The sequence below is a fragment of the Burkholderia semiarida genome, from assembly GCF_029268935.1.
In the GTDB taxonomy this organism is placed as follows: Bacteria; Pseudomonadota; Gammaproteobacteria; order Burkholderiales; family Burkholderiaceae; genus Burkholderia; species Burkholderia semiarida.
Map to the genome: position 1 here is coordinate 220,549 of NZ_JAHLCL010000007.1, position 56,539 is coordinate 277,087.

A 56,539-nucleotide genomic window follows, 5' to 3' on the forward strand; every position below is an offset into this window, starting at 1 on the left:
AGCAGTACGTTGTCCCCTTCGTCTAGAGGCCTAGGACATCACCCTTTCACGGTGAGTACAGGGGTTCGAATCCCCTAGGGGACGCCAGATTTCGGCGTCGTTCGAACAAACGACGCGCCGGCAGGAGGTAACCGACGCCTGCCAGGCAAGCAGCAAGACTGGAGCGGTAGTTCAGTCGGTTAGAATACCGGCCTGTCACGCCGGGGGTCGCGGGTTCGAGTCCCGTCCGCTCCGCCAAACAAACAACAATGCCCGCCTCGTGCGGGCATTGTTGTTTGTGCGTTGTGGTTTTGCGCCCGCTGGCGGGCGCGTGACTGCGGAGTGGAGGAAGGCGCCTGCGCGGCTTCCGGCGGGACTCGAAGGGTTGCGCGTGCACGCGCAACCGCGGCCTGCAGGATGTGGGCGAGTCCCGTCCGCTCCGCCAAACAAACAACAATGCCCGCCTCGTGCGGGCATTGTTGTTTGTGCGTTGTGGTCCCGCATGCTGCATCGAGCACCGCGCCCCTACGAGAAATTCGCGATTGCATCCGTACGCGACTGCGCTATCGTGGCGGGATGCGTTTCCGACTCCTGCGCGATGCTCGATCCGACCGACCTGCGACTCCTGTATCAGCTCCGGCCCGCGGAGCCCGATGATTTTCCGTATGCCGAAGCGTTGACGCACGGCAACATGGGCGGCTACTACAAGCGCCATGGGCTCGTATGGCGCAGCGACCTGTTCTATGCGAGCTGGCGCGAATCCGAAAACTTCATCCTCGAGGCCGACGGCGAGCGCATCGGCGTGCTGCGCGTGACCGAGGAGGGCGATTCGCTGCATATTCGCGACGTGCAGATCGCGGCCGGCCATCGCGGGCAGGGCGCCGGCACCTACATGCTCGAGATGTCGCATCGCTGGGCACGTGCGCGCGGGCTGCACGAACTGCAGTTGCGCGTGTTCGTCGACAACCCTGCCGCGCGTTTGTACCTGCGCATGGGCTACCAGGTGACCGGCCCGCGGCTCGCGCAACTCGGCTCGATCCGCCACATGGTGCGGCCGGTCTGACGGCCCGGCGCGCCGGCGCGCGAGGGTCAGCGCGCCGTGTCGATCGCGCCGTCGTCGTCCCGCGCGTCGTCGTCCGCGCCGCGGCCTTCCGGGCCTCGATGTTCGTAGCCGCGCAGCATGAACGCACGCGGGCTTTCGCCGAATGCCCGGCGGAACATGGCCGAGAACGCGCTCTGGCTCTGGTAGCCGAGTTCGCGCGCGATATGCGACAGCGGGCGCCCTTGGTTCAGCAGCGGGATCGCCCGCGCGAGCAGCGCCTGCTGACGCCACTGCGAAAAGCTCACCCCGAGTTCCTGCTTGAAGAGCCGCGAGATCGTGCGCGTGCTCGCGCCGACCTCGCTCGCCCAGTGTTCGAGCGACTCCGCATGTGCGGGATGCGCGAGTACCGATTCGCACAGAAGACGCAACCGTTTCTCGTCGGGCATCGGCACTGCGAGCGGCAACGGTTCGGCATGACTCAGTTCGTCCAGCACGAGCCCGCACAGCAGGTGCTCGCGCGCGGTGCTCAGCTCGCGCGCATCGAGTGCGACGATCAGTTCGCGCAGCAGCCCCGTCACCTCGACGACGCGGCACGCATCGAGGCCGCCCGGCACGATCGATTCGTCGATGTACAGCGTGCGCAAGTAGGCCTCTTCGACGATCGTGACTTCGTGCGTCACGTGCGGCGGCACCCAGATCGCGCGGGACGGCGGCACCATCCAGGTCGTGCCGGTCGTCGCCACGCGCAGCACGCCGCGCGATGCGTATGCGAGTTGCGCCCACGCATGCGTGTGCAGCGGAATGCGGTGGCCGGCATCGACCTGCCGTGCGCGCACGCGCATCGGATGAACGGCGGTCGGCGCGAATTCCGGCGGGATGTCGATGACGTCGTACGGGTTCGATACGTCGGCTGGAGCGGGCGGATTCATGAACGGTTCGGGCGGCGCGGCGGCGATGCCGTCATTTTAGAAGGCGCAGCGCGTGCGCATGCGGCGGTTTGTCGGGTCATCATGCCGGGTTCAAATGAACTTTGTGTGGGCATCGGCGAATCCGGAGCGGCGCCGCAGCCGCGCGCGCGACCGTTCGAACCATCGGGCCGGTATCGCGGTCTATCGATGCGTGCGCCAGATCGCGCCCATCGCGCACCGATCGCACGCAAACACGGCAACACACGAATTGAAGAGGAGAACCACGATGCGCCACGTATTCGTCTATGGCACCTTGAGAGCCGGACAGGCCAACGACATCGGCCATGCGGCCGCCCGCCACGGCATCGCCGCGCCGACGCTGCTGGGCGCTGCCGCGCTGCCGGGTGAGCTGTACGATTTCGGCACGTATCCGGGCATGATTGCCGGGACGGTCGGCAAGTCGCTGGTGTGGGGCGACGTCTACGAGGTCGGCGAGCGGCTCGTCCCGGTGCTCGACGAGATCGAGCGCGTCTATCCGGGCGTCGACTCGCTGTTCAAGCCGCAGGAGGTAACGGTCGAGCTCGGCGGCCGGCAGTATGCCTGCCTGTATTATCCGGTCGCCGCGCACGCGGCAGCCGGGCGCCCGCGCATCACGTCGGGCGACTGGGTCCAGCACCGGCGCGAGCAGGAAGCCGCCGCCTGAGCGTGCCTGCCGGCGGCGGCTGGCATCGCCGCAAAAAGGAAGCGCCCCGCGGGGCGCTTCCTTCATGCCGTCCTCCATGCGGCCGGCGGTGCGGCGTGGGGCCGGCCGCCGATCGCAACGGACGTGCCGTCAGATTTCCTCGTACAGCGGCAGCGTCAGGAATTCGGTGAAGCCTTCCGACGTCGACATCTGCTCGAAGATCGCCGCGGCGCGTTCGTACGGCTGCGTGTTGCCGCCGACCGCGCGCTTCACGTTGTCGAGTTCGATCTTCGCGAATTCGCGCACGAGCTCGGCCGTGACCTTGCGGCCGTCGTCGAGCACGCCCTTCGGCGAGCGGATCCATTGCCACACCTGCGAACGGGAAATCTCGGCCGTCGCCGCGTCTTCCATCAGGTTGTGGATCGGCACGCAGCCGTTGCCGTCGAGCCACGCGCCGAGGTAGTGGATCCCGACGTTGATGTTGTTGCGCAGGCCGGCTTCGGTGATCGGCGCTTCCGGCTGGAAGTCGAGCAGGTTTTTCGCTTCGACCTGCACGTCGTCGCGCTGCTTCGCGATCTGGTTCGGCTTGTCGCCGAGCACCTTGACGAATTCCTCCATCGCGATCGGCACGAGGCCCGGGTGCGCGACCCAGCCGCCGTCGTAGCCGTCGGTCGCGTCGCGCTGCTTGTCCGAGCGCACGCCGCCCATCGCCTTGTCGTTCGCTTCCGGATCGTTCTTGATCGGAATCAGCGCGCTCATCCCGCCGATCGCCGGCGCGTTGCGCTTGTGGCAGGTCTTCAGCAGCAGCAGCGCGTATGCACGCATGAACGGCACCGTCATCGTGATCTTCGAACGGTCGGCCAGGCAGAAGTCGCGGTCGTTCTTGAACTTCTTGATCGCCGAGAAGATGTAGTCCCAGCGGCCGGCGTTCAGGCCCGAGCTGTGCTCGCGCAGCTCGTACAGGATCTCGTCCATCTCGAACGCGGCGAGGATCGTCTCGATCAGCACCGTCGCGCGAATCGTGCCGCGCGGCACGCCGACCGCTTCCTGCGCGGCGACGAAGATGTCGTTCCACAGGCGCGCCTCGAGATGGCTTTCCATCTTCGGCAGGTAGAAGTACGGGCCCGAGCCGCGCGCGAGCAATTCCTTCGCGTTGTGGAACAGGAACAGCGCGAAATCGAAGATGCCGCCGGACACGCGCTGGCCGTCGACCGTCACGTGCTTCTCGTCGAGGTGCCAGCCGCGCGGGCGCACGATCAGCGTCGCGACCTTGTCGTTCAGCTTGTACGACTTGCCGTTCTGTTCGAGCGAGATCGTGCGGCGCACCGCGTCCTTCAGGTTGATCTGGCCGTCGATCTGGTTCGTCCAGCTCGGCGCGTTCGAATCCTCGAAGTCCGTCATGTACGAATCGGCGCCCGAGTTCAGCGCGTTGATGATCATCTTGCGCTCGACGGGGCCCGTGATCTCGACGCGGCGGCATTGCAGGTCGGCCGGCAGCGGCGCGACCTTCCAGTCGCCTTCGCGGATCGCCTTCGTCTCGGCGAGGAAATCAGGGCGTTCGCCCGCGTCGAGGCGCTTCGTGCGCTCGACGCGGGCCTGCAGCAGCGCCTGGCGACGCGATTCGAACGCGCGGTGCAGCGCCGCGACGAGTGCCAGCGCGTCGGGCGTCAGGATCGCTTCGTAACCCGGCTTGATTTCGCCGGTGATCGTCATGCCTTGCGGCAGCGTGATCGGGGTGCTCATGAGTCTCATCTCCTTGGTCGGTCAGTTGCGGTTTCGGTGAAGGGGGAAGGCGGCATCCGCGAGCGTCATGCACCCGGGCTGGGGCGCGTGCGGTTCGCGGGTCTGCCGGACGGAGCCGGGGCGGGTGTGGCGAGGAAGGCGAGCAGGTCGGCCATGCTGGTGCCGGCGCCGTCGGGCGGCGCGCCGAGCTCCTCGGCGGGCGCGCCCGTGCGGTTGAGCCAGAACGTCGTGTAGCCGAACCAGGTCGCGCCGGCGACGTCCCACGCGTTCGACGATACGAACACGATGTCGCGCGGGTTCGCCCCGAACGCGGCGGTGCCGAGCGCATAGGCGGCCGGACTCGGCTTGTACGCGCGCACGGTGTCGGCCGACAGCACGCGATCGAACAGGCCGGACATGCCCGCGCTCTTGATCGCGATGTCGAGCATCTGCGGGGTGCCGTTCGACAGGATCGCGAGCGGCCGGCGCGGGTCGAGCGCGCGCAGCTTACGCAGCGCGGGCACCGTATCGGGATAGGTGGACAGGCACGCGTATTCGTCCATCAGCCGCTTCTCGGCCGCGCCGTTCAGCACGAGCCCGAGCCGGCGCGCGGCGAACCGCAGCGCATCGAGCGTGATGTCCCGGAACGGGCGGTAGTGCGCGCCGGCCGGATCGGCGAGCGTGCGCAGCTGCGAGTATTCGATCTGCTTGCGTCGCCACAGCTGCGACAACCGTTCCCCGTGTCCGGGGAACATCTGCTCTGCCGCGGCCAGCACGGCACGCACGTCGAACAACGTGCCGAATGCGTCGAAGAGAATGGCGTCGGGAGAGGAGAGTGTCGTTGTGGCCGACATAGCCTTGCGCTCCAGTTTCAGAGGTCGGGTCGATTGTATTCGTGATAGAAGATGCTAAAAAATACGCTAAACATCACTTGATCTTTTACTTTCATATACCTAATCTGAGCGGCTCAAGCTATTTGAAGGGCGGCGATGCCGTCCTCTCGCGAGCGTCATGGACCGGTTCAAACAGATCGAAACGTTCGCCGCTGTCGCGGCAAAAGGCAGCCTGTCGGCGGCCGCACATGCGGAAGGAGTCGCGCCGGCGATCATCGGCCGCCGCCTCGACGCGCTCGAGGAGCGGCTCGGCGTCAAGCTCCTGGTGCGCACGACGCGCAAGCTCACGCTGACGTTCGAGGGTTCGGCGTTTCTCGAGGATTGCCAGCGCATCATCAACGACATGCAGAACGCGGAAGCGAGCGTGTCCGCCGGCGGCGTGAAGGCCAGCGGCCACCTGCGCATTTCCGCGCCAGCCGGCTTCGGCCGCCGACACGTCGCGCCGCTCGTGCCCGAATTCAGCGTCGGGCACCCGGACGTGTCGGTCACGCTCGACCTGTCCGACCGGATGGTCGATCTCGTCAACGAAGGATTCGATTGCGCGGTGCGGCTCGGCGAGCTGCCCGACTCGTCGCTGGTATCGCTGAAGCTCGGCGAGAATCGCCGCGTGTGCGTCGCGTCTCCCGCATATCTCGAGCGGCGCGGCATGCCGGTCACGCTCGCGGAACTGGCGCGGCACAACTGCCTCGCGCTCGCGGCGAACGCGAACCAGCAGCGCGGCTGGACGTTCCAGGAAGACGGCAAGGTCGTGTCGATCCGCGTGAACGGCACGATGGAATGCTCGGACGGCGCGGTGCTGCACGAGTGGTGCCTCGCCGGCCATGGCCTGGCGTGGCGCTCGTGGTGGGAAGTCGGCGAGGACATCGCGGCCGGCCGGCTCGTCAGCGTGCTCGATGCATTCGCCGCGCCGCCGATCGGCATCCATGCGGTGTTTCCGCAGCGCCGGCATCTGCCGTTGCGCGTGCGCCTGTTTCTCGATTACCTGAAGCATACGTACGAGCGACCCGGCTATTGGGGCGGGTAGGCGACGCGCGCCCGCGTGTTTCCGATATGAGGGCGAACCCGCTGGCGGCGCGGCGTGCGCGGTTTCGCGCACTACAATCGTAAGAGGCATGCGCGCCGTGTCGCGGCCGGCTCGGCCGGCGCCGCGGCGTGTGGCGTGCAATCGACGAAGGAGGGCGCGATGTTCCGGCACATCCTCGTTCCAACCGACGGTTCCGAACTGTCGCAAAAGGCGATCGACGGTGCGATCGATCTGGCTCGCGCGGTCGGCGCGCGCGTGACGGCCTACGCGTGCCTGCCGCAATACCCGTACTCGCCGTTTTCCGAAGTGATCATCGAGCCGCCCGCGGATTTCCGCGCGCGCAGCGAGCGCGAGGCGCGTGCGCATCTCGACGAGGTGGAAGCGGCCGCGAAGGCGGCCGGGGTCGCGTGCGACACGTGGACGAGCGTGCATCCGTCGCCGTATCTCGGCATCATCGAGGCGGCCGAACGCGGCGGGTGCGACGTGATCTTCATGGCGTCCCACGGACGCCGCGGGCTCGGCAGCCTGCTGATCGGCAGCGAGACGCAGCGCGTGCTGACCCATACGAAAATTCCGGTGATCGTCTATCGGTAGGGCAGCGCCGGCCGTGGCCGGGCGGCTGCACCGCGGAAAAAGGGCGCGCCGGACCAAGCCGGCGCGCATCGTTGCTGGCGGCCCGCAGGCCGCGCGGCCGGTCGCGCGATGGGACTCGCGCGCCTGCCGTCTCCTCCCTGATTGTTGTTCCGGTGGCCGACGCCGCGGCGTCGCGAGACGCGGCGGGCATCGGCGTAGCGCCTGCGCGCGTTATGCGACCTTCTTGCCGTCGAAGAACTGTTCGTCCTCGGTCGACCCGTGCAGCGCGGTCGTCGACGCTTCCCGTTCGACCGTCTGCGTGACCGCGTCGAAGTAGCCCGTACCGACCTCGCGCTGATGCTTGACGGCCGTGAAGCCCTTGTCGGCGGCCGGGAACTCGGCCTGCTGCAGTTCGACGAACGCGCTCATCTGCGTGCGGGCATAGCCGTGCGCGAGGTTGAACATCGAGTAGTTCAGCGCATGGAAGCCGGCCAGCGTGATGAACTGAAACTTGTAGCCCATCGCGCCGAGTTCCTTCTGGAACTTCGCGATCGTCGCGTCGTCGAGGTTCTTCTTCCAGTTGAACGACGGCGAGCAGTTGTACGACAGCAGCTTGCCCGGAAACTGCTTGTGGATCGCTTCCGCGAACTTCTTCGCGTACTCGAGATCCGGCTTGCCCGTTTCGCACCAGATCAGGTCCGCGTACGGCGCATACGCGAGGCCGCGCGAGACCGCCTGCTCGAGGCCCGGCTTCGTGCGGAAAAAGCCTTCCACCGTGCGCTCGCCCGTCAGGAACGGCTTGTCGTTGTCGTCGACGTCGGACGTGATCAGGTCGGCCGCTTCCGCGTCGGTGCGCGCGATCAGCACGGTCGGCGTGCCCATCACGTCGGCCGCGAGACGCGCGGCCGACAGCTTCGCGACGGCTTCGCGCGTCGGCACGAGCACCTTGCCGCCCATGTGGCCGCACTTCTTCACCGACGCGAGCTGGTCCTCGAAGTGAACGCCCGATGCGCCTGCCTCGATCATCGCCTTCATCAGCTCGAACGCGTTGAGCACGCCGCCGAAACCGGCTTCCGCATCGGCGACGATCGGCGCGAAGAAGTCGACGTAGCCTTCGTCGCCCGGGTTCTTGCCTTCCGACCACTGGATCTGGTCGGCGCGCGTCAGCGTGTTGTTGATGCGCTTCACGACGAGCGGCACCGAGTTCGCCGGATACAGCGACTGGTCCGGGTACATTTCGCCCGCGACGTTGGCGTCGCCGGCCACTTGCCAGCCGGACAGGTAGATGGCCTTCAGGCCGGCCTTCACCTGCTGCATGGCCTGGTTGCCGGTCAGCGCGCCGAGTGCGTTGACGAACGGCTCGTTGTTGACGAGGCTCCACAGTTTTTCCGCACCGCGCTTGGCCAGCGTGTGTTCGATGGGGACCGAGCCGCGCAGGCGGACCACGTCCTCAGCCAAGTAGCTGCGCTTGATGCCCTTCCAGCGCGGATCGGTTTCCCATTGTTGTTGCAGTTCCTGTGCCTGTTGCTGACGCGACATGATGAGCTCCTTGATGCGATGTATGCCTGCCGAATCTGACGGTGATGCTGTTCGCGAAGCGGGGAAGCAGTGCGTTCCGTTTCGTGAAGTCTTGTATAAGAGTCTAGGCAAATCGACGGGAGTGAAACAGGGGCCGGTTCGTGAGGTGCTTAATTTTTTAATTGTTTTGAATCAATGGCTTGCGTGCGTAGTTTCGAGATAAGAAATGCATTTTCCTATCCTGCAATCGCGTGGGTTGTGCCGTGCAGCATGATTTTTTACGACACAAAAAATTTTTCCGTATTGTGAAATATACGGAAGGGACGAAAAAAAACCGGCGCGGATGCGCCGGTCGGCTGGATGGGCGGGTTGCCGATCCGCTGGGCGGCCGATGGCCGCCCGTGTGTGCTTAAGATGCCGAATTGCTGCGGCGCGGGCCGCCGCTGCGCTGGCCGTCGCGACGCGGGCCGCCATCGCGGCTGCCGCCCGGCTTGCCGCTCCAGCCGCCGCCATTGCCGCCGCCGTAGCTGCGGCCGTTGCCGCTGCCGCCATAACCGCCGCCCGGCTTGCCGCCGAAACGACGACCGCCGTTACCGCCGCCCGGACGGCCGCGGCCGCCGGTGCCGCCGTTACGCGGGGGCGCCTTGCGCGGCTCGAAGCCTTCGATCACGTTGACCGGCAGCGGCGAGCGCACGAAGCGCTCGATGCGCTTGAGCGCGCCTTGCTCGGCGTGATGCACGAGGCTCACCGCGATACCCGAACGGCCTGCGCGGCCGGTACGGCCGATACGGTGCACGTAGTCTTCCGCGAACTTCGGCAGGTCGTAGTTGAACACGTGCGTGATACCCGGGATGTCGATGCCGCGTGCCGCGACGTCGGTGGCCACCAGCACGCGCACGCGGCGCTCGCGCAGCGCACGGATCGTGCGGTTGCGCGCGCCCTGCGGCAGGTCGCCGTGCAGCGCGGCCGATTCGAAGCCTGCGTCGGCGAGACGGCCAGCGAGCTGGTCGGCGTCGATCTTGGTCGCCGTGAAGATGATCGCCTGGTCGAGCGCGTCGTCGCGCAGCAGGTGATCGAGCAGGCGATCCTTGTGATCGCGGTCGTCGACGTAGTGGACGGTCTGCGCGATGTTCGCGCGCGATTCGAGGCGCTGCTGGATCTCGATGCGTTCCGGATCCTTCAGCAGGCGGCTCGTCAGCGAACCGATCTTGCCGTCGAGCGTGGCCGAGAACAGCATCGTCTGGCGCGATTCCGGCGTGGCGGCGACGATCGTTTCGATGTCTTCGATGAAGCCCATGTCGAGCATGCGGTCGGCTTCGTCGAGCACCAGCATCTTCAGTTCCGACAGGTCGATGCGGCCGCGCTCGAGGTGGTCGAGCAGGCGGCCCGGCGTGGCAACCAGGATTTCCGGGTTCTTCGCGAGCAGCATCAGCTGCTGGCCATAGGCGACGCCGCCGAGGATGCTGACCGTGCGCAGGCGCTTCAGGTGCTTGCCGTACGTCGACGCGGCCGTCGTGACCTGCATCGCGAGTTCGCGGGTCGGCGTCAGCACGAGCAGGCCCGGGCGCGCGACGGGTTGCGGGCGGCGCGCGCGGCGATCGCCCTGGTTCGGTTCACGCGGCGCGCGCGGTTGCTGCGCCTGCGTCTTCTGGAGCTGCGCGAAACGTTCGATCGCGGGCAGCATGAATGCGGCCGTCTTGCCCGAACCGGTCGGGCTCGACACCAGCAGGTCGCGGCCGGCGATGCCGGCCGGAATCGCGCGCTGCTGGACCGGCGTCGGCTTCACGTAGCCGGCGGCCTGCAGCGCGGAGACGATCTCCGGCGACAGCCCGAGCGACGCGAAGCTCGGCTCGTCCGACGCCGGTTCGATCGCGGCCGGTGCGGCGGCGGCGTCGAGACCGAGCGCCTGGTCGGCGATCGCGTTGAGCGGGCTGGTGTTGATGCTCGAAGTCATAACAATCCTTGAAACACAGTGGGTGAAACGTCGGCGCCAATCGCGCATACCCAAGTCGTCGGATTCAGCGAGCAAATCGGGAAACGGGTGCAATCCGCCGAACCGTCGGCGGATGAGGCATTAGAAGCTGTTTTGGGTGCGGCGCGCTTCAGGAGCGGGGCCGCCAGCCTAGTTGACGACCGCAAGGGTCGAAGCAGGAGGGGACAGGTTCTAAACCGGATTGGAGCTTAACGCTACGAGGCGTCGGGCCGGAACGGCTTGCGAGCCGAGCGCGGGAGATGACGCAGGCAGCATTATAAAGAAATTTGCTGCGCTGCGCCACTGATTTGATTGCCTATTGCGATGACCGTGATTCGGTCAGGACGCCGTGCCGTTTTTCAGCGATTCGACGAGTTCGACGTACTGTTGCTTCGCCGCATCCTGCGACGTGCCCTTCAGGGCTTCCCAGGCATCGTACTTGTATTTGCCGACGATGTCGGTGAAGCCGGGCTTGTCGCCGTGCGCATCGCCGTCGGTCGCCTGCTTGAAGAGCGCATACAGGCGCAGCAGGGTCAGGTTGCCCGGCCGTTCGGTCAGTTGCTTGACGTCGATCTGGGCCTGGTCGAATTGCGCGGTGAGGTCGCTCATCGGGTGTCTCCGTAAGGGTTTCAGGTCGGCCGATCTTAACAAGCGGACCGCCGCGCGGGGTCGAGCGATCCTTCCAAACTGCGGGCGACGCCGCACGCGCGACAGATCGGGCCCGATCGCCCGTGGGAGCGGGGCGGCGCATTACAATGTCGCCCATGACGCAAACAGTGCTCCTCGCCATCGATACGTCGACCGAATACTGCTCGGTCGCGTTGCTGCGCTCGGCCCACGCCGATGACGCCGTTTCCCCCCCGCAAACCTGGGTCCGTCACGAGCTGACGGGTGCCGTGTCGAGCACGCGCGTGCTGCCGGCGATCCAGGAACTCTTCGCCGAATCCGGGCTGACGCTCGCCGACTGCGACGCGATCGCGTTCGGCGCGGGCCCGGGCTCGTTCACGGGCCTGCGGACCGCGACGGGCATTGCCCAGGGCCTCGCGTTCGGCGCCGGGCTGCCGGTCGTGCCGATCGGCACGCTGCTCGCGTGCGCCGAACATGCGCGGCTGCGTACGCCTGGTACGACCCGCGTGCTCGCCGCGCTCGACGCGCGGATGGACGAAGCCTACTGGGCGGATTTCGAATGGGACGCCGCCGCCGGCGACTGGCGCACGCGGCATCCGGCGTCGCTCGACGCACCGGGCGCCGTCGGCGTGCCCGACGCGCCGTTCACGCTCGCCGGCAATGCGGCCGCGGCGTTCGGCGCGCAATTGCCGGCCGCCGCGCGGGCAGCCGCGATCGACGGCGATGCGCTGCCGCATGCGCTGGCGGTCGCGCATGCCGCGCTGCGCGCGTTCCGCGCCGGGCGTGCAGTGCCGGCCGACCAGGCCGCACCCGAATACGTGCGCGACAAGGTCGCGCAGACCACGGCCGAGCGCGTCGCGGCACGAGCGGCACAGACGGGCGGGGCGAAGGGATGACGGGCGTCCTGCTGAGCGACCGCTATCTGGCGCCGATGACGGACGCCGATCTCGACGAGGTCGTCGCGATCGAGCACGTCGCGTACGAATTTCCGTGGAGCCGCGGCAACTTCGAGGATTCATTGCGCAACGGCTATCTGGGCGTGTGCCTGCGGCACGTGACGGGGTCGCTCGTCGGCTATTGCGTGCTGATGCCCGTGATCGACGAGATGCATTTGCTGAACCTGTGCGTCGCGCCGGCCGCGCAGCACGCGGGCGCGGGCCTCGCGCTGCTGCGCGAGGCGGTGCGCATTTCGCGCGCGGAGGGGCTCGACGGCGTGCTGCTCGAAGTGCGGCCGACCAATTCGCGCGCGATTCATCTGTACGAGCGCTTCGGCTTCGTGACGATCGGCCGGCGCAAGAATTACTATCCGGCGAAGCATCGCAGCCGGGAGGACGCGATCGTGATGCGTCTGACGCTGAACAAGGACGAGGGGGACACGCATGGCGTGGGCTGAAGCGGCGCTCGAGGAACTGGGTCTCGCGCAAATCTGGGTGCGGCGCGGGCAGCGCGCGGACGAAGGCGCGGCCGCCGACGCGCCGGCCGTCGTACAGGCCGCGACGGCCGACGATGGTCACGCCGTCGCGGCCGAGCGGCCGGTGCGCGCCGCGCGGGCGCCGGTGCGGGACGATGCGCCCGCGGCCGTCGCGCATGGCGCGGCCGGCGGTGTGCCGGCTCGCGAGTCGCCGGCGGCGCACGGCGTCGTCGATCGCGATCGCCCGCCCGAGCAGGCCGCATCGACCGCATCGGCGGCATCGCCCGATACGATGCCGCCGAAGGGTGACGCGCCGCCGGCAGGTGACGACGATTTCGCGTGGTTCGACGCGGCGCCGCCGGGCGAATCCGTGCCCGTGCCGGCCGTCGAATCGCGCCCCGCCGGCATGCCGGTCGCCGCGCTCGACTGGGATGCGCTGGCCGAGCGCGTGGCCGGCTGCACGCTGTGCCGCCTCTGCGAGAAGCGGACCAACACCGTATTCGGCGTCGGCGACCGCGAAGCGGACTGGATGCTGATCGGCGAAGCGCCGGGCGAGAACGAGGACAAGCAGGGCGAGCCGTTCGTCGGCCAGGCCGGCAAGCTGCTCGACAACATGCTGCAGTCGCTGTCGCTCAAGCGCGGCGACAACGTCTACATCGCGAACGTGATCAAGTGCCGGCCGCCCGGCAACCGCAATCCGGAGCCGGACGAGGTCGCGCGCTGCGAGCCGTATCTGCAGCGCCAGGTCGCGCTCGTGAAGCCGAAGCTGATCGTCGCGCTCGGCCGTTTCGCGGCGCAGACGCTGCTGAAGACGGACGCGAGCATCGCGTCGCTGCGCGGCCGCGTGCATGCGTACGAGGGCGTGCCGGTGATCGTCACGTACCACCCGGCCTACCTGTTGCGCAGCCTGCAGGACAAGGCGAAGGCGTGGGCCGACCTGTGCCTCGCGCGCGACACGTTCCGGCGTGCGCAAGGCGCCGACGCGAACGGTCCGACCGGGCCATGACGACCGGCGCGGCGTACGCGTTCGTCGATACGCTGCATGACGTCGCGGTGCGCGATCTGGGCTGGCTGCTGGCCAGCCCGAGCCTGCTCACCGCGGTACCGGGCGCGCCGCTCGCGCGCCCGTGGCCGGATGCGGCGGGCCAAGCGGCCGTCGAAGCCTGGCTTGCCGCGCTCGATGCGCACCCCGGGCCGCTGCATCGCGCGCTCGACGGGTTCCGGCCCACGCGGCTCGGCCGCTACGCCGAATGCCTGCTCGAATACTTTCTGACGCACGGGCCGGCGCTGCGGCTCGTCGCGGCCAATCTGCCGCTGCGCAGCAATGGCCGCACGCTCGGTGAAGTCGATTTTCTGGTCGATGCGCCGGACGGCCGGCGCCTGCACTGGGAACTCGCGGTGAAGTGCTATCTGTGCGCGCCGGTGCGCGGCGGCGCGGCGCTCGCCGACTTCGTCGGCCCCAATCTCGTCGACCGCTTCGACCGCAAGCGCAGCCGGCTGCTCGACCACCAGTTGCGGCTCGGCCAGCACGACGCTTTTGCCCGGCTCGGCTACGGCGCGCCGTCCGACGCGCAGATGTTCATCAAGGGCTGGCTGTTCCATCCGCACGGCGCGCCGGTGTTGCCAGTATCCGCCGAAATCGCGCCGGATCACCCGCGCGGTTTCTGGCTCACGCACGCGCAGTGGCCGGCGTGGGCGGCCGCGCAGCGTGACGGCGCCGCATGGAGCGTGTTGCCGCGACTGGCGTGGCTGGCGCCGCGGCGTGCCGTCGCCGACGCCGGTTTCGAGCCCGAGCCGCTGGCGAGCGCACCGGAGTTGCCGGCCGTGCTGGCGGCGCGCGGAGCGCCCGACCTGATCGCGATCCACGAAAGGACCGGCGACGGCACGTGGCGCGAGACGGCGCGCGGTTTTGTCGTGCCGGACGACTGGCCGGCGCGCGCGCAGGCGTTCGCCGCACAGGATCGCTGACGCCGCGCGAGCGGCCGCTCACCACCAGCGATGAAAGTGGTGGACCGGGCCGACGCCGTGGCCGACGTCGAGGTGGGCGCTCGCGGCGATTGCGCCGGTCAGGTAGGTCTTGGCCTCGCGTACCGCGCTTTCGAGGTCGGGCTGCTGCGGCAGCAGCGCCGCGATCGCCGACGACAGCGTGCAGCCGGTGCCGTGCGTGTTGCTGACCGGCACGCGCGTGCCGTCGAGCCGCACGGTGCGCGTCGTTTCGACGAGCCAGTCGGGGCTCGCGGACGCGTCGGGCAGGTGGCCGCCCTTCATCAGCACGGCGCGTGCGCCCGTCTGAAGCAAGGCCCGGCCTTGCCGGACCATGTCGTCTTCGGTGGTGGCGGGTGCGTCGTTGAGCAGCGCGGCTGCCTCGGGCAGGTTCGGCGTGACGACCGTCGCGAGCGGCAGCAGCGTGTCGCGCAGCGCGTCGACGGCATCGGGCGCGAGCAGCGCGTGCGCGCTCTTCGAGATCATCACCGTGTCGAGCACGACGAAGCGCGGCGCGTAACGGCGCAGCGCGTCGGCCACCGCCTGCACGATCGCCGCGTTCGCGAGCATCCCGATCTTGACCGCATCGATGCGGATGTCGCCGAACACCGCGTCGAGCTGCGCGGTCACGAAGGCGGCGTCCGGCGCATGCACGCCCGTCACGCCGCGCGTGTTCTGCGCGGTCAGCGCGGTGATCACGCTCGCGCCATACGCGCCGAGCGCGGAAAACGTCTTCAGGTCGGCCTGGATGCCCGCGCCGCCGCCCGAATCGGAGCCGGCGATCGTCAGGATGTTGGGTATCGGGTGCGTCATGAGGGCAATGCGCCGGTTCGAGGCCCGGCGCCGGCGGACGGAAACGGACAGTGTAGCGTCAGTGCCGCGATTCGCCGATCAGCGCGACCGAGTCGAACTGACGCTGGTTCGCCTGATGGCGGCGCATCACGAGCCACATCGTCAGGCAGACGAACGTGCCGAACAGCACGATCACGACGCCGACCGGCACGTCGAGCCACACGAGCACCGCATACAGGCACAGCATCACGAGCACCGACAGGTTCTCGTTGAAGTTCTGCACCGCGATCGAATGGCCGGCCGACAGCAACACGTGGCCGCGATGCTGCAGCAGCGCGTTCATCGGCACGACGAAGTAGCCGGACAGCGCGCCGACGCCGATCAGGAAGATGTAGGCGACGATCAGGTAGAACGGCAGGCGCAGGTGGCCGACATGCACGGCCCAGTGCGACGGGAACAGGTCGCGCGTGTAGAACGCCATCAGCATCACCGCGATGCCCATGATGATGCCGACGGGCAGCACGGTCAGCGACTTCTTCAGCGGGATCCGGGCGGCGGCGGCGATCGCGCCGGCCGCGACGCCGACCGCGACCACGGCCTGCAGGATCGCGCCTTCGGACAGCGACATGTTGAGCGACACCTCGGCCCACTTCAGCACGATGAACTGCAGCGTCGCGCCCGCGCCCCAGAACAGCGTCGTGACCGCGAGCGAGATCTGGCCGAGCTTGTCGCGCCAGAGCACCATGAAGCAGTCGGCGAAATCGGTGAGCAGCTTGACCGGGCCGCGCTCCTGTTTCGGATAGCGGGCGCCCGTGTCGGGAATGCGCAGGTTGAACAGAGCGGCGACCACGTAGATCGCCATGATGATCGCCATCGCCGCTTCGGCGGGCGTGCCGATCCAGGCGGGCGTGTGCGCGATCACGTGCGACGCGATGTGCGGGCTGATCAGCGCGCCGCCGAGCACGGTGCCGAGGATGATCGAACTGACGGTCGTGCCTTCGATCCAGCCGTTCGCGGCGACCAGCCGGTCGGCCGGCAGCAGCTCGGTGAGAATGCCGTACTTGGCCGGCGAGTAGGCTGCCGCGCCGAAGCCGACGATGCCGTACGCGATCAGCGGGTGGGCGCCGAACAGCATGATCAGGCAGCCGATCACCTTGATCGAGTTCGTGATGAACATCACGCGGCCCTTCGGACGCGAATCCGCGAACGCACCGACATACGCCGCCAACACCACATACGACAACACGAAGAACAGCTTCAGCAGCGGTGTCATCCAGTTGGGGGCGTGGAGATCTTTCAGCAGGGCGATGGCGGCGATGAGGAGCGCATTGTCGGCCAGCGACGAAAAAAACTGCGCGGCCATGATGGTGTAAAAACCTTTTTTCATCTGATGCGATGCTTTCGTCGCTGCGGCAGGGCCGCGTAGGCCGCCTGGTATGCGATCGGCTTATTCCGTTCGAAATGGGTTGTGCGCACGGCTTTATAACATGAAAATACGCGAATTCGGACTAGCAAGATTCCCCGATCGTTCCGCAAATTGTCGGCTTCGGTGCTCAAAAGGCGCGGTAAGCTGATGATTCGCAAGCGTCTTTACGTAAATTTCCCATGCCGCGCCCGATCTCCGCCACCATCCACACCGCCGCTCTCGCGAACAATCTCTCCGTCGTCCGCCGCTTTGCCGGCCCGTCCAAGGTCTGGGCGGTCGTCAAGGCCAACGCGTACGGCCACGGTCTCGCCCGCGTGTTTCCGGGCCTGCGCGGCACCGACGGTTTCGGCCTGCTCGACCTCGACGAGGCCGTGAAGCTGCGCGAGCTCGGCTGGGCCGGCCCGATCCTGCTGCTCGAAGGCTTCTTCCGTTCGACCGACATCGACGTGATCGACCGCTACAGCCTGACCACGACGGTCCACAACGACGAGCAGATGCGGATGCTGGAAACGGCGCGGCTGTCGAAGCCCGTCAACGTGCAGCTCAAGATGAACAGCGGGATGAACCGGCTCGGTTACGTGCCGGAGAAATACCGCGCCGCTTGGGAGCGCGCCCGCGCGTGCCCCGGCATCGGCCAGATCACGTTGATGACCCATTTTTCGGACGCGGACAACGAGCGCGGCGTCGCCGAGCAGCTCGCGACGTTCGAGCGCGGCGCGGAAAACATCGCCGGCGCGCGCAGTCTCGCGAATTCGGCGGCCGTGCTGTGGCATCCGGATACGCACTTCGACTGGGTGCGGCCGGGGATCGTGCTGTATGGGGCGTCGCCGTCCGGGCTGTCGTCCGACATCGCGGACACGGGGCTGAAGCCGGCGATGACGCTCGCGTCGGAGCTGATCGCGGTGCAGACGATCGGAAAGGGGCAGGCGATCGGCTACGGCTCGACGTTCTCCGCGCAGGCGCCGATGCGCATCGGCGTCGTCGCGTGCGGCTACGCGGACGGCTATCCGCGCGTCGCGCCGGAAGGCACGCCCGTGATCGTCGACGGCATCCGCACGCGGATCGTCGGCCGCGTGTCGATGGACATGATCACCGTCGACCTGACGCCGTGCCCGCAGGCCGGCGTCGGCGCGCACGTCGAGCTGTGGGGCAACGCGCTGCCGATCGACGACGTCGCGCGCCATTGCGGGACGATCGGCTACGAGCTGATGTGCGCGGTCGCCGCCCGCGTGCCGGTGCGAGCGGAATAAGGGCGTCGCGCGTGGCCAAACAGAAAACCGTATACGTCTGCAGCGAGTGCGGCGGACAGACCCCGAAATGGCAGGGCCAGTGCCCGTCGTGCCAGGCGTGGAACACCCTCGTCGAATCGGTTGCCGAGTCGCCGGCCGCCCATCGTTTCCAGTCGCTCGCGAAGCGCGCGCCGGTGCAGCGCCTCGTCGACATCGAGGCCGCCGACGTACCGCGCTTCTCGACCGGCATCGGCGAATTCGACCGCGTGCTGGGCGGCGGGCTGGTGCCGGGCGGCGTCGTGCTGATCGGCGGCGATCCGGGCATCGGCAAGTCGACGCTGCTGCTGCAGTCGCTCGCGGATATCGCGAGCGAGCGGCGCGCGCTCTATATCAGCGGCGAGGAATCGGCCGCGCAGATCGCGTTGCGCGCGCAACGGCTCGCGCTGCTCGACGGCGGCGCGCCGGCGGCCGAACTGAAGCTGCTCGCCGAGATCCAGCTCGAGAAGATCCAGGCCGCGATCGATGCGGAGCGGCCGGACGTGGCCGTGATCGACTCGATCCAGACCGTCTATTCGGACGCGCTCACGTCGGCGCCCGGTTCGGTCGCGCAGGTGCGCGAATGCGCGGCGCAGCTCACGCGCATCGCGAAACAGTCGGGCACCGCGATCATCATGGTCGGGCACGTGACGAAGGAGGGCAACCTTGCCGGCCCGCGCGTGCTCGAGCACATCGTCGACACGGTACTGTACTTCGAGGGCGACACGCATTCGTCGTTCCGGCTCGTGCGTGCGTTCAAGAACCGTTTCGGCGCGGTCAACGAGCTCGGCGTGTTCGCGATGACCGAGCGCGGGCTGCGCGGCGTAGCCAACCCGTCCGCGCTGTTCCTGTCGCAGCACGAGCAGGTCGTGCCCGGCTCGTGCGTGCTCGTCACGCAGGAAGGCACGCGCCCGTTGCTCGTCGAGATCCAGGCGCTCGTCGATACGGCGCACGTGCCGAACCCGCGCCGGCTCGCGGTCGGCCTCGAGCAGAACCGGCTCGCGATGCTGCTCGCGGTGCTGCACCGGCACGCGGGCATCGCGGCCTTCGATCAGGACGTGTTCCTCAACGCGGTGGGCGGCGTGAAGATCACCGAGCCGGCCGCCGACCTCGCGGTGCTGCTCGCGATTCACTCGTCGATGCGCAACAAGGCGCTGCCGAAAGGGCTGATCGTGTTCGGCGAGGTGGGTCTGGCGGGCGAGATCCGGCCGTCCCCGCGCGGGCAGGAGCGGCTGCGCGAAGCGGCGAAGCTCGGCTTCACATCCGCGCTGATTCCGAAGGCGAATGCGCCGAAGCAGCCGATCGAAGGGCTGAACGTGATGGCCGTCGAGCGGCTCGAGCAGGCGATCGACCGCGTGCGCGATCTTGAATGAGCGGCCCGGCCCGTGCACGGGCCGTATCGAGCCGGGCGATCTGTCGCGTAATTCGCTGTAAAGAATATGTAGGCTGATGTAACCCGCCGGACATCGCTTTTCCCTATCCTTGGCCGGATTGTCGAACCGCGCAATGCGAAGGGAACCTATGTTGAAATCGTATGGGGAAGCGCCTGGCGGACGCCTTTACAACCTGCGCGGCTGCCGCGTGTCGGAGCCGATCCGCCAGCCGTGGGGCGGCGGATGCCGGATCGTCGAATGGATCGACGAAGAAGGGCGGCTGGCGCGCAAGGTCGTGTCCGAGGACGTGACGGAAGCGGAAGTCGCCGCGGCGATCCGCCGGCCGATCAAAGGGCGCCGGCACCTGATGGGCGACGACGAGCAGATGCCGCGCGACACGCTGCCGCGCCGCTGAGCGGATGGTGCGGGCCGCCGCAGCCGCGTCGGACGCAGCCGTGACAGCAGTGACAAAGAGGCCGGGCCAGCGTGTCCGGCCTCGTCGTTTCCGGGGGCGGGGCGCGGCCAGGCGGGTTCGTGGGGCGTCGACACCCGACCGCCGCGGCGCACCCGCCGCCGATGAAGCGATCGGCTACGGCGCCCGGGCCGCGTTCAGCCGATCTGCTCGAGTTCTTCCTGCACGGCGAGCCAGTCGGCCTCGACCGTCTCGAGCCGAGTCGTGACTTCGCCGAGCTTGCGGATCGCGTCGGTCAGCTCCGTCTTGCGCGCGGCCTCGTAGCTCGCCGGATCGGCGACGAACGCGTCGAGGCGCGCTTTCTCCGCGTGCAGCGTTTCCATTTCCTTCTCGAGCTTCGTGATGCGGTTCTGCAGCGGCTTTTTCAGTTGCGACTGCCGCTGGCGTTCCTCGGCGGCCAGGCGTTTCTGATCCTTGCGGTTGATGCCCGGATCGGCGCCCGCGGCTGCCGCGCTGTCGGCCTTCGCGGCCGCGCGTTGCTCGGCCGCATGCTGCAGCAGCCAGTCGCGGTAGTCGTCGAGGTCGCCGTCGAACGGCTGCAGCCGGTGCTTCGCGACCAGCATGAACTGGTCGGTCGTCGCGCGCAGCAGGTGGCGATCGTGCGACACGAGGATCAGCGTGCCTTCGAATTGCGCGAGCGCCATCGTCAGCGCGTGGCGCGTTTCGAGGTCGAGGTGGTTCGTCGGTTCGTCGAGCAGCAGCAGGTTCGGCTTTTGCCAGATGATCAGCGCCAGCGCGAGGCGGGCTTTCTCTCCGCCCGAGAACGGCCCCACCGGGCTGGTCGCCATGTCGCCCGAGAAATTGAAGCCGCCGAGGAAGTCGCGCAATTCCTGTTCGCGCGTGTCGGGTGCGAGCCGCGCCAGGTGCGCGAGCGGCGAATCGTCCTCGCGCAGCGTTTCGAGCTGGTGCTGCGCGAAATAGCCGATCGTCAGCCCCTTGCCGTCGCGCACGTGCCCGGACAGCGGCGCGAGCGTGCCGGCCAGCGTCTTGATCAGCGTCGACTTGCCTTGGCCGTTCGCACCGAGCAGGCCGATGCGCTGGCCGTTCTGGATCGACAGCGCGACGCGCTCGACGATCGGGATGTCCGTTCCGTCGTCGGCGTGGTAGCCGCAGCGGACGTCCTCCATCACCATCATCGGGTTCGGCGCGGCGTCGGGCGTGCGGAATTCGAACGTGAACGGCGACGCGATGTGCGCGGGCGCGATCAGCTCCATCTTCTCGAGCGCCTTCATCCGGCTTTGCGCCTGCTTGGCCTTGGTCGCCTTGGCCTTGAAGCGGTCGACGAAGCTCTGCAGGTGCTCGATCGTCTTCTGCTGCTTTTCGTAGGCGCTTTGCTGCAGCGCCAGTTGCTGCGCGCGCAGTACCTCGAACTGCGAGTAGTTGCCGCCGTAGCGCTTCACCTGGCGATTTTCCAGATGCAGCGTGACGTTGCAGATCGAATCGAGGAATTCGCGATCGTGCGAGATCACGACGAGCGTGCCGGCGTAGCGGTGCAGCCAGTCTTCGAGCCAGACGATCGCGTCGAGGTCGAGGTGGTTCGTCGGTTCGTCGAGCAGCAGCAGGTCGGAGCGGCACATCAGCGCCTGCGCGAGGTTCAGGCGCATGCGCCATCCGCCGGAGAAGCTCGCGACGGATTCGCGCGTTTGCGCGAGCGTGAAGCCGAGGCCGAGCAGCAGCGCTTCGGCGCGGGCCGGCGCGGTGTAGCCGTCGGCATCGGCGAACGCCGCGTGCGCGTCGGCTTCGGCCGCGCCGTCATGCGCGGCCGACGCGGCGGCGATACGCGCCTCGATCTCGCGCAGCGCGGTGTCGCCGTCGAGCGTATAGTCGAGCGCCGAGCGGTCGACCGCGGGCGTTTCCTGCGACACGTGGGCGATCCGCCACGACGGCGGCATCGAGAAATCGCCTCCGTCGGAATGCAGCTCGCCGCGCAGGACGGAAAACAGCGTCGACTTGCCGGCGCCGTTCGCGCCGATCAGGCCGGCTTTCTCGCCGGGATTGAGCACGAACGAGGCCGACTCGAACAGCGGCTTGGTGCCGCGCGCAAGGCTGAACTGATTGAAACGGATCACGGCGGAAATGGCTGGCCAAAACCGCTATTCTAGACTGCGCGCCGCGTGCGCCGGGCATCGGCCGATCGGCGGATGCCGCAACGGCGCAATTTCGCCTAGACTCCACGTCGATCCGGTTTCGTAAAAGGAGTGCCCGATGTCCACCCTGTATTCGTTCAGCGCGGAGACGCTCGCCGGTGCGCCGGTATCGCTCGACGCATATCGCGGCAAGGTGCTGCTGATCGTCAATACCGCGAGCGAGTGCGGTTTCACGCCGCAGTACGCGGGCCTGCAGAAGCTGTACGACCAGTACGCGGCGCGCGGCTTCTTCGTGCTCGGCTTCCCGTGCAACCAGTTCGGCAGGCAGGAGCCGGGCGACGCCGCGCAGATCGGCGCGTTCTGCGAACGCAACTACGGCGTCACGTTCCCGATGTTCGCGAAGATCGACGTGAAGGGCGACCATGCGCATCCGCTGTATCGCTACCTGACCGACGAGGCGCCCGGCATTCTCGGCCTCAAGGCGATCAAGTGGAATTTCACCAAATTCCTGATCGACCGCGAAGGGCGCATCGTCAAGCGCTACGCGCCGTCCACCAAGCCCGACGAAATCGCCGCGGACATCGACAAGCTGCTTTGACGGTGACGCGCGGCATGCGCCGCGGCCGTTACAGGATCGGCGCGAACAGCCGCGCGACGTGCATCGCGATGCGCCGCCAGGCGGGCGACCGACGGTATTCGTCCGCATCGACCTCGTACGCCTGCGCGAAGTCGGCATCGAGCATCGCTTCCACTTCGTCGGCGAACGCGCGATCGACGGTCATGACCATGACCTCGAAATTGAGGCGGAACGAGCGGTTGTCGAGATTCGCGCTGCCGACCGCCGCCGCGATGCGGTCGATCAGCACGACCTTCTGGTGCAGGAAGCCGGGCCGGTAGCGGAACACCTTCACGCCCGCATCGACGAGCTCGCGTGCGTAAAGCTTCGACGCCTCGAACACGACGTAGTGATCGCGCCGGCTCGGGATCAGGATGCGCACGTCGACGCCGCGCATCACGGCGAGCTTCAGCGCGCAGACCACGGCTTCGTCGGGAACGAGGTACGGCGTGGTGATCCAGACCCGTTCGCGGGCGGCATTGATCGATTCGACGAAGAACAGCGAGCCGGTTTCCTGCTTGTCGGCCGGCCCCATCGGCACCGCGAGGCAATGCATGCCGTCGCCAGGCTGCGCGGGCGGCGGCAGCGCGATGGGCGGCAGCTTCTGCGTCGCCCAGTGCCAGTCTTCGGCGAACACGTATTGAATACTCGCCACCACGGGCCCGCGGATCTCGATGTGGGTGTCGCGCCATGGCGACAGCCGCGAATTCGCGCCGAGATATTCGACGCCGATGTTGTGGCCGCCGACGAACGCGCGATTGCCGTCGACGACGACGATCTTGCGGTGGTTGCGGAAGTTCAGCTGGAAGCGGTTGACGAATTTCCGGTTGGTCGCGAACGGATGGACTTCGACGCCGCCCCGGCGCAACGCGTCGACGTAGCGGTGCGGCAGGTCGAAGCTGCCGATGCTGTCGTACAGCACGCAGCAGCGCACGCCGGCCGCCGCACGCGCGAGCAGCGAGTCGCGCAGCATCCGGCCGAGCGCGTCGTCGCGCACGATGAAGAACTGGACGAGCACGTAGTCGCGCGCGGCGTCGATCGCCGCCAGGATGGCCGAGAACGTCGCGTCGCCGTTGACGAGCGTGCGCACCGAATTGCCGCCGAGGAACGGCATGCCGCCGAGCCGCGTGAGCGCGAGCACGGCGGCCTGTCCCAGCGCGTCCGCGGCCGGCCCGTCGGTCGCGTCGGCGGTGCGCCACGGCGAGCGAGGCGTGTGCGTGCGCAACATTTCCAGCTCGTGGCGCCGGGCGTCGACGTAGCCGGAGAATTTGCTGCGGCCGAGGAACAGGTACGGAACGAGCGTCAGGTACGGCATGGCCGTGAGCGAGACGGCCCACGCGATCGCGCCTTGCGACGTGCGCGTGTTCATGATTGCGTGGCACGCCGCGACGATCCCGAGCACGTGGATGATCAGGATCAGGGTGCCGAGATGTAGCCAGTCGAGGGTCATGAGTGCGTAAAGAACTGCCGAGGGACTGCCGGGAGAGCTCCCGAAGGGATTCCGCAGGTCGTGCGGCCGGGCGGCCGCCTACGCGCATCTTACCCAACCGTGCGGCGCAACGGTGCGCCGCACGGCGGATGGCCCGCACACGCTCAGGCCTTGCGCGGCAGGTCCGATGCCTGGATCAGGAACACCGCGTCGTCGCCCGCGCTGGTGGGCAGCCACGTGAGCTCGAGGCCGCCGAACGCCGCTTCGACGTTCTCGCGTTCGTTGCCGATCTCGACGACGAGCACGCCGTCGTCATGCAGCCAGCGGTGCGCGTCGGCGACGATGCGCCGCACGATGTCCATCCCGTCGTCGCCGCCGGCGAGCGCCATTTCCGGCTCGTGCCGGTATTCGGGCGGCAGCGCGGCCATCGACGTGGCATTGACGTACGGCGGGTTCGTCAGGATCACGTCGTAGCGCGAGTCGGGATCGGTGCGGAACGCGGGCAGCGGGGCGTAGAGATCGCCACGGTGCAGCCCGATGCGATCTTCGAGGCCGTAGTCGCGCACGTTGATTGCCGCGACTTCGAGCGCCTTGTCCGACAGGTCGACCGCGTCGATCTCCGCGTTCGGGAACGCGCTCGCCGCGAGGATCGCGAGGCAGCCGGAGCCGGTGCACAGTTCGAGCACCGCGCCAACCTGCTCGGGATCGGCGACATACGGCTGCAGCCCGTCGTCGAGCAGTTCGCCGATGAACGAGCGCGGCACGATCACGCGTTCGTCGACGTAGAAGCGGTGGCCGTGCATCCACGCTTCATGCGTGAGGTACGCGGCCGGCACGCGATCGGTCGCGCGTCGTTCGATCACCGCGAGCACGGCCGCGATTTCGTCGGGCAAGAGGCGCGCGTCGAGGAACGGTTCGAGCGTGTCGAGCGGCAGGTCGAGCGTATGCAGCACGAGGTAGGCCGCTTCGTCGTACGCGTTGTCGGAACCGTGGCCGAACGCGAGCTTCGCTTTCGAGAAGCGCGTGACCGCGTAGCGCAGCAGGTCGCGGACCGTGGCAAAAGGTGTCGTCATGCGAGGCTCCGTCAGGCGATCAGTTGTTCGAGCACGCGTCGGTACACGTTCTTCAGCGGGTCGACGAAGCGCAGCTCGATGTGCTCGTCGATCTTGTGGATGCTGCCGTTCGGCGGGCCGAACTCGATCACCTGCGGGCAGATGCGCGCGATGAAGCGGCCGTCCGACGTGCCGCCCGTCGTCGACAGCTCGGTCGTGATGCCGGTCTCGGCGCGGATCGCGTTTTCCAGCGCGCCCGACAGTTCGCCGCGCGGCGTGAGGAACGGCAGGCCGCTCACCGACCACTTCAGCGTGTATTCGAGGCCGTGCTTGTCGAGGATCGCATGCACGCGGGCCTGCAGGCCCTCGACCGTGCTCGCGGTCGAGAAGCGGAAGTTGAACAGCAGGTCGGCGTGGCCGGGGATCACGTTGGTCGCGCCGGTGCCGGCGTGCAGGTTCGACACCTGCCAGGTGGTCGGCGGGAAGTATTCGTTGCCGGCGTCCCACTGCTCGGCGGCGAGCTCGGCGAGCGCCGGCGCGAGCAGGTGGATCGGGTTCTTCGCGAGGTGCGGATACGCGATGTGGCCCTGCACGCCCTTGACGACCAGTTCGCCGGACATCGAGCCGCGGCGGCCGTTCTTGACGACGTCGCCGAGCTCGGCGGTCGACGTCGGTTCGCCGACGATGCAGTAGTCGAGCCGCTCGCCGCGTGCCTGCAGCAGCTCGACGACCTTCACGGTGCCGTCGGTGGCCGGGCCTTCCTCGTCGCTCGTGATCAGGAACGCGATCGCGCCGCGGTGGCCTGGATGGGCCGCGACGAATTCCTCGGACGCGACGACGAACGCCGCGAGCGACGTCTTCATGTCGGCCGCGCCGCGGCCGTACAGCTTGCCGTCGCGATGGGCGGGGATGAACGGCGGCGAGGTCCACTGTTCGAGCGGGCCGGTCGGCACGACGTCGGTGTGGCCCGCGAACACGAGCAGCTTGCCGTCACGGCCGTCGGTGCCGCGCTTGACGGCCCACAGGTTGGTCACGCCGTGCGACGCGATGGTCTCGCATTCGAAGCCGAGCGCGGCGAGGCGCTCGGTCATGATCTGCTGGCAGTGCTGGTCGTCGGGCGTCACGGACGCGCGGGCGATCAGCTGTTCGGTAAGGGCTAGGGTGGCGGACATGGTTCGGACCACTTTCGATAAAAAATGCCGGCGCGGTGGCCGGCAGCGACAGGGCGTCGGGCCAGCGCAAGCCCGTTATTAGCGTGAACAGGCCCGCCCGCAGGCGCGGCGCGGGCGGCCCTATGCGGCAAACAGCGCCGCATATTGGTCGGCCGCGAAGCCGAGCGACTTCACGCGGCCGTTGACGACGAGCACGGGGCGCTTGATGACCGACGGCTTGTGGATCATCAGCGCGACCGCGCCGGTCTTCGTTTCGGCGGCCGCCTTCATCGCGTCGTCCAGGCCGCGCCACGTCGTGCCGCGCTTGTTCACGAGCGCGTCGAGCGACACGTCCTTCAGCCAGTCTTCGATCAGCGGCGCGCTGACGCCGAGCTTCTTGAAATCGTGGAATTCGAATTCGACGCCGTGATCGTCGAGCCACACGCGGGCCTTCTTCACGGTGTCGCAGTTCGGAATGCCGTAGACGACCACGGTGTGCGGCTTCGCCATCAGTCGCCTCGCAGCAGCTCGTTCAGGCCGACCTTCGCACGCGTCTTCGCGTCGACCTTCTTGACGATCACCGCGCAGTACAGGCTGTGCGAGCCGTCCTTCGACGGTAGGTTGCCGGCGACGACGACCGAGCCGGCCGGGATGCGGCCGTAGCTGACCTCGCCCGTCTCGCGATCGTAGATCTTCGTGCTCTGGCCGAGGTACACGCCCATCGAGATCACCGAGTTTTCCTCGACGATCACGCCTTCGACGACTTCCGAGCGCGCGCCGATGAAGCAGTTGTCCTCGATGATGACCGGGTTCGCCTGCAGCGGCTCGAGCACGCCGCCGATGCCGACGCCGCCCGACAGGTGCACGTTCTTGCCGATCTGCGCGCACGAACCGACCGTCGCCCACGTGTCGACCATCGTGCCTTCGTCGACGTACGCGCCGATGTTGGTGTACGACGGCATCAGCACGACGTTCCTCGCGATGAACGAGCCGCGGCGCGCGATGGCCGGCGGCACGACGCGGAAGCCGCCCGCGGCGAAATCCTCGGCCGTGTAGTTCGCGAACTTCGACGGCACCTTGTCGTAGAACTGCGAGTAGCCGCCGGCCGGCATCGGCGCGTTGTCCTCCAGGCGGAACGACAGCAGCACGGCCTTCTTCAGCCACTGGTGGACCGTCCAGTTGCCGTCGATTTTCTCGGCGACGCGCAGCGTGCCCTTGTCGAGTTGCTCGATCGCGTGAGCGACGGCCTCGCGGACGTCGGCGGGCGCGGCCTTCGGCGACAGCTCGGCGCGGTTTTCCCAGGCGGTATCGATGATTTGCTGAAGTTGTTGCGACATGTTCGTTTTCGCAGGAGATGGATGGAATTGATCGGGATGGACGTCTTACCGCGCGAGAGCCCGGCAGAAATCGACGATGCGTTGCGCGCCCTCGACGCATTCGGGGGTGCCCGCGACGAGCGCGATCCGGATGAAATCGCGGCCCGGGTTCGCGCCGTGCGCATCGCGCGCGAGGTACGAGCCGGGCAGAACCGTCACATTATAGTCGGCGTACAGGCGGCGGGCGAACTCAGTGTCCGACAGGCCGGTGCGCGACACGTTGGCCCACAGGTAGAACGCGGCGTCGGGCAGTTTCACGTCGATCACGTCGGCGAGCATCGGCGTGACCGTATCGAACTTCTGCCGGTACAGCGCGCGGTTTTCGCGCACGTGCGCCTCGTCGTTCCACGCGGCGATGCTCGCGTGCTGCCACACCGGCGACAGCGCGGCGCCATGGTACGTGCGGTACAGCAGGAATTTCCTGAGCAGCGCGGCGTCGCCGGCGACGAAGCCCGAGCGCATGCCCGGCACGTTCGAGCGCTTCGACAGACTCGACAGCATCACGAGGCGCTCGAAGCCGCGGCCGAGGCGGTGCGCGGCCTCGAGGCCGCCGAGCGGGGGCGCGGCTTCGTCGAAATAGATTTCCGAATAGCACTCGTCGGACGCGATCACGAAACCGTGGCGGTCGGACAGCGCGAACAGCTCGCGCCAGTCGTCGAGCGTCAGCACGGCGCCCGTCGGGTTGCCCGGCGAGCACACGTACAGCAGCTGCGTGCGCGCCCACACGTCGTCGGGCACGGCCGCGTAGTCGCACGCGAAGTTGCGGGCCGGGTCGCTGTTCGCGAAATAGGGTTCGGCACCGGCCAGCAGCGCCGCGCCTTCGTAAATTTGATAGAAAGGATTCGGACAGAGTACGATCGCCTTCTTGCCGTCCGCGGTCAGGCGCGCGTCGATCACGGTCTGCGCGAGCGAGAAGAGCGCCTCGCGCGAGCCCGACACCGGCAGCACCTGCGTGGCCGGATCGACGGCCGGCAGCCCGTAGCGGCGCTCGAGCCAGCGTGCGATCGACGTGCGCAGCGCGTCCGAGCCGGCGGTGGCCGGATACGACGCGAGGCCGTCGAGCGCGGCCACCACGGCGTCGCGGATCAGCGCCGGCGTCGCGTGTTTGGGCTCGCCGATGCCGAAGCTGATCGGTTTCAGGTCGCCGGAAGGCGTCACGTCCTTGAACAGGGCGCGCAGCTTTTCGAAGGGATAGGGCTGGAGCGAGTCGAGTCGAGGGTTCACGGGCGAAGCGGCCATCGCGGCCGGTTGGAGCGAAAGAAGCGGCGGGCGCGCCGCGCGGCTGCGAGCGGCGCCTCGGGCGCGCGGGTCGCAGCGGATGATTATAGCGTGACGGAATGCGGTCACGGCCTGCCGGCGCGGCGGCCGGGGCCGCTCGAATAAAGGGTATCGAACCAATTGACGTCCTCGTCCGCCTAAAGGCGGAGGATTCCCACACCTGGCGATGCACGTCCGCATCGGAGAATGTTCAGCGCAGCGTTGATATCACGATCATGTTCGACACCACAGTCACTGCAGGTCCACTCTCTTATTCGCAGTCCCGCGATACCTTTCGGCCGCGTCGTGCTGTCTTGCGACCCGCACGACGAACAGGACTGGGTCGAACCGCTTTCGTCGACTTCCTCGAACGTGGCCCCGTGCGCGATCGCTTTGTAGCGGAGCTTGTTTCGGAAGGACGACCAGGATGCGTCGTAGACGCTCTTCGCCATCCTGGTTCTGGCAAGTTTGACGGCAGATACGTCGCCGACAGCGATGTAATCGAAACGCCGCACCAGATCGAGCGCGAGCTTATGCTGGAAATCGGCACGGGCATTCGCGACCTTGGCGTGCAACTTCGCGATATGACGCTTGTGCTTTCGCGCCCGTTGCGCTTTCGCCAGCTTTTCCGCCGCCCGTCGACCGAACTGTTCATTGGGCAGCTTCTCGCCGGTCGAAAGTGTGGCGAAGTCTTTCAGACCGAGATCGATGCCGACGCCGGAACGGATCGGGCGGGCCTGCACATCGGGCATCTCGATCACGATGTTCAGGAACCAGTTGCCGCGCGCATCCTGCGCAAAGTTGGTCCCGTCCTTGATCTTGCCTTCGGGAAGCGGTCGGCTGTTGAACACGCGAAACGTGTTGCCGGCGAAACGGAACGCGTCACCCTCGCGCTTCAGGTCACGGCCCTTCAGCGGCACCCAGCCCAGCGATTTCCTGCCGCGATAGCGCAGGTAGGGCCGTCGGTGCTGACTGCGCGACTTCGCATATTGCTCGCACGTCGCGTTGATCGTGCCGGAGTGGATGCCGAGTTCCTTGCTGCTCCCCGTCGTCAGCACGTTCAGATCGAACCCCGTCGGCCACTTCTTGCTCCACTTGAGCGCGTGCTTCTGCGTGTCATTGCAGAAGTTCCAGACGTAGTTCACCGCGCGGCTCTGCTTGTTAAGCAGTCCGTTGAGCGATTTCACCCGGTAGCGGTAGACAAGGATCATGCCGGTGATCCTAACCTGTGGGAAAAGCTGCCTGTCAACAGCACGCCTTTCCTTCCCGCCATCAATGGCGGGGTTTCTCGGAGCAAATTCTGATGAACAACGCGGTACGCGGCAGCCTGCCGACGCTGGCCATCCTGATCGGCGCGTCGGTATGGGGCCTGATCTGGTATCCGCTGCGGATCCTCGCGTCGCTCGGCGTGACGGGCACGCTGGCGAGCGCGCTGACGAGCCTCGTCGCATTCCTGTTCGTGATCGTCGCGCGGCGCCGCACGATCGCGACGCTGCGCTGGCACTGGGTGCTGCCGGGCATCGCGGTGACGGCCGGCGTGACGAACCTCGGTTTCGTGTGGGGCACGATCCACGGCGAGGTGCTGCGCGTGATGCTGCTGTTCTACCTGACGCCGGCCTGGACCGCGATCTACGCGCACTTCCTGCTGCGCGAGCGGCTGACCTGGGCCGGCGCGGGGCTCGCGGCGCTGTCGATCGGCGGCGCGATGCTGATGCTGTGGTCGCCGGCGCTCGGCTTGCCGCTGCCGGCCAACCCGGCCGAATGGGCGGGCCTCGCGGCCGGCCTGAGCTTCGCGATGAGCAACGTACTGGTGATCAAGGCGAGCCGCGAGCTGCCCGACATGCGCGCGGAAATGCGCACCGCGACGCTGTTCGGCGGCGCGGCCGTGTTCGGCGCGATCGCGTCGCTGTTCGAGGGGCTGCCGGCCGCGCCGGCGAGCGGCCAGCTTGGCGTGGCCGCATTGATCATCGCGGCGATCGGCGTGACGATGGCGTCGAACAACCTGCTCGTCCAGTACGGCCTCGCGCGTGTGCCGGCGAACCGTGCATCGATCATCATGCTGTTCGAGATCGTGATCACCGCGCTGTCCGCGTGGGTGTTCGCGAACGAGCTGCCGAGCGCGCGCGAGTGGGCGGGCGGCGCGTGCATCGTGCTGGCGACGCTGCTGTCGAGCCGGGTCCATCGTGCCGCGCCGGCACCGGACAAACCCGGCGACGGTCGGGACGGCGCACGCGCGATGGTATGATGGAAGCCGTTTGCGGGGCCCAACGCTGGATGCGCGCGGCCCCGTTTTTGAATTCCGGGGCGCGTGGCGCGCAGGGGCTCTCCGGCCCCGCGCTGTGCGGCCCCGTCCGTCTCACACCTTCTTCACATCCGATACCGCCGTGCGTCTGAGCTCGATCAAACTCGCTGGCTTCAAATCCTTCGTCGATCCCACGCATTTCCAGGTTCCGGGCCAGCTCGTCGGCGTGGTCGGCCCGAACGGATGCGGCAAGTCCAACATCATCGATGCCGTGCGCTGGGTGCTCGGCGAGTCGCGCGCGTCCGAGCTGCGCGGCGAATCGATGCAGGACGTGATCTTCAACGGTTCGACCGCCCGCAAGCCCGGCAGCCGGGCCAGCGTCGAACTGATCTTCGACAACTCCGACGGCCGCGCGGCCGGGCAGTGGGGCCAGTACGGCGAAATCGCCGTGAAGCGCGTGCTGACGCGCGACGGCACGTCGAGCTACTACATCAACAACCTGCCGGCGCGCCGCCGCGACATCCAGGACATCTTCCTCGGCACGGGCCTCGGGCCGCGCGCGTACGCGATCATCGGGCAGGGCATGATCGCGCGGATCATCGAGGCGAAGCCCGAAGAGCTGCGCGTGTTCCTCGAGGAAGCCGCCGGCGTGTCGAAGTACAAGGAACGCCGCCGCGAAACCGAGAACCGTCTGCACGACACGCGTGAGAACCTGACGCGCGTCGAGGACATCGTCCGCGAACTCGGCGCGAACCTCGAAAAGCTCGAGGCGCAGGCGGTGGTCGCGACCAAGTACAAGGAACTCGTCGCCGACGGCGAGGAGAAGCAGCGCCTCTTGTGGCTGCTGCGCAAGAACGAGGCCGCCGGCGAGCAGCAGAAGCAGCAGCGCGCGATCGAGCAGGCGCAGATCGACCTCGAGGCGCAGACGGCCAAGCTGCGCGAAGTCGAGGCGCAGCTCGAGACGCTGCGCGTCGCGCACTACTCGGCGAGCGACGCGATGCAGGGCGCGCAGGGCGCGCTCTACGAGGCGAACGCCGAGGTGAGCCGCCTCGAAGCGGAAATCAAGTTCATCGTCGAATCGCGCAATCGCGTGCAGGCGCAGATCGCCGCGCTGAACGCGCAGCGCGAGCAGTGGCGCGCGCAGGCGGAGAAGTCGCAGGACGAGCTCGAGGAAGCCGAAGAGGCGCGCGCGATGGCCGACGAGAAGGCCGCGCTCGCCGAAGACAACGCGGCCGCGAAGCACGATGCGCTGCCGGCGCTCGAGGCGAAGTGGCGCGACGCGCAGGCGCAGCTCAACGACGAGCGCGCGCGGATCGCGCAGACCGAGCAGTCGCTGAAGCTCGAAGCCGCGCACCAGCGCAACGCCGACCAGCAGCTCCAGCAGCTTCAGCAGCGCCACGAGCGCCTGAAGAGCGAAGCGGGCGGGCTCGACGCGCCGGACGAGACGCAGCTCGAAGAGCTGCGCATGCAGCTGGCCGAGCAGGAAGAGATTCTCGCTGAAGCGCAGGCGCGCCTCGCGGACGCGGAGGAAACGGTGCCGCGCCTCGACGGCGAACGTCGTGCCGCGCAGGAGCGCGTGCAGGCCGAAGCCGCGCAGATCCACCAGCTCGAGGCGCGCCTCGCCGCGCTGAAGCAGCTGCAGGAGAACGTGCAGACCGAAGGCAAGGTGCAGCCGTGGCTTGACAAGCACGAGCTCGGCGCGCTGCCGCGGCTGTGGAAGAAGCTGCACGTCGAGGCCGGTTGGGAAGCGGCGCTCGAGGCCGTGCTGCGCGAGCGCCTCGCCGCGCTCGAAGTGTCGAATCTCGACTGGGTGAAGGCATTCGCGGCCGACGCGCCGCCCGCGAAGCTCGCGTTCTATGCGCCGCCCGCGGCCGGCGAGCCGCCCGCCGCGGCGGCCGGGCTGCGGCCGGTGCTGTCGCTCGTGCGCATCGACGACGCCGGTATCCGCGCGGTGCTGAACGACTGGCTCGGCAACGTGTACGTCGCCGACGACGTCGCGCAGGCGCTCGCCACGCGCACGCAGTTGCCGGCAGGCGGCGCGTTCGTCGTCAAGGCCGGCCACATCGTCACGCGCGTCGGCGTGCAGCTGTACGCGGCCGATTCGGAGCAGGCCGGGATGCTGGCCCGCCAGCAGGAAATCGAAAACCTGACACGCCAGGTGCGCGCGCAGGCGCTGCTCGCCGACGAGGCGCGCACGGCGGCCGTGCGGGCGGAAGCCGCGCACACGCAGGCCACGCAGGCGCTCGGCGACGTGCGCGCGCAGGCCGAGCGCGCGACGCAGCGCGTGCATGCGCTGCAGATGGACGTGCTGAAGCTCGCGCAGGCGCACGAGCGTTATACGCAGCGCAGCACGCAGATCCGCGAGGAACTCGAGGAAATCGGCGCGCAGATCGAGGAGCAGCGTGCATTGCGCGCGGAGTCGGAAGCGAATTTCGAGCGCTTCGACGGCGAGCTCGCGGAACTGCAGGCGCGCTTCGAGGACAACCAGCTCGCGTTCGAGTCGCTCGACGAATCGCTGACGCAGGCGCGTCAGGAAGCGCGCGACCTGGAGCGCGGCGCGAACGACGCGCGCTTTGCCGCACGCAACGCGGCGACCCGCATCGACGAACTCAAGCGCACGATCCAGGTCGCGCACGAGCAGAGCGAGCGCGTCGCCGCGTCGCTGGAAGACGCGCGCGCCGAACTCGAGACGATCAACGAGCAGACCGCGCACACGGGCCTGCAGGACGCGCTCGAGATTCGCGCGGTGAAGGAGGAAGCGCTGCAGGCCGCGCGCATCGAGCTCGACGACCTGACCGCGAAGCTGCGCGCGTCGGACGAGCAACGGCTCGTCGCCGAGCGTTCGCAGCAACCGCTGCGCGACCGCATCACCGAGCTGCAGTTGAAGGAGCAGGCCGCGCGCCTGTCCGTCGAGCAGTTCGCCGAGCAGCTCGCGGCCGCCGAGGTCGACGAGGCCGCGCTGGCCGCGAAGCTGACGCCGGATCTCAAGCCGTCGTACCTGCAGGGCGAAGTCACGCGCCTGAACAACGCGATCAACGCGCTCGGGCCGGTGAACATGGCCGCGCTCGACGAGCTGAAGGCCGCGAGCGAACGCAAGGTGTTCCTCGACGCGCAGTCGGCCGACCTGATCGACGCGATCACGACGCTCGAGGACGCGATCCACAAGATCGACCAGGAGACCCGCACGCTGCTGCAGGGCACCTTCGACGAGGTGAACCGTCATTTCAGCGATCTGTTCCCGCGCCTGTTCGGCGGCGGGCAGGCGAAGCTGATCATGACGGGCGACGAGATTCTCGATGCCGGCGTGCAGGTGATGGCGCAGCCGCCGGGCAAGAAGAACGCGACGATTCACCTGCTGTCGGGCGGCGAGAAGGCGCTGACCGCGACCGCGCTGGTGTTCGCGATGTTCCAGTTGAACCCGGCGCCATTCTGTCTGCTCGACGAGGTCGACGCGCCGCTGGACGATGCGAACACCGAGCGTTTCGCGAATCTCGTGCGCGCGATGTCCGACAAGACGCAGTTCCTGTTCATCTCGCACAACAAGATCGCGATGGAAATGGCGCAGCAGCTGATCGGCGTGACGATGCAGGAGCAGGGCGTGTCGCGGATCGTTGCGGTGGACATGGAAACCGCCGCGGGTTTTGCCCAGAATTGACGTTTGACGAAACCGGACCGCGTTCGCGCGGCGCATGGGCGCCCGTTCGCGGTCCCGACGAAAAAGAATTGCTGATGGAGCGTGCATGGACGAGTTGACACTCGGTTTGATCGGCGCGGGCGCCGTCGTGGTGGGCGGCGTCGTGGTCTACAACGCATGGCAGGGCGCGAAAGTGCGGCGCAGGATGCCGCGCCCGATGCCGGAGGAAGCGGCCGAGGCGATGAACCGCCCCGAGCGCGACGAAGAGCCGCCGTTCATCGAGCCGGTGCGTCAGCCGGTGCGTCGCGAGCCCGCGGCGCCGGTCTCCGCGGGTACGGCGGCCACGGCCGAAGCCGCGCGCGTCGAGCCCACCTTCGGTGCGGCCGCGGGCGGCGCCGCGCCGGCCGATACGCCGGCCGACCTGCAGGCCGAGGCGACGGGCGTCGACACGTCGGCCCCACCGACCGAACCGGCCGCGGGCGAGCAGGCCGTGCCCGCCGCCACGCACGAGGCGGCGGCCGAGCCGACCGAGCCGGTGTTGCCGGCCGCGACGACGATCTCGTCGGCGCCGCCCGCGATCGTCGATCGCCGGATCGACTGCATCGTGCCGATCCGTCTCACTGGGCCGCTGCCGGGCGACAAGATCCTGCCGATCGCGCAGCGGCTGCGCCGCGCGGGCAGCAAGCCCGTGCACATCGAAGGCAAGCCGGAAGGCGGCCAATGGGAGCTGCTGCAAAACGGCGTGCGCTACGAAGAGCTGCGCGCGGCCGCGCAGCTCGCGAACCGCGGCGGCGCGCTGAACGAGCTCGAATTCTCCGAATTCGTGACGGGCGTCCAGCAGTTCGCCGACGCGATCGACGGCGCGCCGGAATTCCCGGACATGATGGAAACGGTCGCGATGGCGCGCGAGCTCGACGCGTTTGCCGCGCAGTGCGATGCGCAACTGTCGATCAACGTGATGTCGGACGGCGCGCCGTGGTCCGCGAACTACGTGCAGGCGGTCGCGTCGCAGGACGGGCTGCTGCTGTCGCGCGACGGCACGCGCTTCGTGAAGCTCGACGCGAAACAGAATCCGGTGTTCATGCTGCAGTTCGGCGATACGAACTTCCTGCGCGACGACCTGACGTACAAGGGCGGCAACATGATCACGCTGGTACTCGACGTGCCGGTGGCCGAAGAGGACATCCTGCCGTTCCGGCTGATGTGCGATTACGCGAAATCGCTGTCCGAGCGGATCGGCGCGCGCGTCGTCGACGATTCGCGCCGGCCGCTGCCGGAGTCGACGCTGCTCGCGATCGAGCAGCAGTTGATGAAGCTGTACGCGAAGCTCGAGGAAGCCGGCATTCCGGCCGGTTCGCCGGTCACGCGCCGCCTCTTCAGCCAGTAACGCGATCGCGCGGACGGCAGCCCCTGACGCCGTCGTTCGTCGCCGCGGCGCACACCGCTCGGTGTGCGCTGCAGCATGCCATCGGGCCCGCATTGCGCACCCCGCCGCGGCGTCAAACTGAGATAATCGGAAATCCGATTTTTTCAGAACGAATCTGCCGCCAGCATGGCCCGAACCCAAGCCGAACCGCCAGCCAGCCAGCCCGACGCGCGCGCCGCGTGGCTGCGCGACCAACTCGAGCGGGCGAACTACGCCTATTACGTGCTCGATCAGCCGGATCTGCCCGACGCCGAATACGACCGGCTGTTCCGTGAGCTGCAGCAGCTCGAAACCGACCATCCCGAACTCGTGACGCCCGATTCGCCGACGCAGCGCGTCGGCGGCGAAGCGGCCGGCGGCTTCACGCCGGTCGTCCACGATGCGCCGATGCTGTCGCTGAACAACGGCTTCGCCGACGAGGACATCGTCGCGTTCGACAAGCGCGTCGCCGACGCGCTCGCCAAGACGACCGATCTCGCCGGCTCGGTGACGGACCCCGTCGAATACGCGTGCGAACTGAAGTTCGACGGCCTCGCGATTTCGCTGCGCTACGAGCAGGGCGTGTTCGTGCAGGCGGCGACGCGCGGCGACGGGACGACGGGCGAGGACGTGACCGAGAACGTGCGCACGATCCGCTCGATTCCGCTGAAGCTGAAGGGCAAGCACGTGCCGGCCGTGCTCGACGTGCGCGGCGAGGTGCTGATGTTCAAGCGCGATTTCGCGCGCCTGAACGAACGCCAGCGCGCGGCCGAGCAGCGCGAATTCGCAAACCCGCGCAACGCGGCGGCCGGCAGCCTGCGCCAGCTCGACTCGAAGATCACCGCGCAGCGGCCGCTGTCGTTCTTCGCATACGGGATCGGCGTGCTCGACGGGATGCCGATGCCCGACACGCACAGCGCGCTGCTCGACTGGTACGAGTCGCTCGGCCTGCCGGTGAACCGCGAGCGCGCGGTCGTGCACGGCGCCGAAGGCCTGCTCGACTTCTTCCGCAAGGTGGGCGAGAAGCGAGAGTCGCTGCCGTACGACATCGACGGTGTCGTCTACAAGGTCAACCGGCGCGACGAGCAGGAGCGCCTCGGTTTCGTGTCGCGCGCGCCGCGCTTCGCGCTTGCACACAAGTTCCCCGCGCAGGAAGCGCTGACGAAGCTCGTCGCGATCGACGTGCAGGTCGGCCGCACCGGCGCGATCACGCCGGTCGCGCGTCTCGAGCCGGTGTTCGTCGGCGGCGCGACCGTGACCAACGCGACGCTGCACAACGAGGACGAAGTGCGCCGCAAGGACATCCGGATCGGCGACACCGTGATCGTGCGCCGTGCGGGCGACGTGATTCCGGAAGTGGTCGGCGCGCTGCTCGACCGGCGCCCGGCGGATGCGGCCGAATTCGTGATGCCGACCGAATGCCCGGTGTGCGGCTCGAAGATCGAGCGCCTGCCGGACGAGGCGATCGCGCGCTGTACGGGCGGGCTGTTCTGCCCGGCGCAGCGCAAGCAGGCGCTGTGGCATTTCGCGCAGCGCCGCGCGCTCGACATCGACGGCCTCGGCGAGAAGATCATCGATCAGCTCGTCGAGCTGAATCTGGTGCGCACGCCGGCCGACCTGTTCAATCTCGGCTTCGCGACGTTGGCCGAACTCGACCGGTTTGCCGAGAAATCCGCGCAGAATCTGCTCGATTCGCTCGAGAAGGCGAAGCATACGACGCTCGCGCGCTTCATCTACGGGCTCGGCATCCGCCATGTCGGCGAATCGACCGCGAAGGATCTCGCGAAGCATTTCGGCTCGCTGACGCCGATCATGGACGCGTCGATCGAGGAACTGCTCGAAGTCAACGACGTCGGGCCGATCGTCGCCGAGTCGATCCACCAGTTCTTCGCGGAAGAGCATAACCGGACCGTGATCGAGCAGTTGCGCGCGCCGGGCAAGGTCACGTGGCCGGAAGGGCCGCCCGCGCCGAAGGCGCCGCAGGGCGTGCTGGCCGGCAAGACGGTCGTGCTGACGGGTACGCTGCCGACTCTCACGCGCGATGCGGCGAAGGAAATGCTCGAAGCGGCGGGCGCCAAGGTGGCCGGTTCGGTGTCGAAGAAGACGGATTACGTGGTCGCGGGCGCCGAAGCCGGCAGCAAGCTCGCGAAGGCCGAGGAACTCGGCATCCCCGTGCTGGACGAAGACGGTCTGCACCAACTCCTGGAGGGCAATACGCCATGATTCGCGAGATCCTGAAGATGGGCGATCCGCGCCTGCTCGAAATCGCCCAACCGGTCGAGCGGTTCGATACCCCCGAGCTGCACGAGATCGTCGCGGACATGTTCGAGACGATGCATCACGCGAACGGCGCCGGGCTGGCCGCGCCGCAGATCGGCATCGGGCTGCAGATCATCATCTTCGGCTTCGGCAACAACAACCGCTATCCGGACGCGCCGCCGGTGCCCGAGACCGTGCTGATCAACCCGAAGATCGAGTACCTGCCGCCGGACATGGAAGAGGGCTGGGAAGGCTGCCTGTCGGTGCCGGGCATGCGCGGCGTCGTCAGCCGCTACGCGAAGGTGCGCTACAGCGGTTACGACCAGTTCGGCCAGAAGATCGATCGCGTCGCCGAAGGATTCCACGCGCGCGTGGTCCAGCACGAATACGATCACCTCATCGGCAAGCTGTATCCGATGCGGATTACCGACTTCACGCGCTTCGGCTTCACCGAGGTGCTGTTCCCGGGGCTCGATCCGGCCGACGACGACTGATCGTCCGCGCTTTGCGCGGAAAAGAAAAAGCCCGCGCAAGCGGGCTTCGTCATGGCGGGGCGCACGTCGCGCGTGCCCGAGGTCAGAACGTCTCGTCGGCCGACAGGTAGCGCCATTGGCCCTGCGGCAGCGCGCCGAGCATCACGCGGCCCATCCGCACGCGCTTCAGGCCGATCACGTCGAGGCCGACCAGTTCGCACATGCGGCGGATCTGGCGCTTCTTGCCTTCGCGCAGCACGAAGCGCAACTGTTCGCCGTTCTGCCAGCTCACCATCGCCGGCTTCAGCGGAACGCCATCGAGCTCGAGGCCGTGGCGCAGCTTCGCGAGCAATTCCGCCGGGAAGTGCTGGTCGATGTCGATCAGTCGCTCGCCGAAGCGCACGCGCACCAGGTATTCCTTGTCGATGTCCGACTGCTCGCCGATCAGCTGCTTCGCGATCACGCCGTTCTGCGTCAGCACGAGCAGGCCGGTGGAGTCGATGTCGAGACGGCCGGCCGGCGCAAGCGCATGCAGATGCTGCGGCGAGAAGCGCAGCGGCGAATGATCGCCGCTCCAGCGGTTCGCGCGCGTGATCAGCACGGACGCCGGCTCGTAGCCGTCTTCCGCCTGGCCCGACACGTAGCCGACCGGCTTGTGCAGCAGGATCGTCACCTGCGCGGCCTGCGCGGCGCTCGCCCGCTCGTCGATCTCGATCTTCTGATCGGCGCGTACCTTGGTGCCGAGCGTGTCGATGCGTTCGCCGTCGACGAGCACCCAGCCCTTTTCGATCCATTCGTCGGCTTCGCGGCGCGAGCACATGCCGAGCTCGGACATCCGCTTCGACAGGCGCATCAGGCCCGTTTCGTCGCCGTAGTCGACATCGGCCGCCGCCGCGCGCTTGACGGGCTGCGCGGTCTTCACCGCGCCGAACGAACGGCGCTCGCCGTCGCGCGCGGGGCGGGCCGGGCGATCGCCGAAGCTGCGCTTCGCGCCTTCGCCGGCGGCCTTGTCTCGGTAGGACGGGCGTTTGCCGTCGTCGGTGCCTGCCGTGCGGCGCGGGCGTGCGTCGTCATCACGACGGGGCGGGCGATCGGACGACGGGCGGCGGTCGCCATAGCTGCGCTTCGCGCCTTCGCCGGCTGCCTTGTCGCGGTAGGACGGGCGTTTGCTGTCGTCACCGCCCGCTGCACGGCGCGGACGCGTATCGTCGTCGCTGCGGCGCGGCGGGCGATCCGATGACGTATTGCGGTCGCCATAGCTGCGTTTCGCACCTTCGCCGGCGGCCTTGTCGCGATAGGACGGGCGCTTGCTGTCGTCACTGCCTGCTGCGCGACGCGGACGGGCGTCGTCATCACGGCGGGGAGGGCGGTCGGAAGACGTGCGACGCTCGCCGAAGCTGCGCTTCGCGCCTTCGCCGGCCGCGTTGTCGCGATAGGACGGGCGCTTGCCTTCGTCGCCACCCGCGCGACGCGGACGCGCGTCGTCATCGCGACGCGGCGGGCGATCCGACGACGTGCGACGCTCGCCGAAGCCGCGCTTCGCGCCTTCGCCGGCCGCGTTGTCACGATAGGACGGACGCTTGCCTTCGTCGCCACCGGCACGGCGCGGCCGCGCATCGTCATCGTTGCGGCGCGGCGGGCGATCCGACGACGTGCGACGATCGCCGAAGCTGCGCTTCGCACCTTCGCCGGCCGCATTGTCGCGATACGGCGCGCGCTTGGCCGGTGCGCGATCCGCGCCGGGGCGTTCGGCGCCGGCGGCGCCGCGCGGCTTGAACGAGCGCTCGCCGGTGGCGGCCGCGGCGGGCGCCTTCTTCGGGCGGGCCGGCTTGTCCGCCGCGGGCGGCGCGGCGGGGCGTACCGCCTTGCGGGCGACGAGGCTGCCGGAGCGGACGGGGGCGCGAGTCGGCGACGCCGGCTTCGGATTCTTGACGGTTAATTTGGTGCGCATAAACGCTGGGATTCATTCAGACTGCGATCGCACGCAGCAATTCGGTTTCGAGCTGGATCTGCAGGCGGTTGTCGGACAGGCCGGCACCCGCGAGCAGGAAGATGTCTTCGACGCGCTCGCCGAGCGTATTGATCCGCGCCGCATGGACGCCGATCCGATGTTCGGCGAGTACGCGCGCGATCGAATAGAGAAGGCCCGGCCGGTCGTTGGCCGACACGGACAGGATGTAGTACTGACCGCGCTCGTCGGCCCGCAGGTCGACGCGCGGCGTGATCGGAAACGTCCGCGACAGCCGCGACAGGCGGCCCTTCGACGGCTCCGGCAGCGATGCGGTTTCCGCCAGCCGAGTCGCGAGCTGCTGCTCGACGAGATTCGCGATGTCGCGGTAGCGCACGTCGCGTTCGGTCTGCGTGACGATGAAGTTGTCGAGCGCATAGCCGTGCCGCGTCGTGCTGACGCGCGCGTCGAGCACCGACAGCCCGTTGCGGTCGAAATACGCGCAGATGCCCGCGAACAGGTCGGGGCGGTCCTTCACGTACACGAGCACCTGCAGCGCGTCGCCGATCGGCGACGGCCGCGCGCGGACGATCGCGGTTTCGGCGTTCACGTGCCGGTACAGCACGCGCGTCTGCCACGCGATGTCGGCCGCGTCGTGACGCAGGAAGAAGCCGACGTCGAGCTGATCCCACAATGCGCGGTGCGCGTCGTCGGGCACGGTTTCCAGGCGCAGCAGCGCGAGCGCCTGCTCCTGCCGTGACTTCAGCTCCGAATGCGCGTCGGGGTTCGCGCCGCCGAGCACCGCGAGCGTGATGCGGTACAGATCCTCGAGCAGCTTGCCCTTCCACGTGTTCCATACCTTCGGGCTCGTGCCGCGGATATCGGCGACGGTCAGCAGGTAGAGCGCGGTGAGGTAGCGTTCGTTGCCGACGACTTCGGCGAAGCGCTTGATGACCTCGGGATCGCTCGTGTCCTGCTTCTGCGCGACCTGGCTCATCGTCAGGTGATGCTGGACGAGCCACACGATCAGCGCCGCGTCGTCGCCGTCGATCCCGTGCTCGCGGCAGAAGCGCCGCGCGTCGGCCATCCCGAGCGTCGAGTGATCGCCGCCGCGGCCCTTCGCGATGTCGTGGAACAGCGCCGCGACGTACAGCACCCACGGCCGCTCGAAGTTGCCGATCAGCTGGCTGCAGAACGGGTATTCGTGCGCATGTTCGGCCACCGCGAAGCGGCGGATGTTGCGCAGCACCATCAGGATGTGCTGGTCGACCGTGTACACGTGGTACAGGTCGTGCTGCATCTGGCCGACGATGCGGCGGAAATTCAGCAGGTAGCGGCCGAGCACGCTCGTCTGGTTCATCAGCCGGAACGCATGCGTGATGCCTTCGGGCTGCTGCAGGATCCGCATGAACGTGCGGCGGTTCTGCGGATCGCGGCGCCACGCGTTGTTCATGATTTCGCGCGAGTTGTACAGCGCCCGCAGCGTGCGGGCGGACAGGCCCTTCACGCCGCGCGTCGTCTCGTACAGCAGGAACGCTTCGAGGATCGCGTCGGGATGGCGCTCGAACACGCCGTCGTCGACGATCTCGAGCATGCCCTGTTTCTCGACGAAGCGATCGGCCGACAGCACGCGCGTGATGCCGCTCGTCGCGGGGAAGAGCTGCGCCTCGATGTTCTGGATCAGGATCGTCGCGAGCTGCGTGACGGCCTTCGCGGCCCAGTAGTAGCGGCGCATCAGTTGCTCGCTCGCGCGCTTGGCCTGCGTCGGCTGGTAGCCGAAGCTCTCGGCGGCCTGCGTCTGCAGGTCGAACACGAGCATGTCCTGGCGGCGCCCGGCGATCACGTGCAGCCGCGCGCGCAGCGTCTTCAGGAAGCCTTCGTTGCGACGCAACTCGCGTGCTTCGCGGTCGGTGATGAGCCCGCGCGTGTCGAGTTCGCGCCAGCTGCTGCCGAAGCCGGCCGCGCGCGCGATCCACAGGATCGTCTGCAGGTCGCGCAGCCCGCCCGGGCTTTCCTTCACGTTCGGCTCGAGGCTGTACGGCGTGTCCTGGAACTTCGCATGGCGCTGGCGCATCTCGAGCACCTTCGCGGTGAAGAACGCGCGGGCGTCGAGCGCTTCGTGGTAGCGCACGGTGAAGCGCTCGAACAGCGCGGTGCTGCCGACGATGCGGCGCGCTTCGAGCAGCGAGGTCTGCACCGTGACGTCCTGCGACGCCTCCTCGATGCACTGCGCGACCGTGCGCACGCTGCTGCCGATCTCGACGCCGAGATCCCACGCCATCCCGATGAAGCGCTCGATGCGCGCGTCGAGCGCCGCGTCGTGCGCATCGGGCAGCAGCACGAGGATGTCGACGTCGGAATAGGGCGCGAGCTCGCCGCGCCCGTAGCCGCCGACGGCGACGAGCGCGAGCGTCGCGGGCAGCCCGCATTCGTCCCACACGCGCTTCAACGCGTCGTCGGTGAGTTTCGACAGCGCGTGCATCAGCGACGCGACGTTCGCCGCGCGGCGAAAACGCTCGAGCATTTCCGCCTTGGCGGCCTTGAATTCGGCGCGCCGCGACAGCGCTTCGGGCGAGGGGGCAGCGTGAGCGCTCATGGGCAGCCGTTCAGGTGCGAAAGTGGGGCGGGCTGGCGTGACGTCGCTCAGACGGCGGCGGCCGGTTGCGCGAACACGGGGCGCGCCGGCGTGCCGGCCGACACGGTCAGCACTTCGTAGCCGGTTTCGGTGACGAGCACCGTGTGCTCCCACTGCGCGGACAGGCTGCGGTCGCGCGTCTTGACCGTCCACTGGTCGGGCATCGTGCGGATGTCGCGCTTGCCGGCGTTGATCATCGGCTCGATCGTGAAGATCATGCCGGCCTTCAGCTCGACGCCGGTGCCCGGGCGGCCGTAGTGGACGACCTGCGGATCCTCGTGGAACACCGTGCCGATGCCGTGGCCGCAGTATTCGCGCACGACGCTGTAGCCTTGCGCTTCCGCGTGCTTCTGGATCGCGTAGCCGATGTCGCCGAGGTGCGCGCCGGGCTTGACCTGGTCGATGCCGAGCCACATGCATTCGTAGGTAGTCTGCACGAGGCGCTTCGCGAGGATCGACCCCTCGCCGACGATGAACATCCGGCTGGTGTCGCCGAAATAGCCGTTCTTGATCACGGTGATGTCGATGTTCAGCGCATCGCCGTTCTTGAGCACCTTCTCGCCGGGAATACCGTGGCAGATCACGTCGTTGACCGAAATGCAGGTGGCCTTCGGGTACGGCGGATAGCCGGGCGGCTGGTAGTTCAGCGGCGCGGGGATCGTGCCTTGCTCGTTGAGCATGTACTCGTGGCAGAGGCGGTCGAGTTCGGCGGTCGTGACGCCCGCGACGACGTGCGGCGTGATGAAGTCGAGCACTTCGCTCGCGAGACGGCAGGCGACGCGCATCTGGGCGATATCGTGTTCGTTTTTGAGCGTAATAGCCATCGAGGTATGCCTGCAATGCGGTGAATTGACGGATTATCGCACCTTATGGCGGGCCTCGCAGCCCCTGCGGGCCGCGCGGATGCGGGTTTTCGCGGATTGTCCGGCCCGCTGCCGCACGGCACGCGAAAGTGCCGCGCGACTTGAGAGCGGACAATTCCGCGTGCTATACTCTCTGGCTAAGTCGATATCCAAATGCCGAAATTTCCCCGTCTTGGGGCGGCATCGCGATGAAAGGCTTACGGCACGGGCGTTTTGCACGTGCCGAATCGCAAGCCGGCGCAACCAGGGTGCCGGCCGCGCGGCATCCGCGCCCTTCGGGCGGGTTCGCGCGGCGGTACGGCAGCCGGCTTAAGACCCAACCCTCGTGGAGAATTTACATGGCAGTCACGATGCGCCAAATGCTGGAAGCGGGTGTCCACTTCGGTCACCAGACGCGCTTCTGGAACCCGAAGATGGCTCCGTTCATTTTCGGTCACCGCAACAAGATTCACATCATCAACCTCGAAAAGACGCTGCCGATGTTCACGGACGCACAGAAGTACGTGCGCCAGCTGGCAGCGAACCGCGGCACGATCCTGTTCGTCGGCACGAAGCGCCAGTCGCGTGACACGATCGCCCAGGAAGCGCAGCGTGCGGGCATGCCGTACGTCAACGCACGCTGGCTCGGCGGCATGATGACCAACTTCAAGACGCTGAAGGTGTCGATCAAGCGCCTGAAGGACATGGAAGCGGCTGTCGAGGCAGGCGAGCTCGAGAAGATGAGCAAGAAGGAAGCGCTGCTGTTCGAGCGCGAAATCGCCAAGCTGCAGAAGTCGATCGGCGGCGTGAAGGACATGGGCGGCATTCCGGACGCGATCTTCGTCGTCGACGTCGGCTACCACAAGATCGCCGTCACGGAAGCGAACAAGCTGGGCGTGCCGGTCATCGCCGTGGTCGATACGAACCACTCGCCGGAAGGTGTGGATTACGTGATCCCGGGTAACGACGACTCGAGCAAGGCAGTCGCGCTGTACGCGGAAGGCGTGGCCGACGCGATCCTCGAAGGCCGTGCGAACGCGGTCAACGAAGTGGTCCAGGCTGCACGCGGCGACGACGAGTACGTCGAGGAAAACGCGTAACTGGCCCCGAGCCGGCGCAAAAAGGGGGCTCTCAACAGGCCCCCTTTTTTTAAGCTTGTGCGCCGGACCTGATCGCGTCGAATCGGCGCGGGTCCGGAAACGAATCTCGGCCGTTCGCGTCCAAGCGGGCGGCGTTGTGAATACAGACTCAAGGAGCGAATGATGGCGGCAATTACCGCAAGCATGGTGGCAGAACTGCGCGCAAAGACCGACGCACCGATGATGGAGTGCAAGAAGGCGCTGACGGAAGCCGACGGCGATCTGGCCAAGGCTGAAGAACTGCTGCGCGTCAAGCTCGGCAACAAGGCGAGCAAGGCCGCGTCGCGCGTGACGGCGGAAGGCGTCGTCGCATCGTTCGTCGGCGGCAACGCAGGCGCGCTGGTCGAACTGAACTGCGAAACCGACTTCGTCGCGAAGAACGACGACTTCCTCGCGTTCTCGAAGACGGTGGCGGAACTCGTCGCGACGCAAAACCCGGCCGACGTGGCGGCACTGTCGGCGCTGCCGCTCGACGGCTCGACCGTCGACGCAGTGCGTCTGGCGCTGATCGGCAAGATCGGCGAGAACGTGTCGATCCGCCGTTTCGTCCGTTTCGAAACCGCGAACAAGATCGCCACGTACCTGCACGGCGCGCGTATCGGCGTGATCGTCGAGTACACGGGCGCGGACGAGCAGGTCGGCAAGGACGTCGCGATGCACATCGCGGCGATGAAGCCGGTCGCGCTGTCGTCGGCCGACGTGCCGGCGGAACTGATCGAGACGGAACGCCGCGTGGCCGAGCAGAAGGCCGCGGAATCGGGCAAGCCGGCCGAAATCGTCGCGAAGATGGTCGACGGCAGCGTTCAGAAGTACCTGAAGGAAGTGTCGCTGCTGAACCAGACGTTCGTGAAGAACGACAAGCAGACGATCGAGCAGATGCTGAAGGCAGCGAATGCCGCGGTGCAGAAGTTCGCGCTGTTCGTCGTCGGCGAAGGCATCGAGAAGCGCCAGGACGACTTCGCCGCCGAAGTGGCCGCGCAAGTCGCCGCAGCAAAGCAGCAGTAAGCAGTCAGGCAGTAACCGCGGCGGGCGTCCGCTCCGCCGCGGCCGGCGGCGCCGCCGGCCGGCCGGGTACCCCGGCCCGGTCGTCGGCGCTTGCCCGAATCAGTATTTCGCCCCTACAGTTCGTGGTTGTCATCCTCTCGTCGCTCGGAAGCCCCTATGTCCAATGCCTATAAACGCGTCCTCCTCAAACTCTCCGGCGAAGCGCTGATGGGCGACGACGCCTTCGGCATCAATCGCGCGACGATCGAGCGGATGGTGGCGGATATCGCAGAAGTCGTGCGCCTCGGCACGCAGCTCGCGGTCGTGATCGGTGGCGGTAATATTTTCCGCGGCGTCGCGGGCGGCGCGGCCGGCATGGACCGCGCGACGGCCGACTACATGGGGATGCTGGCGACGATGATGAACGCGCTGGCGCTGCAGGACGCGATGCGCCACGCGGGCATCGAGGCGCGCGTGCAGTCGGCGCTGCGGATGGACCAGGTCGTCGAGCCGTACATCCGGCCCCGCGCGATCCGTCAGCTCGAGGAAGGCCGTGTCGTGATCTTTGCGGCCGGCACCGGCAACCCGTTCTTCACGACGGATACCGCGGCCGCGCTGCGCGGCTCGGAAGTGGGCGCCGAAGTCGTGCTGAAGGCGACCAAGGTCGATGGCGTATATTCTGCCGATCCGAAGAAGGATCCGTCGGCTACGCGCTATACGACGATCAGCTTCGACGAGGCGATCAGCCGCAACCTGCAGGTGATGGACGCGACGGCGTTTGCGCTGTGCCGCGACCAGAAGCTGCCGATTCGCGTGTTTTCGATCAACAAGCCGGGTGCGCTCAAGCGCATCGTGCTGGGCGAGGACGAAGGTACGCTCGTCCACGTGTAAACTCCCGCGGATGCGGGCGACTGACGGCGGGCCACCGGCTATGTGCGACTGGCTGCGGGTTGCCGGCCGCGGCGCGCGACATGCGCCGGTCGGCGCTCGCGTTCTTTGAAGGTTTGAAGGTTCGGAGGTTGAAATGAGTGTCGCTGATGTCAAGAAGGGCGTCGAGCAAAAGATGCAGCGCTCGATCGAAGCGTTCAAGAACGATCTGGCCAAGATCCGTACGGGCCGTGCACACACCGGTCTGCTCGATCACGTTCAGGTCGACTACTACGGCTCGATGGTTCCGATCTCGCAGGTCGCGAACCTGACGCTCGTCGACGCGCGCACGATCGGCGTGCAGCCGTGGGAAAAGAACATGGTCGCGAAGGTCGAGAAGGCCATCCGCGAAGCCGATCTGGGCCTGAATCCGGCCACGGCCGGCGACCTGATCCGCGTGCCGATGCCCGCGCTGACGGAAGAGCGCCGCCGCGAGCTGACCAAGGTCGTGAAGAGCGAAGGCGAAACGGCCAAGGTCGCGATCCGCAACCTGCGTCGCGACGCGAACGAAGCGCTCAAGAAGCTCGTGAAGGACAAGGAAATCTCGGAAGACGACGAGCGCCGCGCAAGCGACGACGTGCAGAAGCTGACCGACAAGCACGTGGCCGAAGTCGACAAGCTCGTGCAGACCAAGGAAGCCGAGATCATGACGGTCTGACGACCGTCCTCGCGCGCCGCCTTCTTCCCGCATTACTGTCTCAACGGCCATGACCTATACCAGCTCTACCGTTCGCGTGCCTGACGTCGGCGTCGTGCCGCGTCACATCGCGATCATCATGGACGGCAATGGCCGTTGGGCGACCGAACGCCGCTTGCCGCGCGTCGCGGGGCACACCCGCGGCGTCGATGCCGTGCGGGCGGTGGTCGAAGGCTGCGCGCGCGCCGGCGTCGAATACCTGACGCTGTTCGCGTTCAGTTCGGAAAACTGGCGCCGGCCGAACGACGAAGTGTCGTTCCTGATGCGGCTGTTCATCACCGCGCTCGAGCGCGAGGTGGGCAAGCTGCATGCGAACGGGATCCGCCTGCGTGTCGTCGGCGATCTCGACCGTTTCGAGCCGCGCATCCGTGAACTGATTCGCCGCGCCGAAACCAAGACGGCGCGCAATACCCGTCTGACGCTCACCATCGCGGCCAACTACGGCGGCCGGTGGGACATCCTGCAGGCGACGAAGAAGCTCGTCGAGCAGGCCGTGCGCGAAGGTCGCGAGATCGAAGTGACCGAGGACGCTTTCGCGCCGCACCTGGCGATGGCCTACGCGCCGGAGCCCGATCTCTTCATCCGCACGGGCGGCGAGCAGCGCGTCAGCAACTTCCTGCTGTGGCAGCTCGCTTACGCCGAATTCTATTTCACCGACAAGTACTGGCCGGATTTCGACGGCGCGGCACTGGCCGACGCGATGGCGTCGTATACCGAGCGCGAGCGCCGTTTCGGGCGCACGAGTGCGCAGCTCGAACCGCAATCGCAGAACGCCGACTCCCTTTCATGCTGAAAACCCGTGTGATCACGGCGATCGTGATGCTGGCCGTGCTGCTGCCGGTGACGCTGTTCGCGCCGCTCGCCGGGTTCGGCGCGCTGATCGGCGTCGTGCTGGTGTTCGCCGCGTGGGAGTGGGCGCGCCTGCTGAAGCTCGGCGGCGCCGCGCCGGTCGTCTATGCGCTCGTCGCGGCGCTCGCGCTCGCGGCCACCGCGCCGCTCGGCGTCGACGCGGCTTCGTCCCGTCCCCTTTTCATGGCGGCTGGCCTGTTCTGGCTGCTGGTCGGCCCGTTCGCGCTGCGGCGCAAGCCCGAACTCGCGGGCGGCGTGTGGCGACCGTTCCTGCTGGCCGCCGGCCTCGTCGTGTTCGCCGCCTGCTGGCACGCGCTCGTGGCAGCCCGCGCGCAGGGCGTGCCGTTCGTGCTGTCGCTGCTTCTGGTCGTCTGGCTGGCCGATATCGGCGCATACTTCGCCGGCAAGGCCTTCGGAAAGCGTAAACTGGCCATCACGATCAGCCCCGGCAAGAGCTGGGAAGGCGCGATCGGCGGCTGGTTCGCGGTGATGGTCGTCGCCAGTGTCGCGATGGCCATACACGCTTTCGAACCGACCCTGTTTTCCGCGCTCGCCGCGCGCTACGGAATGCCCGGCGCGTGGGCCGCACTGACGCTGCTGGTTGCATACAGCGTGATCGGCGACCTGTTCGAGTCGCTGCTGAAGCGGCAGGCGGGCGTGAAGGATTCGAGCGGACTGCTGCCGGGCCACGGCGGCGTGCTCGATCGGGTCGACGCGCTGCTGCCGGTGCTGCCGCTCGCGATGCTGCTGCTTGGTTAAACCATTATTTCTGTTATGCAAAAACGCCTGACATTGCTCGGTTCCACGGGCTCGATCGGAGACAGCACGCTCGACGTGGTCGCGCGCCATCCCGAGCGCTTCTCGGTCTACGCGCTGACCGCGCACCGCAACGGCGACAAGCTCGTCGAGCAGTGTCTGCGCTTCGCGCCTGAAGTGGCGGTGGTCGGCGATGCCGCGACGGCCGCGCACGTCGACGCGAAACTGCGCGCGGCGGGCAGCAGGACGGTCGTGCTGCACGGGCCGCAGGCGCTCGTCGACGTGTCGAAGAGCGACGGCTGCGACACGGTGGTCGCCGCGATCGTCGGCGCGGCCGGCCTTGCGCCGAGCCTGGCGGCCGCGCGCGCCGGCAAGCGGATCCTGCTCGCGAACAAGGAAGCGCTTGTGATGTCGGGCGCGATCTTCATGGACGCCGTGCGCGACCATGGCGCGATCCTGCTGCCGGTCGACAGCGAACACAACGCGATCTTCCAGTGCATGCCGCGCGACGCGGCCGAGCACGGCGGGATCTCGAAGATCATCCTGACCGCGTCGGGCGGCCCGTTCCGCACGCGCGAGCCGGCCACGCTCGTCGACGTGACGCCGGACGAGGCGTGCAAGCACCCGAACTGGGTGATGGGCCGCAAGATCTCGGTCGATTCCGCGACGATGATGAACAAGGGCCTCGAGGTGATCGAGGCGCACTGGATCTTCGGGCTGCCGGGCGACCGGATCGACGTGCTGATCCATCCGCAGAGCGTGATTCATTCGCTCGTGTCGTATCGCGACGGCTCGGTGCTCGCGCAGCTCGGCAACCCCGACATGCGCACGCCGATCGCGCACGCGCTCGCGTTTCCCGAGCGCGTCGACGCGGGCGTCGATCAGCTCGACCTCGCGCAGATCGCCCAGTTGTCGTTCGAGAAGCCCGATTACGCGCGCTTCCCGTGCCTCGCGCTCGCGCTGAAGGCGCTCGAGGAAGGCGGTATCGCGAGCGCCGCATTGAACGCGGCGAACGAAGTGGCGGTCGAAGCATTTCTCGAGCGCCGGATCGGCTTCATGGCGATCGCGGCGACGGTCGACGCCGTGCTCAACACGCTGCCGAACCGCGCGCCCGACGGGCTCGACGACGTCCTCGCGGCGGATGCCGAGGCTCGCCGCCTCGCCGCCGCGATCATTGCGAAAGCGCCTGCGCCACGCGTGGAGCGTGCGGTCTGAATGGAGTGCTCATGAACGTACTGGTCGAACTGGTCGCGTTTGCGGTGGCGATCGGGGTGCTGGTCGTCGTGCATGAGTATGGACACTATCGCGTCGCGCGTTGGTGCGGCGTGAAGGTGCTGCGTTTCTCGATCGGCTTCGGCCAGCCCGTCGCGCGCTGGGTCAGCCGCAGGACGGGCACCGAGTGGACGCTGTCCGCGCTGCCGCTCGGCGGCTACGTGAAGATGCTCGACGAGCGCGATCCAGGCCCGGGCGGCATTCCGCCCGAGGAACTCGGGCAGGCATTCAACCGCCAGTCGGTCTACAAGCGCATCGCGATCGTCGCGGCCGGACCGATTGCGAACTTCCTGCTGGCAATCGTGCTGTTCTCCGCCATATTCGCCACCGGCGTGACCGAGCCGACCGCGATCGTCGCGCCGCCGGCCGCCGGCACGGTGGCGGCTCGCGCGGGCTTCGACGGCAGCGAGACGGTCGTGTCGATCCGCGACGTGCGCGTGAGCGACGCGCAGGGCGGCGAGTCGGAGCCGGTGCGATCGTGGTCGGACCTGCGCTGGAAGCTGCTGTCGGCCGCGCTCGACCATCGCGAGGTCGTGCTCGGCGCGCGCGACGGCAATGCGACGTTCGATTTCCGTGTCGACCTGCGCAACGTGCCCGACAGCCAGCTCGACGACGACTTCATGGCCCATCTCGGCTTCGAGGCCGGCGGCGGCACGTTGTCGGTCGCGTCGGTGCAGCCGGGCAGTGCGGCGGAGCAGGCGGGCCTGAAGGCCGGCGACAAGCTGGTCGCGCTCGACGGCAAGCCGATCGGCGGCGCGTCGCGTTTCATCGATACGGTGAAGCACCATGCGGGCCAGCCGCTCGCGCTGCAGATCGAACGCAACGGCGCCGCGCGGACGGTGTCGATCGTGCCGCAGATGCAGCGCGACGACGAATCGGGGCAGCAGGTCGGCCGGATCGGCGCGGCGCTGTCGATGCACGCGCCGTCGGTGGACGTGCGCTACGGGCCGATCGAGAGCCTGCGGCTCGGCGCGCACCGCACGTGGGACATTTCCGTGTATTCGCTGAAGATGTTCGGGCGGATGATCACGGGCAACGCGTCGTTGAAGAACCTGTCGGGCCCGGTGACGATCGCCGACTACGCAGGCAAGAGCGCACGGCTCGGTCCGTCGGCGTTCCTGTCGTTCCTCGCCCTTGTCAGCATTAGCCTTGGCGTCCTGAACTTGTTGCCGATTCCCGTTTTGGACGGGGGGCATCTGTTATATTATGCGGTTGAAGCCGCGACCGGGAAAGCCGTCTCGGAGCGCTGGCAGCTGATTCTGCAAAGAGCCGGGTTGATCTGCATCGTCGCGTTGTCGGCGATCGCGCTGTTCAACGATCTGGCTCGGTTAATCCATTTCTGAAGCGTCAGGCGGCGGCCGCTGGCCAGCCGCCCGATTTGATGCAGCTAAATATTGGGGATGCATGTTGTTCAAACCTCATCGCTTTGTACCTAAGACAGTTGCAGCGGCCGCGCTCGCCGCGCACGGCCTCGCGGCGCATGCAGCGGCACCGTTCGTGGTGCAAGACATCAAGATCGAGGGGCTGCAGCGCGTCGAAGCGGGTTCGGTGTTCGCCTATCTGCCGATCAAGCAGGGCGATACCTTCACGGACGACAAGGCATCCGAAGCAATCCGCGCGTTGTACGCGACGGGCTTTTTCAACGACGTGCGCGTCGCCACGCAGGGCAACGTCGTGATCGTGCAGGTGCAGGAGCGGCCGGCCATCGCGTCGATCGACTTCACCGGCACGAAGGAATTCGACAAGGACAACCTGACGAAGGCGCTGCGTGCGGTCGGCCTCGCCGACGGCCGCTACTACGACAAGGCGCTCGTCGACAAGGCGGAGCAGGAGCTCAAGCGCCAGTACCTGACGCGCGGCTTCTATGCGGCCGAAGTCAAGACGACGATCACGCCGGTCGACGCGAACCGCGTGTCGATCCTGTTCGCGGTGGCCGAAGGCCCGAGCGCGAAGATCCGCCAGATCAACTTCATCGGCAACAAGGCGTTCAGCACGAGCACGCTGCGCGACGAGATGCAGCTGTCGACGCCGAACTGGTTCTCCTGGTACACGAAGAACGACCTGTACTCGAAGGAAAAGCTCACGGGCGACCTCGAGGCCGTGCGCTCGTACTACCTGAACCGCGGTTACCTCGAGTTCAACATCGAGTCGACCCAGGTATCGATCTCGCCGGACAAGAAGGACATGTACCTGACGGTCACGCTGCACGAAGGCGAGCCGTACACGGTGTCGGGCATCAAGCTGTCGGGCAACCTGCTCGATCGCGAGGCCGAACTCAACAAGCTGATCAAGATCAAGCCGGGCGACCGCTTCTCGGCTGAAAAGCTGCAGCAGACCACCAAGTCGATCGTCGACAAGCTCGGCGAATACGGCTACGCATTCGCGACCGTCAACGCGCAGCCGGACATCGACCAGGCGAACCACAAGGTGAACCTGAACCTCGTCGTCGATCCGAGCCGCCGCGTGTACGTGCGCCGCATCAACGTGGTCGGCAACACGCGTACGCGCGACGAAGTGGTGCGCCGCGAAATGCGCCAGCTCGAAAGCTCGTGGTTCGACTCGAACCGCCTCGCGCTGTCGAAGGACCGCGTGAACCGCCTCGGCTACTTCACCAACGTCGACGTGACGACGGTGCCGGTCGAAGGCACGAACGATCAGGTCGACGTGAACGTGAAGGTCGACGAAAAACCGACCGGCGCGATCACGCTGGGCGCCGGCTTCTCGTCGACGGACAAGGTCGTGCTGTCGGCCGGCGTGTCGCAGGACAACGTGTTCGGTTCGGGCACGAGCCTGTCGGTGAACGTCAACACCGCGAAGAGCTACCGCACGCTGACCGTCACGCAGGTCGATCCGTACTTCACGGTCGACGGCATCAAGCGGATCACCGACGTGTACTACCGCACGTACCAGCCGCTCTACTATTCGACGAGCTCGAGCTTCCGGATCATCAGCGCGGGCGGCAACCTGAAGTTCGGCATTCCGTTCTCGGAAGTCGACACCGTCTACTTCGGCGCGGGCTTCGAACAGAACCGCCTCGACGTCGATTCGAACACGCCGCAGAGCTACCAGGATTACGTGAACGAGTTCGGCCGCGTGTCGAACACGGTGCCGCTGACGGTGGCATGGTCGCGCGACGCGCGTGACAGCGCGCTGATTCCGAGCCGCGGCTACTTCACGCAGGCGAACATGGAGTACGGCGTGCCGGTCGGCAAGATCCAGTACTACAAGGCCGACCTGCAGGCGCAGTACTACTATTCGTTCTCGCGCGGCTTCATCCTGGGCCTGAACCTGCAAGGCGGCTACGGTAACGGTATCGGCAACCCGTACCCGATCTTCAAGAACTACTACGCGGGCGGTATCGGCTCCGTGCGGGGCTACGAGCCGAGCTCGCTGGGCCCGCGCGACACGAAGACGAACGATCCGATCGGCGGTTCGAAGATGCTGGTCGGCAACATCGAGCTGACGTTCCCGCTGCCGGGCACCGGCTACGACCGTACGCTGCGCGTGTTCACGTTCCTCGACGGCGGTAACGTGTGGGGCAATGCGCCGGGCGGCACGAGTACGGGCGCCAACGGCCTGCGCTACGGCTATGGTGTGGGTCTCGCGTGGATCTCGCCGATCGGCCCGCTGAAGCTGAGCCTCGGCTTCCCGCTGCAGAAGCACGAAGGCGACCAGTACCAGAAATTCCAGTTCCAGATCGGGACGGCGTTCTGACCGAACGCATGACAACAGCAACGAGAGGGTAATTTTGCTAACCGGTAAGTTTTCGAAACGAGTGATGTGCGCGCTGACCGTTGCGCTGGCCCTGGGCGCGGCAACGGTGCACGCACAGGACGTCGCCCGCATCGCGGCGGTCAATTCGGATCGGATCCTGCGCGAGTCGGCGCCCGCGAAGGCGGCGCAGACGAAGCTCGAAGCCGAGTTCGCGAAGCGTGACAAGGATCTGCAGGACCTGGCGGCCCGTCTGAAGTCGATGTCCGATTCGCTCGACAAGAACGGCACGTCGCTGTCGGCGGCCGATCGCGCGCAGAAGCAGCGCGATCTCGCGCAGCTCGACACCGACTTCCAGCGCAAGCAGCGCGAGTTCCGCGAAGACCTGAACCAGCGGCGCAACGAAGAGCTGGCGGCCGTGCTGGAAAGGGCGAACAAGGTCATCAAGCAGATCGCCGAACAGCAGAATTACGACCTGATCGTGCAGGAAGCCGTGTACGTCAGCCCGCGCATCGACATCACCGACAAGGTGCTCAAGGCGCTCGCGTCCGGCTCGACGAACTGAACGGAGCAGACGACGAATGGCATTGACGCTTGAGGCACTCGTAAAGCGGTTCGGCGGCGAGATCGCCGGCGACGCACAGTGCACGGTCGGCGGCCTCGCGCCGCTCGACCAGGCAGGCCCTCAGCAGCTCGCGTTCCTCGCGAACCCGAAGTACCTGTCGCAGGTCGAAACGACCCGCGCCGGCGCGGTGCTGATCGCGCCGAAGGATCTGGAAAAGCTGGGCGCGGCCGCGAAGGGTCGCAACTTCATCGTGACGCCGAATCCGTACGCGTACTTCGCGCGCGTCGCGCAGATGTTCATCGATCTCGCCACGCCGCCGCGCGCGGCCGGCGTGCATCCGAGCGCGACGATCGATCCGGCCGCGAAGGTCGCCGCGACCGCGGTGATCGGCCCGCACGTGACGGTCGAGGCCGGCGCGGTGATCGAAGACGGCGTGCAGCTCGACGCGAACGTATTCGTCGGCCGCGGCACGACGATCGGCGCCGGCTCGCACTTCTATCCGAACGCATCGGTGTACCACGGCTGCAAGATCGGCCCGCGCGCGATCGTCCATGCGGGTGCCGTGATCGGCTCCGACGGCTTCGGCTTCGCGCCGGATTTCGTCGGCGACGGCGACGCGCGCACCGGCAGCTGGGTCAAGATTCCGCAGGTCGGCGGCGTGACGATCGGCCCGGACGTCGAAATCGGCGCGAACACGACGATCGACCGCGGTGCGATGGCGGATACCGTCATCGAGGAATGCGTGAAGATCGACAACCAGGTCCAGATCGGCCACAACTGCCGGATCGGCGCGTACACGGTGATCGCCGGCAGCGCCGGCATCGCGGGCAGCACGACGATCGGCCGCCATTGCATGATCGGCGGCGCGGCCGGGATCGCCGGCCACGTGACGCTCGGCGACTATGTCATCATCACCGCGAAGTCGGGCGTATCGAAGTCGCTGCCGAAGGCCGGCATCTATACCAGCGCGTTCCCGGCCGTCGACCACGGCGAGTGGAACAAGAGCGCCGCGCTCGTGCGCAACCTCGACAAGCTGCGCGAGCGCATCAAGGCGCTCGAAGCCGCGCTCGCCGCCCAGGGCGGCACCCACGTCTGAGCGCATCATGCGAGACCATGAACCGGGCACGGCCAGCGCAACCGGCCCGGTTCGTCAGACTGGGCCGCGCGGCGGCCCGCTTCAGCCTTTGCATCACCACCGCGCAGCCTCTGCGTGAGACGAACCATCATGAGCACTGAAAAAATCAATCTCGACATCCACAAGATCCTCACGCTGCTGCCGCATCGCTACCCGATTCTGCTCGTCGACCGCGTGCTCGAACTCGAACCGCACAAAGGGATCAAAGCGCTGAAGAACGTGTCGATCAACGAGCCGTTCTTCCAGGGGCATTTCCCGAAGCGGCCGGTGATGCCGGGCGTGCTGATCCTCGAGGCGCTCGCGCAGGCCGCGGCGCTGCTGACGTTCTCGGAAGAGCAGCCGAAGGATCCGGAGAACACGCTGTATTACTTCGTCGGGATCGACGGCGCGCGCTTCAAGCGCGTGGTCGAACCGGGCGACCAGCTGATCCTGAACG

Annotated in this window: 48 protein-coding genes and 2 tRNA genes (1 of these 50 cut by a window edge); 31 read left to right on the top strand and 19 right to left on the bottom strand. The window is 67.5% G+C overall.

All coding sequences use genetic code 11. The annotated features are described in order from the left end of the window. The first annotated feature begins 11 nt into the window (after positions 1–11). The 3 genes from KPB06_RS13960 to KPB06_RS13970 all read left to right on the top strand — a co-directional run bounded on the left by KPB06_RS13960 (position 12) and on the right by KPB06_RS13970 (position 1,042). Positions 12–87: transfer RNA gene (locus KPB06_RS13960), tRNA-Glu, on the top strand. Positions 88–160: 73 nt separating this feature from the next. After that, positions 161–237: transfer RNA gene (locus KPB06_RS13965), tRNA-Asp, on the top strand. A gap of 340 nt (positions 238–577) precedes the next feature. Further along, positions 578–1,042, top strand: a complete 465-nt coding sequence (locus KPB06_RS13970; RefSeq protein ID WP_059573669.1) for a GNAT family N-acetyltransferase — start codon at positions 578–580, stop codon at positions 1,040–1,042. 26 nt (positions 1,043–1,068) lie between these two features. Here KPB06_RS13970 and KPB06_RS13975 read toward each other — a convergent pair whose 3' ends face one another. Continuing rightward, entirely contained in the window at positions 1,069–1,950 is an 882-nt protein-coding gene (locus KPB06_RS13975) for an AraC family transcriptional regulator (protein WP_059573670.1), read from the bottom strand. Positions 1,951–2,215: 265 nt separating this feature from the next. Between KPB06_RS13975 and KPB06_RS13980 the strand changes: the two genes are divergently transcribed. Further along, the gene (locus tag KPB06_RS13980) at positions 2,216–2,632 is read left to right on the top strand and encodes a gamma-glutamylcyclotransferase family protein (RefSeq protein WP_104012060.1); all 417 of its coding nucleotides are present in this window, start codon (positions 2,216–2,218) and stop codon (positions 2,630–2,632) included. Between the two features lie 129 nt (positions 2,633–2,761). On the opposite strand, the gene aceB is transcribed toward KPB06_RS13980, so the two are convergent. Both aceB and KPB06_RS13990 read right to left on the bottom strand, forming a co-directional pair. Then, positions 2,762–4,354, bottom strand: a complete 1,593-nt coding sequence (gene aceB / locus KPB06_RS13985) for a malate synthase A (protein WP_104012033.1) — start codon at positions 4,352–4,354, stop codon at positions 2,762–2,764. A 65-nt stretch (positions 4,355–4,419) separates the two neighbouring features. Further along, a complete protein-coding gene (locus KPB06_RS13990; RefSeq protein ID WP_104012034.1) occupies positions 4,420–5,187 on the bottom strand; it encodes a haloacid dehalogenase type II in 768 nt (255 codons plus the stop codon). 157 nt (positions 5,188–5,344) lie between these two features. Here KPB06_RS13990 and KPB06_RS13995 point away from each other — a divergent pair, with 157 nt between their 5' ends. Together KPB06_RS13995 and KPB06_RS14000 are read left to right on the top strand one after the other, a co-directional pair. After that, positions 5,345–6,250, top strand: coding sequence for a LysR family transcriptional regulator (locus tag KPB06_RS13995; protein ID WP_059573672.1), 906 nt, complete (start codon positions 5,345–5,347; stop codon positions 6,248–6,250). A gap of 159 nt (positions 6,251–6,409) precedes the next feature. Further along, the gene (locus KPB06_RS14000) at positions 6,410–6,844 is read left to right on the top strand and encodes a universal stress protein (RefSeq protein WP_011549516.1); all 435 of its coding nucleotides are present in this window, start codon (positions 6,410–6,412) and stop codon (positions 6,842–6,844) included. A gap of 210 nt (positions 6,845–7,054) precedes the next feature. On the opposite strand, the gene aceA is transcribed toward KPB06_RS14000, so the two are convergent. The 3 genes from aceA to KPB06_RS14015 all read right to left on the bottom strand — a co-directional run bounded on the left by aceA (position 7,055) and on the right by KPB06_RS14015 (position 10,922). Further along, positions 7,055–8,362 carry an isocitrate lyase gene (aceA, locus tag KPB06_RS14005; protein WP_275920459.1) on the bottom strand — a complete coding sequence of 436 codons (1,308 nt, stop codon included), beginning with the start codon at positions 8,360–8,362 and terminating at the stop codon, positions 7,055–7,057. A 388-nt stretch (positions 8,363–8,750) separates the two neighbouring features. After that, positions 8,751–10,295: a DEAD/DEAH box helicase gene (locus KPB06_RS14010; protein ID WP_059573674.1), complete on the bottom strand. Its 1,545-nt coding sequence runs from the start codon at positions 10,293–10,295 to the stop codon at positions 8,751–8,753. A 357-nt stretch (positions 10,296–10,652) separates the two neighbouring features. Next, positions 10,653–10,922, bottom strand: a complete 270-nt coding sequence (locus KPB06_RS14015; protein WP_011885170.1) for an acyl-CoA-binding protein — start codon at positions 10,920–10,922, stop codon at positions 10,653–10,655. Positions 10,923–11,068: 146 nt separating this feature from the next. On the opposite strand from KPB06_RS14015, the gene tsaB reads away from it, so the two are divergent. Genes tsaB through KPB06_RS14035 form a run of 4 tightly spaced genes read left to right on the top strand, consistent with a single transcriptional unit; the run spans position 11,069 to position 14,319 of the window. Further along, complete coding sequence (gene tsaB / locus KPB06_RS14020; RefSeq protein WP_104012035.1) at positions 11,069–11,836, top strand: tRNA (adenosine(37)-N6)-threonylcarbamoyltransferase complex dimerization subunit type 1 TsaB; 768 nt, start codon at positions 11,069–11,071, stop codon at positions 11,834–11,836. After that, on the top strand, positions 11,833–12,333 hold the full coding sequence (gene rimI / locus KPB06_RS14025; RefSeq protein ID WP_059573676.1) for a ribosomal protein S18-alanine N-acetyltransferase: 501 nt from the start codon (positions 11,833–11,835) through the stop codon (positions 12,331–12,333). The genes tsaB and rimI overlap by 4 nt, the downstream gene beginning before the upstream one ends. Beyond that, positions 12,320–13,357, top strand: a complete 1,038-nt coding sequence (locus KPB06_RS14030; RefSeq protein WP_059573677.1) for a uracil-DNA glycosylase — start codon at positions 12,320–12,322, stop codon at positions 13,355–13,357. The genes rimI and KPB06_RS14030 overlap by 14 nt, the downstream gene beginning before the upstream one ends. Then, positions 13,354–14,319 (top strand): DUF1853 family protein, encoded by a 966-nt coding sequence (locus tag KPB06_RS14035; protein WP_059573678.1) that lies wholly within the window; start codon positions 13,354–13,356, stop codon positions 14,317–14,319. Before KPB06_RS14030 ends, KPB06_RS14035 begins: the two co-directional genes overlap by 4 nt. 18 nt (positions 14,320–14,337) lie before the next feature. Here the strand turns inward: KPB06_RS14035 and thiD are convergent, their stop codons facing one another. After that, complete coding sequence (thiD, locus tag KPB06_RS14040) at positions 14,338–15,147, bottom strand: bifunctional hydroxymethylpyrimidine kinase/phosphomethylpyrimidine kinase (RefSeq protein WP_059573679.1); 810 nt, start codon at positions 15,145–15,147, stop codon at positions 14,338–14,340. Positions 15,148–15,205: 58 nt separating this feature from the next. Continuing rightward, positions 15,206–16,513, bottom strand: a complete 1,308-nt coding sequence (lplT, locus tag KPB06_RS14045; protein ID WP_059573680.1) for a lysophospholipid transporter LplT — start codon at positions 16,511–16,513, stop codon at positions 15,206–15,208. A 218-nt stretch (positions 16,514–16,731) separates the two neighbouring features. Here lplT and alr point away from each other — a divergent pair, with 218 nt between their 5' ends. The 3 genes from alr (at position 16,732) to KPB06_RS14060 (ending at position 19,605) form a co-directional block, all read left to right on the top strand. Then, entirely contained in the window at positions 16,732–17,802 is a 1,071-nt protein-coding gene (gene alr / locus KPB06_RS14050; RefSeq protein ID WP_059573681.1) for an alanine racemase, read from the top strand. 11 nt (positions 17,803–17,813) lie between these two features. After that, complete coding sequence (radA, locus tag KPB06_RS14055) at positions 17,814–19,190, top strand: DNA repair protein RadA (RefSeq protein ID WP_059573682.1); 1,377 nt, start codon at positions 17,814–17,816, stop codon at positions 19,188–19,190. Between the two features lie 148 nt (positions 19,191–19,338). Beyond that, positions 19,339–19,605 (top strand): DUF2866 domain-containing protein, encoded by a 267-nt coding sequence (locus KPB06_RS14060; protein ID WP_006488228.1) that lies wholly within the window; start codon positions 19,339–19,341, stop codon positions 19,603–19,605. 194 nt (positions 19,606–19,799) lie between these two features. Here the strand turns inward: KPB06_RS14060 and KPB06_RS14065 are convergent, their stop codons facing one another. After that, entirely contained in the window at positions 19,800–21,731 is a 1,932-nt protein-coding gene (locus KPB06_RS14065) for an ATP-binding cassette domain-containing protein (RefSeq protein WP_059573683.1), read from the bottom strand. A gap of 136 nt (positions 21,732–21,867) precedes the next feature. On the opposite strand from KPB06_RS14065, the gene KPB06_RS14070 reads away from it, so the two are divergent. Then, positions 21,868–22,347 (top strand): glutathione peroxidase, encoded by a 480-nt coding sequence (locus KPB06_RS14070; RefSeq protein WP_059573684.1) that lies wholly within the window; start codon positions 21,868–21,870, stop codon positions 22,345–22,347. A gap of 28 nt (positions 22,348–22,375) precedes the next feature. Here KPB06_RS14070 and cls read toward each other — a convergent pair whose 3' ends face one another. The 7 genes from cls to KPB06_RS14105 form a co-directional block, all read right to left on the bottom strand. Further along, the gene (cls, locus tag KPB06_RS14075) at positions 22,376–23,815 is read right to left on the bottom strand and encodes a cardiolipin synthase (protein WP_104012038.1); all 1,440 of its coding nucleotides are present in this window, start codon (positions 23,813–23,815) and stop codon (positions 22,376–22,378) included. 143 nt (positions 23,816–23,958) lie between these two features. Next, on the bottom strand, positions 23,959–24,867 hold the full coding sequence (gene prmB / locus KPB06_RS14080) for a 50S ribosomal protein L3 N(5)-glutamine methyltransferase (RefSeq protein ID WP_089464918.1): 909 nt from the start codon (positions 24,865–24,867) through the stop codon (positions 23,959–23,961). An 11-nt stretch (positions 24,868–24,878) separates the two neighbouring features. Beyond that, on the bottom strand, positions 24,879–26,018 hold the full coding sequence (gene dapE / locus KPB06_RS14085; RefSeq protein ID WP_089464917.1) for a succinyl-diaminopimelate desuccinylase: 1,140 nt from the start codon (positions 26,016–26,018) through the stop codon (positions 24,879–24,881). A gap of 120 nt (positions 26,019–26,138) precedes the next feature. Further along, positions 26,139–26,507, bottom strand: a complete 369-nt coding sequence (locus tag KPB06_RS14090; RefSeq protein ID WP_034207673.1) for an ArsC family reductase — start codon at positions 26,505–26,507, stop codon at positions 26,139–26,141. Then, the gene (gene dapD / locus KPB06_RS14095; RefSeq protein WP_060316818.1) at positions 26,507–27,334 is read right to left on the bottom strand and encodes a 2,3,4,5-tetrahydropyridine-2,6-dicarboxylate N-succinyltransferase; all 828 of its coding nucleotides are present in this window, start codon (positions 27,332–27,334) and stop codon (positions 26,507–26,509) included. The genes KPB06_RS14090 and dapD overlap by 1 nt, the downstream gene beginning before the upstream one ends. A gap of 45 nt (positions 27,335–27,379) precedes the next feature. Then, the gene (gene dapC / locus KPB06_RS14100; protein ID WP_059573689.1) at positions 27,380–28,612 is read right to left on the bottom strand and encodes a succinyldiaminopimelate transaminase; all 1,233 of its coding nucleotides are present in this window, start codon (positions 28,610–28,612) and stop codon (positions 27,380–27,382) included. Positions 28,613–28,788: 176 nt separating this feature from the next. Then, positions 28,789–29,841: an RNA-guided endonuclease InsQ/TnpB family protein gene (locus KPB06_RS14105; protein ID WP_059573690.1), complete on the bottom strand. Its 1,053-nt coding sequence runs from the start codon at positions 29,839–29,841 to the stop codon at positions 28,789–28,791. Positions 29,842–29,933: 92 nt separating this feature from the next. Between KPB06_RS14105 and KPB06_RS14110 the strand changes: the two genes are divergently transcribed. The 5 genes from KPB06_RS14110 to def all read left to right on the top strand — a co-directional run bounded on the left by KPB06_RS14110 (position 29,934) and on the right by def (position 38,664). Continuing rightward, positions 29,934–30,875, top strand: a complete 942-nt coding sequence (locus KPB06_RS14110) for a DMT family transporter (protein WP_060316806.1) — start codon at positions 29,934–29,936, stop codon at positions 30,873–30,875. Positions 30,876–31,014: 139 nt separating this feature from the next. Then, positions 31,015–34,527 (top strand): chromosome segregation protein SMC, encoded by a 3,513-nt coding sequence (smc, locus tag KPB06_RS14115; protein WP_275906110.1) that lies wholly within the window; start codon positions 31,015–31,017, stop codon positions 34,525–34,527. 85 nt (positions 34,528–34,612) lie between these two features. Beyond that, complete coding sequence (locus tag KPB06_RS14120; RefSeq protein ID WP_275906111.1) at positions 34,613–35,893, top strand: cell division protein ZipA C-terminal FtsZ-binding domain-containing protein; 1,281 nt, start codon at positions 34,613–34,615, stop codon at positions 35,891–35,893. 165 nt (positions 35,894–36,058) lie between these two features. Beyond that, a complete protein-coding gene (gene ligA, locus KPB06_RS14125; protein WP_059573694.1) occupies positions 36,059–38,134 on the top strand; it encodes an NAD-dependent DNA ligase LigA in 2,076 nt (691 codons plus the stop codon). Next, the gene (gene def, locus KPB06_RS14130; RefSeq protein WP_059573695.1) at positions 38,131–38,664 is read left to right on the top strand and encodes a peptide deformylase; all 534 of its coding nucleotides are present in this window, start codon (positions 38,131–38,133) and stop codon (positions 38,662–38,664) included. The genes ligA and def overlap by 4 nt, the downstream gene beginning before the upstream one ends. An 82-nt stretch (positions 38,665–38,746) precedes the next feature. On the opposite strand, the gene KPB06_RS14135 is transcribed toward def, so the two are convergent. Genes KPB06_RS14135 through map form a run of 3 tightly spaced genes read right to left on the bottom strand, consistent with a single transcriptional unit; the run spans position 38,747 to position 44,050 of the window. Then, positions 38,747–40,594 (bottom strand): pseudouridine synthase, encoded by a 1,848-nt coding sequence (locus KPB06_RS14135; RefSeq protein WP_275906112.1) that lies wholly within the window; start codon positions 40,592–40,594, stop codon positions 38,747–38,749. Between the two features lie 16 nt (positions 40,595–40,610). After that, entirely contained in the window at positions 40,611–43,187 is a 2,577-nt protein-coding gene (locus KPB06_RS14140) for a [protein-PII] uridylyltransferase (RefSeq protein ID WP_275906113.1), read from the bottom strand. 47 nt (positions 43,188–43,234) lie between these two features. Next, a complete protein-coding gene (gene map, locus KPB06_RS14145; protein WP_059573697.1) occupies positions 43,235–44,050 on the bottom strand; it encodes a type I methionyl aminopeptidase in 816 nt (271 codons plus the stop codon). 377 nt (positions 44,051–44,427) lie between these two features. Here map and rpsB point away from each other — a divergent pair, with 377 nt between their 5' ends. The 12 genes from rpsB to fabZ form a co-directional block, all read left to right on the top strand. Then, complete coding sequence (gene rpsB / locus KPB06_RS14150; protein WP_006483818.1) at positions 44,428–45,168, top strand: 30S ribosomal protein S2; 741 nt, start codon at positions 44,428–44,430, stop codon at positions 45,166–45,168. Positions 45,169–45,330: 162 nt separating this feature from the next. Beyond that, positions 45,331–46,212, top strand: a complete 882-nt coding sequence (gene tsf, locus KPB06_RS14155) for a translation elongation factor Ts (RefSeq protein WP_006483826.1) — start codon at positions 45,331–45,333, stop codon at positions 46,210–46,212. A 156-nt stretch (positions 46,213–46,368) separates the two neighbouring features. Next, positions 46,369–47,082, top strand: a complete 714-nt coding sequence (gene pyrH / locus KPB06_RS14160) for a UMP kinase (protein ID WP_006402648.1) — start codon at positions 46,369–46,371, stop codon at positions 47,080–47,082. A 133-nt stretch (positions 47,083–47,215) separates the two neighbouring features. After that, positions 47,216–47,776, top strand: coding sequence for a ribosome recycling factor (gene frr / locus KPB06_RS14165; RefSeq protein WP_006483822.1), 561 nt, complete (start codon positions 47,216–47,218; stop codon positions 47,774–47,776). 49 nt (positions 47,777–47,825) lie between these two features. Further along, entirely contained in the window at positions 47,826–48,608 is a 783-nt protein-coding gene (uppS, locus tag KPB06_RS14170; protein ID WP_034201584.1) for a polyprenyl diphosphate synthase, read from the top strand. After that, positions 48,602–49,423, top strand: a complete 822-nt coding sequence (locus KPB06_RS14175; RefSeq protein WP_275906114.1) for a phosphatidate cytidylyltransferase — start codon at positions 48,602–48,604, stop codon at positions 49,421–49,423. The genes uppS and KPB06_RS14175 overlap by 7 nt, the downstream gene beginning before the upstream one ends. A 15-nt stretch (positions 49,424–49,438) precedes the next feature. Then, complete coding sequence (locus KPB06_RS14180; RefSeq protein ID WP_089464911.1) at positions 49,439–50,635, top strand: 1-deoxy-D-xylulose-5-phosphate reductoisomerase; 1,197 nt, start codon at positions 49,439–49,441, stop codon at positions 50,633–50,635. 11 nt (positions 50,636–50,646) lie between these two features. Then, positions 50,647–52,035 carry an RIP metalloprotease RseP gene (gene rseP / locus KPB06_RS14185; RefSeq protein WP_060316790.1) on the top strand — a complete coding sequence of 463 codons (1,389 nt, stop codon included), beginning with the start codon at positions 50,647–50,649 and terminating at the stop codon, positions 52,033–52,035. A 61-nt stretch (positions 52,036–52,096) separates the two neighbouring features. Then, a complete protein-coding gene (gene bamA, locus KPB06_RS14190) occupies positions 52,097–54,406 on the top strand; it encodes an outer membrane protein assembly factor BamA (RefSeq protein WP_059573701.1) in 2,310 nt (769 codons plus the stop codon). A 64-nt stretch (positions 54,407–54,470) separates the two neighbouring features. Continuing rightward, positions 54,471–54,968: an OmpH/Skp family outer membrane protein gene (locus tag KPB06_RS14195; protein WP_048248617.1), complete on the top strand. Its 498-nt coding sequence runs from the start codon at positions 54,471–54,473 to the stop codon at positions 54,966–54,968. Positions 54,969–54,984: 16 nt separating this feature from the next. Then, complete coding sequence (gene lpxD, locus KPB06_RS14200; protein ID WP_059573702.1) at positions 54,985–56,064, top strand: UDP-3-O-(3-hydroxymyristoyl)glucosamine N-acyltransferase; 1,080 nt, start codon at positions 54,985–54,987, stop codon at positions 56,062–56,064. Between the two features lie 129 nt (positions 56,065–56,193). Further along, positions 56,194–56,539 carry the 5' portion of a 3-hydroxyacyl-ACP dehydratase FabZ gene (fabZ, locus tag KPB06_RS14205; protein WP_006402657.1) on the top strand. It continues 122 nt past the right edge of the window, so only the first 346 of its 468 coding nucleotides appear in the window; it begins with the start codon at positions 56,194–56,196; its stop codon lies beyond the right edge, outside the window.

What these genes read in the sequence shown, in the direction of transcription:
- KPB06_RS13970 (WP_059573669.1), top strand. Translation starts at nt 578, where the DNA reads ATGCTCGATCCGACCGACCTGCGACTCCTGTATCAGCTCCGGCCCGCG.
- KPB06_RS13975 (WP_059573670.1), bottom strand. Translation starts at nt 1,950, where the DNA reads ATGAATCCGCCCGCTCCAGCCGACGTATCGAACCCGTACGACGTCATC.
- KPB06_RS13980 (WP_104012060.1), top strand. Translation starts at nt 2,216, where the DNA reads ATGCGCCACGTATTCGTCTATGGCACCTTGAGAGCCGGACAGGCCAAC.
- aceB (WP_104012033.1), bottom strand. Translation starts at nt 4,354, where the DNA reads ATGAGCACCCCGATCACGCTGCCGCAAGGCATGACGATCACCGGCGAA.
- KPB06_RS13990 (WP_104012034.1), bottom strand. Translation starts at nt 5,187, where the DNA reads ATGTCGGCCACAACGACACTCTCCTCTCCCGACGCCATTCTCTTCGAC.
- KPB06_RS13995 (WP_059573672.1), top strand. Translation starts at nt 5,345, where the DNA reads ATGGACCGGTTCAAACAGATCGAAACGTTCGCCGCTGTCGCGGCAAAA.
- KPB06_RS14000 (WP_011549516.1), top strand. Translation starts at nt 6,410, where the DNA reads ATGTTCCGGCACATCCTCGTTCCAACCGACGGTTCCGAACTGTCGCAA.
- aceA (WP_275920459.1), bottom strand. Translation starts at nt 8,362, where the DNA reads ATGTCGCGTCAGCAACAGGCACAGGAACTGCAACAACAATGGGAAACC.
- KPB06_RS14010 (WP_059573674.1), bottom strand. Translation starts at nt 10,295, where the DNA reads ATGACTTCGAGCATCAACACCAGCCCGCTCAACGCGATCGCCGACCAG.
- KPB06_RS14015 (WP_011885170.1), bottom strand. Translation starts at nt 10,922, where the DNA reads ATGAGCGACCTCACCGCGCAATTCGACCAGGCCCAGATCGACGTCAAG.
- tsaB (WP_104012035.1), top strand. Translation starts at nt 11,069, where the DNA reads ATGTCGCCCATGACGCAAACAGTGCTCCTCGCCATCGATACGTCGACC.
- rimI (WP_059573676.1), top strand. Translation starts at nt 11,833, where the DNA reads ATGACGGGCGTCCTGCTGAGCGACCGCTATCTGGCGCCGATGACGGAC.
- KPB06_RS14030 (WP_059573677.1), top strand. Translation starts at nt 12,320, where the DNA reads ATGGCGTGGGCTGAAGCGGCGCTCGAGGAACTGGGTCTCGCGCAAATC.
- KPB06_RS14035 (WP_059573678.1), top strand. Translation starts at nt 13,354, where the DNA reads ATGACGACCGGCGCGGCGTACGCGTTCGTCGATACGCTGCATGACGTC.
- thiD (WP_059573679.1), bottom strand. Translation starts at nt 15,147, where the DNA reads ATGACGCACCCGATACCCAACATCCTGACGATCGCCGGCTCCGATTCG.
- lplT (WP_059573680.1), bottom strand. Translation starts at nt 16,513, where the DNA reads ATGAAAAAAGGTTTTTACACCATCATGGCCGCGCAGTTTTTTTCGTCG.
- alr (WP_059573681.1), top strand. Translation starts at nt 16,732, where the DNA reads ATGCCGCGCCCGATCTCCGCCACCATCCACACCGCCGCTCTCGCGAAC.
- KPB06_RS14060 (WP_006488228.1), top strand. Translation starts at nt 19,339, where the DNA reads ATGTTGAAATCGTATGGGGAAGCGCCTGGCGGACGCCTTTACAACCTG.
- KPB06_RS14070 (WP_059573684.1), top strand. Translation starts at nt 21,868, where the DNA reads ATGTCCACCCTGTATTCGTTCAGCGCGGAGACGCTCGCCGGTGCGCCG.
- cls (WP_104012038.1), bottom strand. Translation starts at nt 23,815, where the DNA reads ATGACCCTCGACTGGCTACATCTCGGCACCCTGATCCTGATCATCCAC.
- prmB (WP_089464918.1), bottom strand. Translation starts at nt 24,867, where the DNA reads ATGACGACACCTTTTGCCACGGTCCGCGACCTGCTGCGCTACGCGGTC.
- dapE (WP_089464917.1), bottom strand. Translation starts at nt 26,018, where the DNA reads ATGTCCGCCACCCTAGCCCTTACCGAACAGCTGATCGCCCGCGCGTCC.
- KPB06_RS14090 (WP_034207673.1), bottom strand. Translation starts at nt 26,507, where the DNA reads ATGGCGAAGCCGCACACCGTGGTCGTCTACGGCATTCCGAACTGCGAC.
- dapD (WP_060316818.1), bottom strand. Translation starts at nt 27,334, where the DNA reads ATGTCGCAACAACTTCAGCAAATCATCGATACCGCCTGGGAAAACCGC.
- dapC (WP_059573689.1), bottom strand. Translation starts at nt 28,612, where the DNA reads ATGGCCGCTTCGCCCGTGAACCCTCGACTCGACTCGCTCCAGCCCTAT.
- KPB06_RS14105 (WP_059573690.1), bottom strand. Translation starts at nt 29,841, where the DNA reads ATGATCCTTGTCTACCGCTACCGGGTGAAATCGCTCAACGGACTGCTT.
- KPB06_RS14110 (WP_060316806.1), top strand. Translation starts at nt 29,934, where the DNA reads ATGAACAACGCGGTACGCGGCAGCCTGCCGACGCTGGCCATCCTGATC.
- KPB06_RS14120 (WP_275906111.1), top strand. Translation starts at nt 34,613, where the DNA reads ATGGACGAGTTGACACTCGGTTTGATCGGCGCGGGCGCCGTCGTGGTG.
- ligA (WP_059573694.1), top strand. Translation starts at nt 36,059, where the DNA reads ATGGCCCGAACCCAAGCCGAACCGCCAGCCAGCCAGCCCGACGCGCGC.
- def (WP_059573695.1), top strand. Translation starts at nt 38,131, where the DNA reads ATGATTCGCGAGATCCTGAAGATGGGCGATCCGCGCCTGCTCGAAATC.
- KPB06_RS14135 (WP_275906112.1), bottom strand. Translation starts at nt 40,594, where the DNA reads ATGCGCACCAAATTAACCGTCAAGAATCCGAAGCCGGCGTCGCCGACT.
- KPB06_RS14140 (WP_275906113.1), bottom strand. Translation starts at nt 43,187, where the DNA reads ATGAGCGCTCACGCTGCCCCCTCGCCCGAAGCGCTGTCGCGGCGCGCC.
- map (WP_059573697.1), bottom strand. Translation starts at nt 44,050, where the DNA reads ATGGCTATTACGCTCAAAAACGAACACGATATCGCCCAGATGCGCGTC.
- rpsB (WP_006483818.1), top strand. Translation starts at nt 44,428, where the DNA reads ATGGCAGTCACGATGCGCCAAATGCTGGAAGCGGGTGTCCACTTCGGT.
- tsf (WP_006483826.1), top strand. Translation starts at nt 45,331, where the DNA reads ATGGCGGCAATTACCGCAAGCATGGTGGCAGAACTGCGCGCAAAGACC.
- pyrH (WP_006402648.1), top strand. Translation starts at nt 46,369, where the DNA reads ATGTCCAATGCCTATAAACGCGTCCTCCTCAAACTCTCCGGCGAAGCG.
- frr (WP_006483822.1), top strand. Translation starts at nt 47,216, where the DNA reads ATGAGTGTCGCTGATGTCAAGAAGGGCGTCGAGCAAAAGATGCAGCGC.
- uppS (WP_034201584.1), top strand. Translation starts at nt 47,826, where the DNA reads ATGACCTATACCAGCTCTACCGTTCGCGTGCCTGACGTCGGCGTCGTG.
- KPB06_RS14175 (WP_275906114.1), top strand. Translation starts at nt 48,602, where the DNA reads ATGCTGAAAACCCGTGTGATCACGGCGATCGTGATGCTGGCCGTGCTG.
- KPB06_RS14180 (WP_089464911.1), top strand. Translation starts at nt 49,439, where the DNA reads ATGCAAAAACGCCTGACATTGCTCGGTTCCACGGGCTCGATCGGAGAC.
- rseP (WP_060316790.1), top strand. Translation starts at nt 50,647, where the DNA reads ATGAACGTACTGGTCGAACTGGTCGCGTTTGCGGTGGCGATCGGGGTG.
- bamA (WP_059573701.1), top strand. Translation starts at nt 52,097, where the DNA reads ATGTTGTTCAAACCTCATCGCTTTGTACCTAAGACAGTTGCAGCGGCC.
- KPB06_RS14195 (WP_048248617.1), top strand. Translation starts at nt 54,471, where the DNA reads ATGTGCGCGCTGACCGTTGCGCTGGCCCTGGGCGCGGCAACGGTGCAC.
- lpxD (WP_059573702.1), top strand. Translation starts at nt 54,985, where the DNA reads ATGGCATTGACGCTTGAGGCACTCGTAAAGCGGTTCGGCGGCGAGATC.